Origin of the sequence: Bradyrhizobium sp. 138 (genome assembly GCF_023074075.1) — a bacterium.
Lineage (GTDB): Bacteria > Pseudomonadota > Alphaproteobacteria > Rhizobiales > Xanthobacteraceae > Bradyrhizobium.
Genome location: NZ_JADPKT010000007.1, coordinates 57,089 through 114,494 on the forward strand (window position 1 = coordinate 57,089; position 57,406 = coordinate 114,494).

Below are 57,406 nucleotides of genomic sequence, written 5' to 3' on the forward strand. Positions count from 1 at the left end.
GTGATAACGCCGTGCTCGGGCAGCGGCACGGCTTCCGAGATCTGCGCGCCGAACGCCGCACCATAGATCCTGGCGGCCTTGACGGCATCCTTGGTCGCGATCGCGACATGGTTGAGCCGGCCCAGCATGGTTCTCTCCCGTTAAACTGTCAGTACGTGTACCAGACAGAGGGGCTTTTTGCCCCAATGTTCGTTGATCACGGCCCGGACAGCGCGTCGCACCGACTCGGCGAGAGCGTCCGCATCGCGGCGGCGCGCCTTCGGCAGTCCCTCGATGGTCGACATCACGGCATCGAAGACGATGTCGTCGAAGGGCTCGCCTGCCCTGTTTTTCTCGGGGATGCCGACCAGATCGATCTCGGGATCGTCGGCGAGCTCGCCCTGCTCGGTCATGGCAATGGCGACGAAGGCGCAGCCGGAGAAGGCCATGCGCCGCCGCTCGACCACCGCGCGGGACTTGGAATCCTCCAGGATCGCGCCGTCCTTGTAGAGACGGCCCGACGGGATCTCGCCGATGATGCCGGGATCGCCGGGGCCGAGCTTGACGAGGTCGCCGTTGCGGCAGACCAGCACGCGCGGCACGCCGGCGGCGCGCGCCAGCTTGGCATGCTCGTGCAGATGCAGGGCCTCGCCATGGACGGGGATCAGGAGCTGCGGCCTGGTCCAGGCGATCAGGTCGCGCAATTCGTCGCGGCGGGGATGGCCGGAGACGTGGACCAGGTGATCGCGATCGGTGATGATCTCGACGCCTTGCAGCACCAGATTGTTGACGATCGAGCCGACCGCCTTCTCGTTGCCCGGGATGGTGCGCGAGGAGAAGATGACGCTGTCGCCGCGGTTGAGCGTGATCTCGGGGTGGTCGTCATTGGCGATGCGCGCCAGTGCGGCGCGCGGCTCGCCCTGGCTGCCGGTACAGAGCGCCAGCACCTTGTCCTGCGGCAGATGGCCGTAGATGTCGGGCGAGCGGAAATTCTGCACACCGTCGAGATAGCCGGTCTCGCGCGCGACCTGCACCACGCGCTCCATCGCGCGGCCGACCACGACGACCTCGCGGTCGGCGGCTTTCGCGGCGGCGGCCACCGCCTTGATGCGGGCGACGTTGGAGGCGAAGGTCGTCACGGCGACGCGGCCTTTGGCCGATTTCACGAGGTCGATGATGGTCCGGGCGACCTCGGCCTCCGAGGGCGAGCGGCCGTCGCGCACCGCGTTGGTGGAATCGCCGATCAGGGCGAGCACGCCCTCCTCGCCCAATTCGCGCAGCCGCTTCTCGTCGGTCGGACGCCCCAGGGTCGGGGTCGGATCGATCTTCCAGTCGCCGGTGTGCAGCACCGTGCCGGCCGAGCTGTGGATCGCCAGCGCGTGCGCCTCGGGAATCGAGTGCGCGACGGGGATGAATTCGACGTTGAACGGGCCGACATCGACGCGTCCGCCCGACGGCACCACCGTCACCGGAATCTTCGGCGCGTTGCGCTCGGCGGCGCATTTGGCCTCGAACAAAGCGGCGCTGAACTGCGTCGCATAGATCGGGCATTTCAGCTTCGGCCAGAGATCGATGATGGCGCCGAAATGGTCCTCATGGGCATGGGTCAGCACCAGGCCCATCAGGTTCTTGCGTTCCTTCTCCAGGAAGCTGATGTCGGGCATGATCAGGTCGATGCCCGGCAGATGCTCCTCGTCGCCGAAGGAGACGCCGAGATCGACCGCGAGCCAGGCGCGCTGCTGGCGGTTGCCGAGGCCGTAGATCGACAGGTTCATGCCGATCTCGCCGACGCCGCCGAGCGGCGCAAATACGAGTTCGTCGGGCTTCGCCATCACGCAGCTCCCACGGAGGCGACCGGGCCGAAGAACACTTCGCCCGCGGCCACCGGCACGAGGCGGCCCTCCGCGGTGCGGACGATCAGGCAGCCAGTGTCGTCGATGGTGTCAAAAATGCCTTCCAGCGTCATCGTTCCCGTGTGGATCGCGACCTTCTCGCCGAGACCGGCGGCGCGCTCCAGCCAAAGCTTGCGGATCTCGGCAAAGCCGCGGCCATTGTCCCAGATACCTCGGAACTCGACCCAGGCGTCGGATAGCGCGGAGAACAGCTCTTCCGCACCGATCTGGACGCCCAGCGCAGCCAGCGACACCGCGGGCGTCGGGGTGCCCTCGGGGGCGGCAACGACATTGGTGCCGATGCCCGCCACCACAGCGAGGCGATCCCCGATGGCCTCGGCTTCGAGCGCAATGCCGACCAGCTTCTTGCCACCGGCGAGCACGTCATTAGGCCATTTCAGGGCGTAGCGGGGACGGCCCTCGCCGAGGCGCAGCGCGGCCTCGAGGCTGACCTTCTCCAGCGCCGCCTCCTCCGCGAGCCCCGCGGCAAAGCCGAGCGTGGCGGCGACGGCGGGGGCGACGTCCATAACTTCGAGGATGCTGGCGGCGAGATTGCCGCGCGGCGCGATCCAGGCGCGCTGACGGCGGCCGCGGCCGGCGGTCTGATCCGATGTGACGAACCACATCGGGCCGCACTCCCCGGCCCTCGCCTGCTCGATCGCCTCGGTATTGGTCGAGCCGGTCCGTTCGAACGCCGCGAGCTTGTAGCCCGCGGCCGATGCGCGAGGACCGAGCGCGAAAGCCATCCTAGAACAGCGACTTTGCGGCGGCGGAGGCGACGCTCACCACCGGACCTGCGAACAGCGCAAACAGGATGTTGAACAGGCCCGCAACCGCCAGCACCGTCTTCACCTCAACGCGCACCGGATCGACCTGGCCGGCCGGCTCGTCGAAATACATCGTCTTGACGATGGCGAGGTAGTAGTAGGCGCCGACCACGCTGGTCAGCACGCCGATGACGGCGAGCGTGAACAGGTTCGCCTTGATGGCGGCGACGAAGACGTACCATTTGGCGAAGAAGCCGGCGAGCGGCGGAATGCCGGCGAGCGAGAACAGCAGCATCGCGAACATGAAGGCGAGCAGCGGATTGGTCCGCGACAGGCCGGCGAAATCGCTGATCTGCTCGACGGCCTGGCCGTTGCGGCGCATGGCGAGGATGATCGAGAACGAGCCCAGCGTCATCGCGACATAGATCACGATGTACATCAACACACCCTGCGCGCCCTCGACCGTGCCCGAGGCAAGGCCGACCAGCGCGAAGCCCATGTGGCCGATCGACGAATAGGCCATCAGGCGCTTGATGTTGCTCTGGCCGATCGCGGCGAACGAACCCAGTGCCATCGAGGCGATCGCCACGAACACCAGGATCTGCTGCCACTGCGAGACGATGCCGGGGAACGCGGTCAGCGTGACGCGGGTGAACACGGCGAGCGCGGCGACCTTCGGCGCCGAGGCGAAGAAGGCGGTGACCGGGGTCGGCGCGCCCTCGTAGACGTCGGGCGTCCACATGTGGAACGGCACGGCCGAAACCTTGAAGCAGAGACCGACGAGCAGGAAAACGAGACCGAATATCAGGCCGACATTGGAGACGGTCGCGGCCGCGGCGATGCCGGTGAAGCTGACCGTGCCGGTGAAGCCGTAAATGAGCGAAGCGCCATAGAGCAGCATGCCCGAGGACAGCGCGCCGAGCACGAAATACTTCAGGCCGGCTTCGGTCGACTTGGCATTGTCGCGATTCGAGGTCGCGACGACGTAGAGCGCCAGCGACATCAGCTCGAGGCCGAGATAGAGCGAGATCAAATCGCCGGCCGAGATCAGCACCATCATGCCGAGCGTCGAGAGCAGCACCAGGATGGCGTACTCGAAAATGCGGCGCGACGGGTCGGACAGGAACTCGGTCGACAGCACCAGCGTCACCGCCGAGCCGATCAGGGCCAGGATCTTCATGAAGCGAGCGAAGTCGTCGACGATGAAGCTGCCGCCGAAGGTCACATGCTTGCCCGCGGGCAGCATGTATTCGAGCACGCCGACCACGACCAGGAGCACGACCGCCAGCGAGGTGACCGCGCTGGTGGTGCCCTGCCCGCGATAGGCACCCAGCATCAGGAGCGCCATCGCGCCGATCGCGAGCACGATCTCGGGCAGCACCGGCGCCAGTTGATATCCTGCAGTCTCAAAGCTCATGACGATATCCTGACCTGCCCGATCACTGGAGCAGTGCGGCGGCCTTCACGGCCGTCACAGCGGTGTTGTAATTGTTGACGAGTTGCTGGACCGAGGCGGCCGACATGTCGAGCACCGGCTTCGGATAGACGCCGAACAGGATCGTCAGCGCGATCATCGGGAACAGCGTCAGGCACTCCCGGAAGGTGAGATCCTTCATGCTCGCCAGTGACGGCTTGACCAGCGCCCCGAACACGACCTTGCGGTAGAGCCACAGCGCGTAGCCCGCCGACAGGATCACGCCGAAGGTGGCGAAGAACGCCGTCGGGATCGAGACCTTGAAGGTGCCGAGCAGCGTCATGAACTCGCCGACGAATCCACTCGTGCCGGGCAGACCGACATTGGCCATGGTGAAGACCATGAAGGTCATCGCGTAGAGCGGCATCCGGTTGACGAGGCCGCCATAGGCCGCGATCTCGCGGGTGTGCAGCCGGTCGTAGACGACGCCGACGCAGAGGAACAGCGCGCCGGAGACGATGCCGTGCGAGATCATCTGGAACATGCCGCCGGCGACGCCCTGCATGGTGCCGGCGAAGATGCCCATGGTGACGAAGCCCATATGCGCGACCGAGGAGTACGCGATCAGCTTCTTCATGTCCTCCTGCATCAAGGCCACCAGCGAGGTGTAGATGATGGCGATGGCCGAGAGCGTGAAGATCAGCGGCGCGAAGTCGTGCGAGGCCAGCGGGAACATCGGCAGCGAGAAGCGCAGGAAGCCGTAGCCGCCCATCTTCAGGAGGATCGCGGCCAGGACCACCGAGCCCGCGGTCGGCGCCTCGACGTGCGCGTCGGGAAGCCAGGTGTGCACCGGCCACATCGGCATCTTCACCGCGAATGAGGCGAAGAAGGCCAGCCAGGCCCAGGTCTGCAAGGAGCGCGGCACGGCGGTGTGCATCAGGGTCGGGATGTCGGTGGTGCCGCCGTTCCAGTACAGCGCCATGATGGCGAGCAGCATCAGGACCGAGCCAAGCAGCGTGTAGAGGAAGAACTTGAACGAGGCGTAGACCCGGCGCGGACCACCCCAGACGCCGATGATCAGGAACATCGGGATCAGGCCGCCCTCGAAGAACAGATAGAACAGCACGAGATCCAGCGCCGAGAAGGTGCCGACCATCAGCGTTTCCAGGATCAGGAACGCCATCATGTATTCGCGGACGCGGTTGGTGATCGCCTTCCAGCTCGCGATGATGCAGAACGGCATCACGGCGGTGGTGAGGATCACCAGCGGCAGCGAGATGCCGTCGACACCCATGTGGTAGGTGATGCCGGTGGCGAGCCAGTTCGCCTTCTCGACGAACTGGAAGTCGGGATTGGCGGGGTCGAAGCGCATGACCAGGATCACCGACACCGCGAAGGTGATCAGCGTGGTCCAGAGCGCGATCCAGCGCGAATTGCGCTTGGCCGCCTCGTCATCGCCGCGGCTGAGATAGACGATCAGCGCGCCGACCAGCGGCAGGAACGTCGTGACCGAAAGGATGGGCCAGGTCGTCATTTACTGGCCTCCAAAGCCGAACATGAACCAGGTGATCAGGCCGGCGGCGCCGATCAGCATGGCGAACGCATAGTGATAGAGATAGCCGGTCTGGATCTTCACGACGTTGCGGGTGACGTCCAGCACGCGGGCGGAGACGCCGTCGGGGCCTAGGCCGTCGATGATGAAGCCGTCGCCCTTCTTCCAGAGCTGGTAGCCGATCCACTTCGCCGGACGGACGAAGATGATGTCGTAGAGCTCGTCGAAGTACCATTTGTTGAGCAGGAACTGGTACAGCCCCGGCTGCTCTTTGGCGAGCTGGACCGGGATGTAAGGCCGCTGGATATAGAACAGGTACGAGATCAGGAAGCCCATCACCATCATCACCGTCGGCAGGAAAGCGATGGTCGCGGGGATGTGGTGCATCTCCTCGATGATGTGGGGGTTCATCTTCACGGACTCGCGGAAGAACTCCTCGACGCCGTGACCGGCGAACAGCTCCTTGAACGGGAAACCGGCCAAGATCGAACCAACCGCCAGCACGCCGATCGGGACCAGGATCCAGAGCGGAGCTTCATGCGCGGCCTCGTAATGATGCTCGTCATGCGGCTCGCCGTGGAAGGTCTTGAAAATCAGGCGCCAGGAGTAGAACGAGGTCAGGCCGGCGGCGACGACCGTCATCAGGAAACCGTACACCCCGAACGGATTGTGCGAGGCGTAGGCGGACTCGATGATCGCGTCCTTGGAGAAATAGCCGGCGGTGAGCGGGAAACCGGTCAGCGCCAAGGTGCCGACCACCATCACCGCATAGGTGTAGGGGATCTTCTTCCAGAGGCCGCCCATGTTGCGGATGTCCTGCTCGTGGTGCATCGCATAGATCACCGAGCCGGAGCCTAGGAACAGCAGCGCCTTGAAGAAGGCGTGCGTGAACAGATGGAACATGCCGACCGAATAGGCCCCTGCCCCCATCGCGACGAACATGTAGCCGAGCTGCGAACAGGTCGAATAGGCGACGATGCGCTTGATGTCGTTCTGGACGAGGCCGATGGTCGCCGCGAAGAACGCCGTGGTGGCGCCGAAGAACATCACGACGGCCTGCGCATTCGGGGCGAGCTCGAACAGCGGCGACAGGCGCGCCACCATGAACACGCCGGCGGTGACCATGGTCGCGGCGTGGATCAGCGCCGAGACCGGCGTCGGGCCTTCCATCGCGTCCGGCAACCAGGTGTGCAGCAGGAACTGCGCGGACTTGCCCATCGCGCCCATGAACAGGAGGAGACAGGTCAGTGTCAGCGCGTCGGCATGCCAGCCGAGGAAGTCGATGGTCTTGCCGGTAAGGCCAGGGGCCGCATGGAAGATCGTCTCGAAATCGGTCGAGCCGGCCAGCATGAAGATCGCGAAGATGCCGAGCGCAAAACCGAAGTCGCCGACGCGGTTGACCACGAAGGCCTTGATCGCTGCGGCGTTCGCCGACGGCTTCTGGTACCAGAAGCCGATCAGGAGATAGCTGGCGAGACCCACGCCTTCCCAGCCGAAGAACAGCTGCACCAGGTTGTCGGCGGTCACCAGCATCAGCATGGCGAAGGTGAACAGGCTAAGATAGCCGAAGAAGCGCGGCCGATACGGATCCTGGTCCATATAGCCGATGGAATAGAGGTGGACGAGCGAGGACACGGTCGTCACCACCACCAGCATCACGGCGGTGAGCGTGTCGACGCGCAGCGTCCACCAGACCTGGAGGTCGCCGGAGAAGATCCAGGGCAGCAGCTGGATGCGGGCATCGTGGTGCATGAAGCCGACATCGACCAGCGTCATCCAGGACAGCGCCGCCGAGACGAACAGCAGCGCCGTCGTGATCAGCTCGGCACCGCGCGAGCCGGCAGCCGCCGGCTCGGTCGGGCCATGGCCGTCGTGCCCGTCACCGGGCTCGTGATGGCTCTCGTGGATGACGGAGGCATCCTCGTTGATCGTATCGGACGCATGGGCATGCGCACCATGACCGTGGTCACCGTGATGCTCGAGCTCGTCGCCTGAGGGGTTGCGGGCATGCGCGCCGAACAGCGCGATCAGGCCGGCCAGAATGGCGCCCAGCAGAGGCAGAAAGACAATTGCCTGAACCATGACTGAGCTCAGCCCTTCATCAGATTGACGTCCTCAACCGCGATCGAGCCGCGGTTGCGGAAATAGACCACCAGGATGGCGAGACCGATCGCAGCTTCAGCGGCTGCAACGGTCAGCACCAAAAGCGCGAAGACCTGGCCGACGATGTCGCCGAGGAAGGTCGAGAACGCGACGAGGTTGATGTTGACCGAGAGCAGGATCAGCTCGATCGACATCAGGATGACGATGATGTTCTTGCGGTTCAGGAAGATGCCGAGAATGCCGAGCGTGAACAGGATCGCGCCGACCGCCAGATAATGTCCGAGCCCGATCGTCATTTCACCCACTCCGCCGCATCGGCATCCGAGAGCCCCTGCCCCGGCGCCACCTTGCGCATCGCCATCGCCATCTCGGGCGTGCGTGCGTTCTGAACATTGATGTCCTGCCGCTTCACGCTCGCCTTGTGGCGCAGCGTCAGCACGATAGCGCCGATCATGGCGACCAGGAGCACCATGCCCGCGAGCTGGAAGTAGTGGATGTACTTCGTATAGAGCACCAGCCCGAGCGCCTCGGTGTTGCTGACATTGGCCGGGATCGCCGCCGTGATCGTCTTTGAGACGCCGGGGTTGATGACCCAGAAGCCGACCGTGAGCAGCAGCTCGAACAGGAAAATGCCGCCGATCACCAGGCCGACCGGCAGGTACTCGATGAAGCCCTCGCGCAGCTCGGTGAAGTCGACGTCGAGCATCATGATCACGAACAGGAACAGCACCGCGACGGCGCCGACATAGACGACGATCAGGATCATCGCCAGGAATTCGGCGCCCATCAGCACGAACAGGCCGGAGGCGTTGACGAAGGCCAGGATCAGGTACAGCACGGAGTGCACGGGATTGCGCGAGACAATCACCATCACGGCCGAGGCGACGCAGACGCCGGCGAAGAGATAGAAGAACAGCGCGGGAAGGATCATGCCCTCACCTCACCGGTACGGCGCGTCGAGCTCGATCGCTTTCGCGATCTCGCGTTCCCAGCGGTCGCCGTTGGCGAGCAGCTTGGCCTTGTCATAGAACAGTTCCTCGCGGGTCTCGGTCGCGAACTCGAAGTTCGGACCTTCGACGATGGCGTCGACCGGACAGGCCTCCTGGCAGAGGCCGCAATAGATGCACTTCACCATGTCGATGTCGTAGCGCACGGTGCGGCGGGTGCCGTCGTTGCGGCGCGGGCCGGCCTCGATGGTGATGGCCTGCGCCGGACAGATCGCCTCGCATAGCTTGCAGGCGATGCAGCGTTCTTCGCCGTTCGGATAGCGGCGCAGTGCGTGCTCGCCGCGGAAGCGCGGCGAAATCGGCCCCTTCTCGAACGGATAGTTCAGCGTCGGCTTCGGCTGGAAGAAATAGCGCATGGCGAGGAAGAACGCCGAGACGAATTCCGACAGCAGAAGCGAGCGTGCAGTGGCGTTGACGTTGATACCCATGACGGCCCTCACTTCGGCGCGATGCCGGCGAAGTGCAGCACGCCGGCCACCACGATCACCATCGCCAGCGACAGCGGCAGGAACACCTTCCAGCCGAGGCGCATCAATTGATCGTAGCGGTAGCGCGGCACGATCGCCTTTGCCATCGCGAACAGGAAGAACATGAAGAAGACTTTGAGCGAGAACCAGATGATCCCCGGCACCCAGTTGAAGGGCGGCAGGTCGACCGGCGGCAGCCAGCCCCCGAGGAACAGGATCGTGGCCATCGCGCACATCGTGACGATCGCGACATACTCGCCGAGCATGAACAGCAAATACGGCGTCGAGCCGTATTCGACCATGAAGCCGGCGACGAGCTCGGATTCCGCTTCGACGAGGTCGAAGGGCGGACGGTTGGTTTCCGCCAGCGCCGAAACGTAGAACACCACAAACATCGGGAACAGCGGCCAGACGTACCAGTTCAGGATGGTGAGCTGCGGCAGCCCGATCAGGCTGGCAAGACCGCGGGCGTGCTGGGCCTCGACCACGGCCGACAGGTTCAGCGTGCCGGCGCAGAGCAGCACCGTGATGATGACGAAACCGATCGAGACCTCGTAGGACACCATCTGTGCCGCCGAGCGTAGCGCGGCCAGGAACGGATACTTCGAGTTCGACGACCAGCCGGCCATGATGATGCCGTAGATCGACAGCGACGAGATCGCGAAGATGAAGAGGATGCCGACATTGATGTCGGAGATCACCCAGCCGAGATTGGTCGGGATCACCGCCCAGGCCGCGAGCGCGAGCACGCACGACACTAGCGGGGCCAGCAGGAACACGCCCTTGTTGGCGCCGGAGGGAATGATCGGCTCCTTCAGCACGAACTTGAGCAGGTCGGCGAAGGATTGCAGCAGGCCCCAGGGGCCGACCACGTTCGGGCCGCGGCGGATCTGCACCGCCGCCCAGATCTTGCGGTCGGCGAGCAGGATGTAGGCGATCGCGACCAGCAGGACGACGAGCACGAGGATGCTCTGCGCGACCATGATGATCAGCGGCCAGAGGAATCCGGTCCAGAATGCGCTTTCGAAGAATTCCATCAGATCACGCTCACTCCGCTGCGGTCAGCATATGCCCGGAGGCGAGGCGCGAGCATTCCGCCATCACGGCCGACGCACGCGCGATTGGGTTGGTCAAATAGAAGTCCTCGACCAGCGGCTTGAACGGGGCCTTCTCGGGCGAGCCGCCCTTCCCCGCCAGCTTCTTGATCTGGTCGGCCGAACCGGCCTCGATCTGGTCGAGACGGATCAGATGCGGCACAGCCTTGAAGATCGCCTGGCGCAACTGCGCGAGCGAGTCATAGCCGAGCTTCTTGCCGAGCGCCTCCGACAGAGCGCGGACGATCGCCCAGTCCTCGCGGGCTTCACCCGGCGGGAACGCGGCGCGGCCCGTCATCTGCACGCGGCCTTCGGTGTTGACGTAGATCGCGGACTTCTCGGTATAGGCGGCCGCCGGCAGGATCACGTCGGCGCGGTGGGCGCCGCGGTCGCCATGGGTACCGATGTAAACGACAAAGGTGCCGTCGGGCGCGTTGATCTCGTCGGCGCCGAGCAGGAACAACAAGTCCAGCGTGCCGAACGTCGTCATCTGCACGGCGTTCAAGCCGCCGCCAGTTGCGGAGAAGCCGATATCGAGCGCACCGACGCGCGAGGCGGTCTCGTGCAGCACGCCAAAGCCGTTCCAGCCATCCTTGACCGCGCCGACATCGAGCGCGAGCTTGGCGCTAGCCGCAAGAATGGCAGCCCCGTCGTGACGCGAGGCCGCGCCCCCACCGACCATGATGATCGGAGTCTTGGCGTTCTTCAGCACGTCCATGAAGGAGTGCTTGCCGGCCGCGAGCTCAGCGAGCGTCTCGGTGCCCGCGCCGAGGTGATCGTAATCGTAGGTCAGATCGACCTTGGCCCCGATCACGCCGACCTTGAAGCCGCCGGCGCGCCAGCGCTTGCGGATGCGGGCGTTGAACACCGCCGCCTCTTTGCGCGGATTGGCGCCGATGATGAGCAGCGCGTCGGCCTGCTCCACGCCTGCCAGCGTCGGGTTGAAGATGTAGGAGCCGCGGCCGAGCGCGGGGTCGAAGGCATCGCCGCCCTGTACCGCCAGATTTCCCGAGCCGTATTTCGCGAGAAGATCCTTCAGCGCGAACATCTCCTCGACACCGGCGAGGTCGCCGGCGATCGCGCCGATGCGCTTGCCGTCGGTGCGAGCCGCCTTGGCCGCGATCGCGGCAAAGGCCTCGGGCCAGCTTGCCGCACGCAGCTTGCCGGCCTCGCGGATATAGGGCCGATCGAGACGCTGGGTGCGCAGGCCGTCAACGACGTGGCGGGTCTTGTCGGAGATCCACTCCTCGTTCACGGCCTCGTTGATGCGCGGCAACACGCGCATCACCTCGCGGCCACGGGTGTCGACGCGGATCGCAGACCCGATGCCGTCCATCACGTCGATCGACTGGGTCTTGCCGAGCTCCCACGGGCGCGCCGCGAACGCATAAGGCTTCGAGGTCAACGCGCCGACCGGGCAGATATCGACGAGATTGCCCTGCAATTCCGAGGTCAGTGCGTGCTCGAGATAGGTCGTGATCTCCATGTCCTCGCCGCGACCGGTCGCGCCCATTTCAGGGGCGCCGGCGACTTCCGCCGAGAAGCGGACGCAGCGCGTGCACTGGATGCAGCGGTTCATCGAGGTCTTGACCAGCGCGCCGAGATATTTGTCCTCGACCGCGCGCTTGTTCTCGGCGAAGCGGCTGGTGTCGACACCATAGCCCATCGCCTGGTCCTGCAGGTCGCACTCGCCGCCCTGGTCGCAGATCGGGCAGTCCAGGGGATGGTTGATCAGAAGGAATTCCATCACGCCTTCGCGCGCCTTCTTCACCATCGGCGAACGCGTCGAGATTTCCGGCGGCTCGCCCTTGGGGCCCGGACGGCAGTCGCGCACGCCCCAGGCGCAGCTCGCGACCGGCTTCGGGCCGCCCTTCACCTCGACGAGGCACATCCGGCAATTGCCGGCGATCGACAGCCGCTCGTGATAGCAGAAGCGCGGAATCTCGGCGCCAGCCGCTTCGCACGCCTGGAGCAGCGTGAACTCGGCGGGGACATCGATCTCTTTGCCGTCGATGATGAGCTTGGTCATTCTTCTTACTCCGCCGCGACCATGTTCACGGGATCGCGGACGCCGATATCGTCAATGTCAGCCCTGTGCGAATACTGGTCGATGCGCGCTTCGATCTCGTGACGGAAATGCGCGATCAGGCCCTGGATCGGCCATGCCGCTGCGTCGCCGAGCGCGCAGATGGTGTGGCCTTCGACCTGCTTCGTCACCTCGAGCAGCATGTCGATCTCGCGCTTGTGGGCGCGGCCTTCGGCCATGCGGGTCAAGACGCGCCACATCCAGCCCGTGCCCTCGCGGCACGGCGTGCACTGGCCGCAGCTCTCATGCTTGTAGAAATAGGAGATGCGGGCGATGGCGCGGATCAGGTCTGTGGACTTGTCCATCACGATCACGGCCGCGGTGCCGAGGCCCGAGCGCAGCTTGCTCAGGCTGTCGAAATCCATCGGCGTGTCTATGATCTGCTCGGCCGGCACCATGCGCACCGACGAGCCGCCGGGGATCACGGCCTTGAGGTTGTCCCATCCGCCGCGGATGCCGCCGCAATGCTTGTCGATCAGCTCACGGAACGGAATGCCCATGGCCTCTTCGACGTTGCAGGGCCGCTCGACATGGCCGGAGATGCAGAACAACTTGGTGCCGACATTGTTCGGACGGCCGATGCCGGCGAACCAGGCCGCGCCACGGCGCAGGATATCCGGCGCAACGGCGATGGACTCGACGTTGTTGACGGTGGTCGGGCAGCCGAACAGGCCGACATTAGCCGGGAACGGCGGCTTCAGCCGCGGCTGGCCTTTCTTGCCTTCGAGGCTTTCGAGCAGCGCGGTTTCCTCGCCGCAGATGTAAGCGCCGGCGCCGTGCGCGACGTAGATGTCGAACGGCCAGCCGTTGACGTTGTCCTTGCCGACCAGCTTGGCCTCATAGGCCTGGTCGATCGCGGCCTGCAGGTGCTCGCGCTCGCGGATGAACTCGCCGCGGACATAGATGTAGCAGGCATGCGCGTTCATCGCGCAGCTCGCGATCAGGCAGCCCTCGATCAACAGATGCGGATCGTGCCGCATGATCTCGCGATCCTTGCAGGTGCCGGGCTCGGACTCGTCGGCGTTGACGACGAGATAGCTCGGGCGGCCGTCGGTCGATTCCTTCGGCATGAAGGACCATTTGAGACCGGTCGGGAAGCCGGCGCCGCCGCGGCCGCGCAGCCCTGAGGCCTTCATCTCGTTGATGATCCAGTCGCGGCCCTTGTCGATGATGTTCTTCGTGCCATCCCAGGCGCCGCGGCGCCGCGCACCCTCGAGCCCCCAATCGTGGAGGCCGTACAGGTTCTTGAAGATGCGGTCCTTGTCCTCGAGCATATCAGTGCTTTCCGATCAACGATTGGACTGCTTGTAGGCAAGTCCGGCGGCGCAGACGGCGAAGATCAGCGCCCAGAGCAGACTGGTCTCCTGCGACGCGCTCATGAAGAAGCGCTGCAGCAGGAACATGAAGGCAGCCGCGACCGCGGCGTGCATGGCGACGAAGCCCCATTTCTTCACGGCCTCGGTCCCTCCGATTGCGATGAGATCACGCATCAGGTGATCTCCTTCAGCGTGGTCGGTCCGGTGATCGGCGCCGAGAACTGGCGTCCGTTCTGCGGACCGGGCTTGGGCGGATTGCCGGAGGCGAAGCCGTCCAGCACCTTGCCGAAGCTTTCCTTGGTCAGGTCCTCATAGGTGTCCTTACCGATCAGCACCATCGGCGCGTTCACGCAGGCACCGAGGCACTCGACCTCTTCCCAGCTGAAATTGCCGTCCTTGGACAGATGGAACGGCTCGTGATGGATGCGGTGCTCGCAGACGTGGATCAGATCCTCGGCACCGCGCAGCCGGCATGGCGTGGTGCCGCAGACCTGGACGTGGGCCTTCTTGCCGACGGGCGCGAGCTGGAACATCGTGTAGAAGGTCGCAACCTCCAGCACGCGGATATAGGGCATGTCGAGCATGTCGGCGATGACGCGGATCGCGGCTTCCGAGACCCAGCCGTCGTGCTGCTCCTGCGCGCGCCAGAGAATGGCGATGACCGCGGAGGCCTGGCGGCCGGCCGGATATTTCGCGATCTGCTGCTTGGCGAACGCGAGATTCTCCTCCGTGAACGCGAAGCTCGCGGGCTGGACTTCCTTCGGTGCTAATCGGCGAACGGACATCTCTTCAATCTCTCACTGCATGCGGCGCGCAGTTTTGGCATTCAGGGCTTCGATCCTGTCCTGCCAGAATGCGCTTGCGGTGCCGAAAACGTTGTAGCCGACGTGGGTCGAGACCTTGATGCGGTCGAGGATCGACAGCTCGGTCACGGTCTCCATCCGGTTGCTGCGCGGATCGAACACGATCAGCTTCAGCGGGGTCTGCTCGAGGATGTAGCGCGACACGGCATGGGAGCGATCGCTGCCGTGCTCCTCGCACATGATGACGCTGTCGGCCTGGAGCAGCCGGGCGCCGCCCTTGATCGCCTCGATCTCGACGCCCTCGACGTCGAGCTTGATCAGGTACTTGCCGGTGGCGGCGACCTTGCCGTCCTCGATCAGATTGTCGAGCGCGATGACCGGTACGTCCTCGCCGTCGGCGGAGGGATCACCGGCGATGCTGAAGGCTTCATGCTTGGTGCCCGACAGCCGCGCGGTGCCACGCGATGCGCCGATCGCACACTTCATCGTCTCGAAGCGGTTATTGTTGACGCGGGCGTTGTTGGCGAGCTTCGGGTAGTTCTGCCCCGACGGCTCGATCGCGATCGCCTTGTGCGAACCGAACGGCTTGCTCGAGACCAGCACCGACCAGTAGCCGTAATTGGCGCCGCAATCGAGCAGCGTGTAGTCGACGTCGATGGAGTCGGCGAACAGCAGCTCGAGCTCGTCCTCGTAATTGTAGGAGCGGTTGAGCAGCTTGCTCCAATAGCCGTCACCGTAGGGGAATTCGAACACGGCGTCGGGATTGAGCCTGATCGCGATGTTGCGCTCGGGCAGCGTCTTCCGCAGCAAATTCGCGCAGGCGATGTAGCCCATATGCGAGAAGTGCGAGGAGATCTTCGATCCCGTCACCAGCGCCAAGGCAGCCGTCCGCTCCCACAGGTTGGCCCCTTCAAGGGCCCCCGAGGCACGGTCAAACTGGATTGGCGCCTGCGCCATCACCGATCGACCTCTCCGAACACGATGTCGAGCGAGCCGAGGATCGCCGAGACGTCGGCAAGCAGATGGCCGCGGCAGATGTGATCCATCGCCTGCAGATGCGCAAAGCCCGGCGCGCGGATCTTGCACTTGTAGGGCTTGTTGGTGCCGTCGGAGATCAGATAGACGCCGAACTCGCCCTTGGGCGCCTCGACCGCGGCGTAGATTTCGCCGGGCGGCACATGAACGCCTTCGGTGTAGAGCTTGAAGTGGTGGATCAGCGCTTCCATCGAGCGCTTCATCTCGCCCCGGCGCGGCGGCGCGACCTTGTTGTCGGCGACGACGACGGGGCCCTTCCCGTCGGGCGCGTTCAGCTTCTGGATGCACTGCTTCATGATGCGCACGGACTGGCGCATCTCTTCCATGCGGATCAGGTAGCGGTCGTAGCAGTCGCCGTTCTTGCCGATCGGAATGTCGAAATCCATCTCGGCATAGCATTCATAAGGCTGCGACTTGCGCAGATCCCAGGCCGCGCCCGAACCGCGCACCATCACCCCCGAGAAGCCCCACTCCCAGGCTTCCTTCAGCGGCACCACGCCGATGTCGACGTTGCGCTGCTTGAAGATGCGGTTGGCGGTGAGCAGACGGTCGAGGTCGTCCACGACTTTCAGGAACGGATCGCACCAGGCCTCGATGTCGTCGACCAGCTTCTGCGGCAAATCCTGATGCACGCCGCCGACGCGGAAGTAAGCTGCGTGCATACGGCTGCCCGAGGCTCGCTCGTAGAACACCATCAGCTTCTCGCGCTCTTCGAAGCCCCACAGCGGCGGGGTCAGCGCGCCGACGTCCATCGCCTGCGTGGTGACGTTAAGAAGATGAGAGAGGATGCGGCCGATCTCGCAATAGAGCACGCGGATCAGCTGGCCGCGGCGCGGCACCTCGATGCCGAGCAGCCTTTCGGCAGCCAGGCAGAAGGCATGCTCCTGATTCATCGGCGCGACGTAGTCGAGCCGGTCGAAGTAAGGGATCGCCTGCAGATAGGTCTTCTGCTCGATCAGCTTTTCGGTGCCGCGGTGCAGCAGGCCGATATGCGGGTCGACGCGGGCGACGACTTCGCCGTCCAATTCGAGCACGAGACGCAGAACGCCGTGCGCCGCCGGATGCTGCGGCCCGAAGTTGATGGTGAAATTGCGAAGCTGTTCGGGTTGCTCGTTCATGATCAGACCTTCGGCCCCGCCTTCTCGTCACCGGGCAGCGGATAGTCCGCCCCTTCCCATGGCGAGAGGAAATCGAACTTGCGGAATTCCTGGTTCAGACGCACCGGCTCGTACACCACCCGCTTCTCCTGGTCGTCGTAGCGGACCTCGACGAAACCGGTCAGCGGGAAATCCTTGCGCAGCGGATGGCCCTCGAAGCCGTAGTCGGTGAGGATGCGGCGCATGTCGGGATGGCCGACGAAGAACACGCCGTAGAGGTCGTAGGCCTCGCGCTCGAACCAGTCGGCGCCCGGGAAGATGTCGATCAGCGACGGCACCTGCGTGGTCTCGTCGGCCTGGGCCTTGAGCCGGATCCGCGCGTTCAGGGTCGGTGACAGGAAGTGATAGATCACGTCGAAGCGCTTTTCGCGCGACGGATAGTCCGCGGCCGTGATGTCGGTGAAGTTGACGAAGCGGCAATTCGGATCGTCCCGGAGGTACTTGACCACCTCGACGATCTTGCTGGCCTCGACATCAACCGTAAGTTGGCTGAAGGCCACCGAATGACCGGTCGCGGCGCCCGGAAGCGCGCTAACGATCGTCTGCCCAAGGGCGTCGAGCTTGGCGTCGTCCATGATGTAAAACCTTAGCGTTCGATGGTGCCGGTGCGCCGGATCTTCTTCTGCAGCAGCAGCACGCCGTAGAGCAGCGCCTCCGCCGTGGGCGGGCAGCCCGGCACGTAGATATCGATCGGCACGATGCGGTCGCAGCCGCGCACGACGGAGTAGGAATAGTGATAGTAGCCGCCGCCATTGGCGCAGGAGCCCATCGAGATGACGTAGCGCGGCTCGGGCATCTGGTCGTAGACCTTGCGCAGCGCGGGCGCCATCTTGTTGGTCAGCGTTCCCGCGACGATCATCACGTCGGACTGGCGCGGCGAGGCACGCGGCGCGAAGCCGAAGCGCTCGACGTCGTAGCGCGGCATCGACACCTGCATCATCTCGACCGCGCAGCAGGCGAGACCGAAGGTCATCCACATCAGGGAGCCGGTGCGCGCCCAGGTGATGAGGTCGTCGGTCGCGGCCACGAAGAAGCCCTTGTCGGACAGCTCGGAATTGACCTCGAGGAAGAACGGATCATTGGCCCCGACCGGCTTGCCGGTCGACGGGTCCAGGATGCCCTTGGGGGCCGGCGTGATCACCGGACCCGTGGACGATGCCGGGTTCAATCCCATTCGAGTGCTCCCTTCTTCCATTCATAGGCGAACCCGACCGTCAGCACGGCGAGGAACACCACCATGGACCAGAAGCCGGTCGCGCCAAGCTTGCCGAACGCCACCGCCCAGGGAAACAGGAACGCCACCTCGAGGTCGAAGATGATGAAGAGGATGGCGACCAGATAGAAGCGGACGTCGAACTTCATGCGCGCGTCGTCGAAGGCGTTGAAACCGCACTCATACGCCGACAGCTTTTCCGGGTCCGGTTGCTGGAACGCCACGATGAAGGGCGCGATCAGCAGCACGAGGCCAATGAGGCCCGCTACCCCTATAAAGACGACGAGTGGAAGATAGTTCTGCAGAATGCCGCTCATGGCGAGCCCTTTTTCCCGCAGCCTCGGGACAGCCACGGATTCGTCCGATTTGGAATTATTCTGAGCCTTAGCGCAGTGCACCAATGGGCGCAAGACACGCTCTTTTTAGGCCCTTTGCCGCCCCCAGAACGGTGAAAATCCCGGAATCACCCGGCGCTGGTATGGAGCAGATCGCTGGGCCCAGCAAGGGCAGCCACAGTTTGCAAGGCGGCAGCCCGGAGATTGCGGCTCGAGGGCCGAGCCGGCTATTTGCCGCGTCGTATCGGCGACAACTGCCCGGTTTTCTTGGTGCGGCAGCGCACCCAAGCAGAGGCAATGACCAGCACTGGGGCTCCTACCGTCACCCAGGCGACATATTGGCCGGCCGTTCCCCAGAGCAGCGCAGCCAGGAGACCGGTGATGGTCGCGGCTCCGAGCAGGATTGGTGCGGCAAAGACACGTATCCACAGATACGAGCGGTCCGACGAGCCATGCATCACGACGGGACCGGGGCTCGCCTGGCGAATGTGTCGGCGCGGACAGCCGCCCGCTTCCGCCGCCGTGCCAGCCAGAGGTAAAGGCCGCTGCCGATCACAATGATCGTCAACAGGTCGAGCGCGGCCCAGATCAGCTTCAGCGGCATGCCGCCATAATCGCCGAAATGCAGCGGCTGCGAGATCAGCAGCGCCTGCAGATAGACCGGTAGCGCCCGGCTGTCAGCGACCTCCGCGGTCTCGCCGTCCAGCAGCACGGGCTTCAGGAGCCGCGTCGTCAGGGCGGTGTCGCCGCGCATGAACGCGGCGAAATGATGCGAGGACGTGAACGGCGTACCAGGAAACGCAATGAACGCGATCTCCATGCCGGGAGCCGCCCCTCTGGCGCGGGCGACGACATCGTCGAGCGAGGCGAGATGCGATGGCGGTGGCTTGCCGGCATAGGGCGCGACCATGCTGGCGAGCTCGGTCGCCTTCCACTGGTTCAGCATCAGCTCGGCCCAGGTGTTGACCACGCCGGTCAGCCCGACCACCAGCGTCCAGGCCACCGTCACCACCCCGATCAGATTGTGCCAGTCGAGCCAGCGCACACGGCGCGAGGCGTGATCGCGGATGGTGGCAAAGCGCAGGCGGCGGGTGAACGGCCAGTACAACACGACGCCGGAGATGATGGCGACGGCGAACAACAGCCCCATAGCGCCGAGGAACAGTTTTCCGGCCTGCCCGGCAAACATGTCGGTGTGCAGCTTGAGCACGATCAGCATCGGCCCGACACCGACCGGCCCGAGCAGCCTAGCCGAGACCGCATCGAAGGCGCGGACGGTCGTGTTGTCCGGAAGCCCGTCGACGGCCTTGTTGGTGAAGGCCGTCACGATCCCGGGCTCGTCCTTGTCCCAGGAGATATATTGCAGCACCCGGCCGGGATCGGCGGCGAGCGCGGCGTCGGCGACTTGCTGGGTCGTCGCGCGCGCCGCGCTCGCATGAGCTTCGGGCTGGGGGGCATAGCCCAGGAGCTCATCGATCTCGTGGTGGAACACCAGCGGCAGGCCGGTCAGGCAGAGCAGCAGCAGGAACAGGGTCGAGATCAGGCTGGTCCAGGTGTGGACCCAAGACCAACGCCTGACGTTGCGCGCCTTCACGCAGAGCTCCCCTGGCCCGCGGTCACCATTTGTAGGCGAGGCTCGCGGTAATGCGGCGACGGTCGCCGTAGTAGCATGAGGTGATGACCGCGCAGCTCGCGACGTAGATCTTGTCCGTCACGTTCGCGACGTTGAGCGCCGCGCGCCAGTGGTTGTCCCATTCGTAGTGCACGGCGAGATCGCCCAGCACGAAGGACGGAACGAGCGCGGTGTTCGCGGTGTCGGCAAAGGACGAGCCGACGTAGCGCACGCCGCCGCCAAGGCCGAAGCCCCGCAGCGGGCCCTCACTGAACGTATAGTCGGTCCAGACCGAGGCGAACTCCCGGGGCGTGTTGGTCGGAACGGTGCCGATCAGCGCGGGATTGAGGTCCTGGCTCACGAACAGATCGTATTTGGTGTAGCTCGCCACCAGCTTGAAGTCCGGCGTGATGTTCGCCACCGCCTCGAGCTCGACGCCACGCGAGGTGATCTCGCCGTTCTGGGTCTGGAACAGCGGATTGTTCGGATCGGTGGTCAGCGCATTCTTGCGCTTCAGATCGAACCAGGCGACGCTGAACCGTGCGTTGAGCCCGACCGGCTCGTACTTCACGCCGACCTCGGTCTGTTCCGATGTCTCCGGCAGTTGCAGCCGTCCGGCCGCATTGACGCCGATGATCGGATTGTAGCCCGTCATGTATGAGACATAGGGCGCGACGCCGAAGTCGAGATTGTAGATCGCGCCGACGCGGCCGGAAAACTTGCTGTCCTTGCGGCTTTCACCGGGGCCGATCCGGTTGTCGTTGTCGAGGTCAACCCAGTCCTGACGGCCGGACAGCACCACCGTCAGACGATCGAGCTTGACCTGATCTTGGAGATACACCGCGGCCATGCCCTGAGTGAGATAGGCGTCCTGATACAGCGCGGCGTTGAACGGTGCGTTGACGCCATAGACCGGATTGAGCACGTTGAGATTGGTGCCCGCCCCAAAACCCTGCCGGTCGTCGAGCGCGTAATGCTTGAGGTCGACACCGAACAGCGCGGTGTGCTGCAGCGCGCCGGTGGCGAAGCGATACTCGAGCTGGTTGTCGAGGTTCAACTGGTTGGCGACGCCGCGGGCGTAGAAATTGCCGCGCATGATGTCGGCGGCCGCCGGTGTCGTCGCGTAGCCCAGCCCGTAGAGGCCGGTGTAGAAGACGTCGACATGCCCGTAGCGGGCGTTCTGGCGGAAGTCGAGGCTGTCAGTGATGTTCTTCTCGAACTGGTAGCCGAGCGTCTCCTGCTCGCGGCGAAACTGGTCGGCGCGGGGGTCGCCGGCGAACAGGCTGGTGGGAATGCGGCCGAACGGCGCGTTGGTGACGGTGCCGACATAGGGCAGGAAGTTCTCCGCCCTGGTGTTGTTGTGCGCAGCCGTGGCGTAGACGGTGAGCTTGGTGTCGACGTCCGGCCGCCAGGTCACCGACGGAGCGAAGAAGAAGTTGTTGTCGTAGACATAGTCGGTCTGAGTGCCGCCGCCCTGCACCTGGCCGACAAAACGGTATAGCGTTTGCCCGTTGCCGGACTGCGGAACCACGCCGCCGATGTCGAACGCCGTATAGCCGTTGCCGTGGTTGTTGATGCCGGCCTCGACATAGCGCACCGGCTCGGCGCGCGGCAGCTTGCTCACCGCGTTGACGAGACCGCCCGGCGCCGAGCCGCCGTACAGGATGCCGGACGGTCCGCGCAGCACCTCGACACGCTCGAGGTTGAATGGTTGCAGCTTCCAGCTCGCATAGGAGGTGTAGAAGAGCTGCAGGCCGTCGAGGAACAGTGACTCGTTCTGCGCGGGGAAGCCGCGGATCAGGAACCAGTCGTTGCGGAAGTCGGCGCCGTAGGTGCCGGCGATCACGCCGGGCGTGTAACGCAGCACCTCGTCGAACTTGCTGACGATCTTCTGGTCACGGATCTGCTCGGCGCTGATGACGGACACCGATTGCGGTGTCTCGATGATCGGCGTGTTGGTCTTGGTGCCGGACGAGCTGCGACTGGCGACGTAGCCATTCACCGGGCCACGCGGCGTCTCGACGAAGCCGACATTGCGCTGCGGCTGGGGCTTGCTCCTGGCCGCGGTCTGCACCGCCCGCGGCGCGCGACGCTGCGGCGTCGTGGCCGCACGCCGGCGCGCTTCCGGCGCGGTGACGGTGACCGAAGGCAAGTTCTGCGCGCCGTTCTGCGCAGAGGATTGTGCAAGCGATGCCTGCGGCACCAAAACCAAAGCGGACGCGGTCGCCAACACGGCCGACCGCAGCATTCCCAGACTGTTCACGCGCCACCCCAAAACGTCATTGCATGCGTCATGCCGTCCGTCCCCTGACGGCATGCACTGCGATGAGGCTTATGGGAGGGGGCGCGATTTCCCTAATTGAAAAGTTCTTAGAACGAGTCTTAGAAGCACTCTAGCAGTTCCGGGGATTGCTCCGCGATCAGCGCGAACGCTTCTCGCTCTCGAGCATGTCGGCGGCGATCGCCGTGAGCTGGTCGACCTGCCCCATCAGCGTGCGGAACTCGGCTTCGCTCAATTGTTCCAGCAGGCGTCGATTGCGCTCCTGCGCGCTATCGACGATCGCGTCATGCGCGGCGAGACCCGCAGGGGTCAGCGAGATCAGCACCTCGCGGCTATCTCTGGGATTGGCCGATTTCACGATCAGCTCACGCGAGAGCAGATTGGCCAGCGCACGGCTGATCTGTCCCTTGTCCTGGCCGACGGCCTCTGCGAGCCGCGCCACGCTCATCGGCGGCCGGCGGCCGAGTGAGGCGACGAGACCGAACTCGACCAAGGACAATCCGGTGAGACGCTTGTAGCGCAGGATCGCGCCGCGCTTGAGCAGGCTGGCAAGTACCATCAGTCGCGACGACAGCATCACAGTGGTCGGGGCCAACGTTTCGCTCTCGTCCGCTGCGGGCGACGTCGCCCCAGCCCTGCTCTCGGTCTGGCTCATGATCCACCTCTGCCAAGAAAGCGTGGGCCTGCCAAGCCGGGTCACAACGGTCTCCGCGGTCACGACTGCCCGGCGCCCTCTCCAGAGACCGGGCCCGGCCCGCCCGTGAAACCAGCCGGGCGGCGAGATGAAACCATTTTGCGGAACCCGCGAAACCATCCGGAAACAGATGGTCCTTAAAGATAGGAGCCATAGACGGCGGCAAAGCCCGTCGGGAGGCTCAGATGAACCACTCAATTCACTCTGCTGATCGTGCGACCCACCTGAAGATCGTGGTGGTGGCGCTGGTGGCCGGCATCATGGTGGCCGGCTTCGGGATCGCAGCCCGCACCAATGCCGATTACAGCCAGACCGCCCAGTCCACCCACGTGATCAAGGCTGGCAAGCCGGTGGTGGTGACGAGCGCCGGGACGTCGGAGATTCGCTGAGACGTCCGCTTCCGGGCTGACCCATGGCCGCCTCCGGGCGGCCTTTTTCGTTTTCCAGAGCAATGCTTAGCCGGGATACACCGCGCCAGCGCAACGTCCTTGACTTCACCCAGCCCCGCCTTTAAGTCCCCCCTCGTTCCGCGCGCATCAAGCGAACCACGCGGGAGTAGCTCAGTTGGTTAGAGCGCCGGCCTGTCACGCCGGAGGTCGCGGGTTCGAGCCCCGTCTCTCGCGCCATTTTGGCAATCCCTTCATAGTCTTAGCCCAAACGTCTCAGGCCCTGTCGCATCTGCGCTGGTGACCTGTCGGCGTCCGGCCGGAACTCGCGGCCCACGTTCGAATCGTCTACGTCTTCCAGGACTTAGAGGGATTCCCACGCATTTCCGGCTTTTCCGGGCTTCCCCGTCATTGGACCATCGAGGAGGCCCGATATGGCTAAGAAGGATTTGGCTAAGAAGGATTCGGCAAAGAAGGCCGCCACTCCTGCCACCATCACGCTCAAGCACCTTGCCGCCGATATTGCGGAGAGCCAGGACCTGTCGAAGAAGCACGCCGAAGCCGTCCTCACCGACATGGTCGATCTGATCGCCAAGCACCTGAAGAAGGGCGACCGCGTCCGCATTGTCGGGCTCGGCATCCTCCAGGTCCGCAAGCGCGCCGCCCGCACTGGCCGCAATCCCGCCACCGGCGAGCCGATCCACATCAAGGCCAGCAAGAAGGTCACCTTCCGCCCGGTCAAGGAACTGAAAGAGGCGATCTGAGGTCGGCGTTCGCCAAACCTGATCCGCGCCGTTTCCGGCCGCATCCCGGCCCGCTTTTTCTGATATACCGCCCGCTTCCCCCTGACCTCGGCGGTTTGACCAGAAATGTCCTCCCTCACTTTCTCGCATACCGTGACCGAGCGCTTCCTGCGCTACGTCACCATCGACACCCAGTCCGATCCGGAATCCCCTCGCTCGCCCTCGACCGAGAAGCAGAAGGATCTCGGCCGCGTGCTCGCCGCCGAGCTGAAAGCCATGGGCGTCGAGGACGCCCACCTTGACGACTATGGCTACGTCTACGGCACGATCCCTGCCAATACGATAAAGAAGGTGCCGGTGATCTGCTTCTGCTCGCACATGGACACCTCGCCCGACGTGACCGGCAAGGACGTCAAGCCGCAACTGGTGAAGAACTATCGCGGCGGCGACATCACGCTGCCGGGCGACACCAGCCAGGTGATCCGCGTCAATGAGCATCCTGCGCTGAAGAACCAGATCGGCAACGACATCATCACCACCGACGGCACGACGCTCTTGGGTGCCGACAACAAGGCCGGCGTCGCCGAGATCATGGATGCCGCGCATTTCTTCATCAACAATCCCGATGTGAAGCACGGCACCATCAAGATCCTGTTCACGCCGGACGAAGAGATCGGCCGCGGCGTCGACAATGTCGACCTGAAGAAGCTGGGCGCCGATTTCGGCTACACCATGGACGGCGAGAGCGCGGGCTGCGTCGAGGACGAGACCTTCTCGGCCGACGGCGCCACCATCACCATCACCGGCGTCAGCGCCCATCCCGGCTACGCCAAGGGCAAGATGGAGCACGCGATCAAGATCGCGGCCGCCATCATCGAGCGGCTGCCCAGGGAAGGCTGCTCGCCGGAGACGACCTCGGGCAAGCAGGGCTTTCTGCATCCGATCGGCATCGAAGGCGCGCTGGAACAGGCGACGCTGTCCTTCATCGTCCGTGACTTCACCGAGGAAGGGCTGAAGGAGAAAGAGGACCTGCTCGAGACCATCGTCAAGAACGTGATGAAGGACTATCCGCGCTCGACCTACAGATTTGAGGTTCGCGAGCAGTACCGCAACATGAAGCAGGTGATCGACCGTCACCCGCACGTGCTCGAATACGCCATCGAGGCGATCCGCCGTGCCGGCCTGCGCCCGATGCGCACCGCGATCCGCGGCGGCACCGACGGCTCGCGCCTGTCCTTCATGGGCCTGCCCTGCCCCAACATCTTCGCCGGCGAGCACGCGTTTCACTCGCGGCTGGAATGGGTCAGCCGGCAGGACATGGAGAAGGCCGTGCAGACCATCGTCCACCTCGCCATGATCTGGGAAGAGAAGGCCTGAAGCGCGACGAGACTGGAATGAATCATCATCGCGCTTCGGTGCAATACATCGTCTCTGGCCGTGCCAGCCTTGCGACAGACGTCGCAGGCGAAGGCACCGCAGTCGTCTTTCTTCATGCCAATGTGTGCGACCGGCGCATGTGGCGTGCTCAGTTCGATGAACTGAGTGCTACCCATATGGCGGTCGGGTATGACCGACGCGGGTTCGGCGAAACCCGCGCCGAGCCTGAAGACTTTTCCGCCCTCGCCGATCTCGTCGCAGTGCTGGAGGCGACCGCAGGCGACAGGCCCGCAATCCTCGTCGGCTGCTCTCTCGGCGGACGCATCGCGCTTGATGCCGCGATCCGGCATCCTTCGCGTGTTCGTGCCCTCGTCCTGATTGCCCCCAATGTCGCGGGTGCACCCGATCCGACCTATCCCGCCGACATCGAGACACTGATGATGCAATGGAACGAGATCGAGGCGTCCGGCGATCTCGATCGGATGAATGCGATGAAGGCGCGCCTTTGGCTGGACGGACCGCGGGCCCCCGAAGGCCGCGTTGCCGGTGCGGCTCGCGACCTGTTCCTCGATATGAACGGCATCGCGCTCCGCTCCGCACCGTTCGGATCTGACGTCGACGTCACTCCGTTTTTCCATCGGCTCCATGACATCGCGGTGCCGACCCTCGTGATATGGGGTGACCTCGATTTCCCCTACGTGCAGGATCGCTGTCGCCATCTCGTCGCGGCACTCTCAGGCGCGCAGGGCCGTGAATTGCATGACGTGGCTCATCTTCCCAGCCTGGAGCGCCCGGCGGAGATCACAACTCTCGTTGCCGAGTTCGTTCAGCGACTTACGGGGGCGGACCGATAGGTCTCGCCCCCGATAAATTTAGGGCACCGGCATCGCGCGCGGGCTGCGATGGAAACGGTTGGAGCTCGCCATCCAGTTCGGCAACGGCTCTCCATCGCGGTGGCGTCCGCCGGCGACAGCCGCAGCCCAGGCCACCGCGGCGCCAATCAGGGTCGCGGCCGCGACCGAGAAGGCAACGATGATCGAGTTGCGCCGCGCGCGGTGGATGGCGGTCCTCGAGTCTGCGATCAGTGCATCGACGCGCCGTTCGGCGTCGGGGGCCGCCAGTCCCGTCACCGCGGCGACCTGCTGGACCAGGTAGGTCCGGTCATCGGCGCTGACGCCGCTGTGGCTGGATGACGTCATGAGAACACGGCCCGCTTCGGCGCGGGCCTCCCTCAGATCAGTGTTTGGCGCGCGGCGGGGTGCGCGGAACAGCTTGTCGAGCTCATAGCTCAACAGCGGCTCGGCTGCGGACATGTTGCTCGCCGAGCTGCGCATCGGCGAACGGTCGATCGCAGCCGCGCCAAGCAGCGCCAAAAGAGCTGCGCCAGCCAGCACAGCTAGCGCCCACGAGGTCAGGCCATGCAGCCCGTCGCGCCGCTCGCCGTCATCCTCGACCGTTGCCAGCGCAGGCGCCGGTCGCGCCGTCCGTCCGGCGATGTAGCCGCCGAAGCCGAAGCTGATGATCGCCTGGATGATCAGATAAAGGCCTGACAGCAGCGCCAGCGCCGCGGAAGCATCGCGCCACGACGGCGAGGCCGAGCTGATCCCCAAGCCGACCGCGACACCAAAGCCGACCAGGATGAACGACATTGCGCCGGCGGCGAGAGCGCCTGCGAGCACCGAACTCCATTGGATGGTCCGGCGGTCGTCGGCAATGGCACCGCCCTCCATCATGTTGTCCCGTGACAGGGTTTCCATTGTCGTCCCCTCAGCGCAGGCCGAAGAACGACAGGATCGCCATGATCACGACGATCAAGCCGATGAGATAAATCAATCCGTCCATAGTCCCGTCCTCCTGAGGCATTTATGGTCGCTAATCAGGAGGAATGGGGAACGTTCCTAATTCGGCGTCAGTTGCAGAACGAACCGGCAGGATGTGCGTTGCCTGTTCGAGTCCCAAGGATGAGATTGTGAGCACAAAGGCCTCAGCCGGTCAGCCCCGGGCTGGGGCCTTTCCGCATTTGCACGTCTTTTGCTTGTCCTATGTTAACGACGCCGGCGCCGGGATCATCAAAGATGCGGCCGGGGCGGAACCTTCCGGATCGGGAGCGGCGCGTGGATCGTAGAACGGCGTGCCTGCATCAGGCAGATGCATTCCGGGAGAAGGCTCTCGCCGATCCCGAGCACCACGACCAGTGGATCGATGAAGCCATCAAATGGCTGGAGCGGGCGATGGAGGCGGGTCGTCGTGCCGCCATCACCGTGGAAGCCGACGATGGCAGCAACGTCGCGGAAACCATTGCCTCGCATCGAGGCGTCATCGCCCGCCAGTAAGAGGCGGCCGCGACGCATCGCTGCGGCAATTGTTCCAGGGACGTAACAATGTTGCGGGTCGACACTGTTCCCGCCTCCATGCTAGGCCGGGCACAGACCCCAACCAGAGTGACGTCTTGCTCGCGAACCGCCAGCCTTCAAGAACTTGCCGTCCGCCCAATTGGTGCGGATTGCTGTCGGTGCTGATCGCGGTTGTCTATCTGCTCGCGAGCGCGCTGCATGGCTCGCACGACATCGACGTCACCACGTCCGGCGGCGGCTCGGAGCTCGCTGCAGTCCTCGACGGCTCCCCTGGCCACGGCGACCACAAGGCCATCGGCGGGCATCATTGCCATGGCTGCTTCTCGGTCGCGGTTGCGCAGCCGGCGTTATCGGCCGCATCGGTCGTGCTTGTGTCGGCCACGAGCCCGCAGCATGCACCCCGGCTCGCCGGAATTATCCCCGATACCGACTCCCCGCCTCCCAAACACATTGCCTGACGGATTGGTCGGGCATTCCATGCCCATTAGGTTCATCCTTCACAGGTCGGGTTCATGTTTTGCAGGGGAATGGCTGCGCGCCTGGCGTGCGCGGCGGCGTGTCTGATTGCCGGAGCGGTGCTCGCACCATCTCACGCCCAGACTTTGACGATGCGAAGCGCCTTGTCGCGCGCGCTGACCGCGAGCCCGCGGCTGACGGCGGCGGAGCGCGACGTCGGCATCGCCACGGGCCAGCGCATCCAGGCCGGCGCGCTGCTCAATCCAGAACTGACCTATGAACAGGACGATTCATTCGGCTCCGGCAAATATCGCGGAACGCGATCGGCCGAGACCACGCTCCAGATCAGCCAGGCCTTCGAGCTGTTCGGCAAGCGCGAGGCACGGATCGCGGCCGGAGCGGCCGGCGTCGAGGTCGCCGCGATCCAGCGCAGGGCCGTCAGGCTGGAGGTGCTGTCGGAGACCGCGATCGCCTTCTTCAGCGTGCTCGGCGCGCAGCGGCGCATCCAGATCCTCGACGAGCAGATTGCCGCGATCGACCAGCTGACGCCGCTGCTGCGCCGCCGCGTCGAGGCCGGTGCCTCCTCGCCGGCCGAGACCGGCCGCGCCGAGGTCGCCTCCGCCCTGGTGAGAGCCGATCGCGAGCGCTTCAAGGCGAGCCTGGCGAGCGCCCGGCGCGAGCTTGCGGTGTTGATGGGTGATGCATCGGCGAAATTCGGCGAGGTTTCCGGCCGGCTCGACACCACGGGACGGCCGCCAGCGTTCCAGGCGGTGGTCGCTGCCATCGACGCCAATCCGCAGCTGGTGCGCTGGACCGCCGTCTTTGCCCAGCGCAATGCCGAGCTGCTGCTGGCGCGGCTCAAGCCCTATCCGGACGTGCGGATCGCGGCCGGCTGGCGCCACTATAGCGAGACCAATGACGATGCCGTGCGTCTCACCCTCTCGGTGCCGATCCCCGTGTTCGACCAGAACCAGGGCAACATCCTGTCGGCGCAGGAAAGCCTCGCCAAGTCCAAGGCCGAGCGTGAGGCCAACCGCAACACGCTGATCGTGATCGCCGGCCGCGCCTACGACTCGCTCCAGGGCTCGCTGCGCGAGCTCGCGGTGCTGCGTGAGACTGCCATCCCCAAGGCCGTCGAAGCTTCCGACGCCATCTCGCAGGGCTATGGCCAGGGCCGTTTCACTTTGCTCGAGGTGCTCGACGCCCAGGCGAGCGTCACCCAGGCACGGCTGCGCGAGCAGGAGGCGCTGCAGAACTTCCACGCGGGCGTTGCGACCATCGAAGGCCTGGTCGGCAACCCCTTCACGCTGGCGCGGGAGAGCGCACGATGAAGACCTCCTCCACCATTCTCGTTGCCATCCTTGCCGCCGCGCTCGGCGCCTACGGCTACTCCCTGCTCGCACCGGCCAAGCCTGCGCACAGCGAGCATTCCGAGCATTCCGAACCGAAGAAGCCGAAAGATCATGTCGAGCAGGACGAGCACGGCGCCGACCGCATCCGCATCTCCGACGTCAAGCTGGCGGCCGCAGGTGTCACGCTGGCGGAGGCCGCGAGCGCGACGCTGACCGACACGCTCGCCTTCAACGGCATTCTGCGCGCCAACCAGGAGGCGGTGGTGCAGGTGACGCCGCGCTTCCCGGGCCTCGCCAAATCCATCCAGAAGCGCATCGGCGACAAGGTCGGCAAGGACGACCTGCTCGCCGCGATCGAGAGCAACCAGAGCCTCACCGTCTACGAGCTGAAAGCGCCGATCGCCGGCACCATCATCGAGCGGCAGATCTCGCTCGGCGAATACGCTTCCGAGCAGAAGCCGGCCTTCGTCGTCGCCGACCTCTCTACCATCTGGGTCGACCTGTCGATCTATCGGCAGGATATCAGGCGCGTCCGCCTCAATGACGAGGTGCTGATCGATCCCGACGACGGCCGCGGCGAGATCAAGGGCACGATCTCCTACATGGCGCCGATCGGCTCGAGCGAGACCCAGACCGCATTGGCCCGCGTGGTGCTGCCAAACCCGGACGGACGCCTGCGCCCCGGCCTGTTCGTGACGGCACGGCTGATCCTCGCCGCACGCAATGTCGCGGTCGCCGTGCGCCGGAGCGCGATCCAGACGCTGGAGAACCGGACCATCGTGTTCGTCCGCGAGGACGGCGACAAGATCGAGGCGCGCCCGGTGGAGCTTGGCGACTCCGATCCACGCTATGTCGAGATCAAGGCCGGCCTGTCGGCCGGCGAGCAATACGTCGCCGAGAACAGCTTTGTCGTGAAGGCGGAGATGGGCAAGGGCGAGGCCGAACATGATTGAGCGCCTCATCGCCGTCTCGCTTGCGCAGCGCTGGCTGGTCCTCGTGCTCGCGCTCGGCGCCATTGCCTTCGGGGCCTGGAATTTCCAGCGCCTGCCGATCGACGCCGTGCCAGATATCACCAACGTCCAGGTCCAGATCAACACCCGCGCGCCCGGCTATTCGCCGCTCGAGACCGAGCAGCGCATCACCTTCCCGGTCGAGACCGCGATGGGCGGCCTGCCCAAGCTCGACTACACCCGCTCGCTGTCGCGCTATGGCCTGAGCCAAGTGACGGTCGTCTTCAAGGACGGCACCGACATCTTCTTCGCCCGCCAGCTCGTCGGCGAACGCATCCAGCAGGTGAAGGATCAGCTTCCGGCCGGCGTCGAGGTCGCGATGGGCCCGGTCTCGACCGGGCTCGGCGAAATCTTCATGTACACCGTCGAGGCCAAGAGAGACGACAAGGCGGGCGCCAAGACGCAAGGCGGCCACGACTATTCGCTGACCGATTTGCGTATGGTGCAGGACTGGATCATCCGGCCGCAGCTTCGCAACGTGCCGGGGGTGATCGAGGTCAACACCATCGGCGGCTTCGAGCGGCAATTCCACGTGCTGCCGGACCCCGGCAAGCTGATGGCCTACCGGCTCGGCTTTCGCGACGTGATGACGGCGCTCGCCGCCAACAACGCCAATGTCGGCGCCGGCTATATCGAGCGCAATGGCGAGCAATATCTGGTTCGCTCCCCAGGACAGGTCGGCAATATCAGCGAGATCCAGGACATCGTCATCGGCTCGCGCGGCGGCAATCCCGTCCGGATCAGGGATGTCGCGACCGTGACGGAAGGCCGCGATCTGCGCACGGGCGCAGCGACGTGGAACGGCGAGGAGACCGTGCTCGGCACCGCCATGCTGCTGATCGGCGAGAACAGCCGCAGCGTCGCCCGCCGGGTCGCAGCCCGGCTCGAGGATATCGCCAAATCGCTGCCCGAAGGCGTGGTGACGCGGACCGTCTACGACCGCACCGATCTGGTCGAAGCCACCATCCGCACGGTCAAGAACAATTTGCTGGAAGGCGCGGCGCTGGTGGTGGCCGTGCTGTTCCTGATCCTCGGCAACATCCGCGCGGCGCTCGTGGTGGCCTGCGTCATTCCGCTGTCCATGGCGATGACGATCACGGGCATGGTCGAGACAAAAGTCAGCGCCAACCTGATGAGCCTCGGCGCAATCGATTTCGGCATCATCGTCGATGGCGCCGTCATCATCGTCGAGAATTGCCTGCGCATGCTGGCCGCGGCCCAGCGCGAGAAAGGCGGGCTGCTGACCACCGCCGAGCGGCTGCGCGCGATCCTGCGCGGGTCGAGCGAGGTGATCAAGCCGAGCCTGTTCGGAACGCTGATCATCGCGGTGGTCTACCTGCCCGTGCTGACGCTGACCGGCGTCGAGGGCAAGATGTTCACGCCGATGGCGCTGACCGTGCTGATGGCGCTGGGCGCCGCCGTGCTGTTTTCCATCACCTTCGTGCCGGCGGCCGTCGCCATCTTCGTCACCGGCAGGGTGTCCGAACACGAAAACCTGTTCATGCGGATCGCAAAACGCGCCTACCTCCCCCTGCTCCGCTTTGTCATCGACAACCGGGGCGCGGTCGCCATCATGGCCGCTCTCATCGTGATCGCAAGCGGCATCGCCGCCTCGCGGATGGGCGGCGAATTCATTCCGAGCCTCGACGAAGGCGACGTCGCGCTGGCCTCGATCCGGATTCCCGGCACCAGCCTCACCCAATCGCTGGATCTTCAGAAGGCGCTGGAAAAGCGCATCAAGCAGATCCCCGAGGTGAAGGAGTTCTTCACCCGCATCGGCACCGCCGAGATCGCGACCGATCCGATGTCGCCGGCGCAGACCGACGGCTACATCATGCTGAAGCCGCGCGCCGAATGGCCAGACCCGGGCAAGCCGAAATCGGAGGTGATCGAGGCGATCGACAAGGCCGCCGACGAGATTCCCGGCAGCGCCTATGAAATCTCCCAGCCGATCCAGTTCCGCGTCAACGAGCTGATCTCCGGCGTGCGCACCGACGTCGGCGTCAAGATCTTCGGCGACGACCTCGACATCCTGCAGGGCGCCGCAAAGCAGGTCGAGGCCGCGATCCGCGGCATCCGCGGCGCCAGCGACGTCAAGATCGAGCAGGTCGCGGGTCTGCCGATCCTCACCGTCCGCCTCGATCGCCAGGCGCTCGCCCGCTACGGCCTCAGCGTCGGTGAGGTCCAGGGCATCGTCGAGATCGCGGTCGGCGGCAAGTCGGCCGGAAAACTGTTCGAGGGCGACCGCCGTTTCGACATCGTCGTGCGCCTGCCCGAGCATTTGCGCGGCAATCTCGAAGCGATAAGGGCGATCCCGATTCCGCTACCGCCCGGCGCGGAGGCCGGCTCCGGCACGGCCATGCGAACTGCGCTGGCCGCCTCCCCGCTCGCCCAGATGCGCTATGTGCCACTGTCGTCGGTTGCCACCGTCGATGCGACGCCGGGCCCGAACCAGATCAGCCGCGAGAACGGCAAGCGGCGCATCGTCGTCACCGCCAATGTCCGCGCTCGTGACCTCGGCTCCTTCGTGGCCGAGGCCGAGGCGGCGGTGGCGGAGAAGGTCAAGCTGCCGCCGGGCTACTTCATCGGCTGGGGCGGCCAGTTCGAGCAGCTGGTTTCCGCCACCAAACGACTGACGATCGTGGTGCCGGTGGCATTGCTGCTGGTGTTCCTGCTGCTGTTCATGGGGATGGGATCGGCAGCGGATGCGGCGCTGGTGTTCTCCGGCGTGCCGCTGGCGCTGACCGGCGGCGTCGCGGCGCTGCTGCTGCGCGATATCCCGCTCTCGATCAGCGCCGGTGTCGGCTTCATCGCGCTGTCGGGCGTCGCCGTGCTCAACGGCCTCGTCATCATCGCCTTCATCGAGCGTCTGCGCAACGAGGGACACCCCATTGCGGACGCCGTGCGCGACGGCGCGCTGACGCGGCTGCGTCCGGTGCTGATGACGGCGCTGGTCGCCTCGCTCGGCTTCGTGCCGATGGCGCTCGCCACCGGCGCCGGCGCCGAGGTGCAGCGGCCGCTTGCGACCGTGGTGATCGGTGGCATCATCTCCTCGACCGTGCTGACATTGCTGGTGCTGCCGGCGCTCTACGTGCTGTTCCGTCGTGACGAGACTGGCGAAACGCCTACAATGGCGCCTGATTTGGCGACCTCCCGGGAGCGCTAGAATTGGGCGGCCACGATCATCACGGTCATCACCACCATGATCATGGCGACCATGCGCATGGTCATGGTCACGACCGCAGTCACGGCCACGTCCATGCCCCTGCGAATTTCGGCAAGGCGTTCGCAATCGGCATTTCGCTCAACATCGCGCTGGTCGTGGCCGAGGCGGTCTACGGCTATCTCGGCAACTCCACCGCCCTGCTCGCCGACGCCGGCCATAATCTGTCCGACGTGCTCGGGCTGGTCGTGGCCTGGGGGGCCTCGATCGCGGCAAAGCGCGCGCCGAGCGGCCGCTTCACCTACGGCTTTCGCGCCTCCACCATCCTGGCGGCACTTGCGAACGCGGTGCTCCTGCTGGTCGCGACCGGCGCGATCGGCTGGGAGGCGATCTTGCGCCTGCGCGAGCCGGAGCCGGTCGCAGGCGTGACCGTGATGGTGGTGGCCGGCATCGGCATCCTCATCAACGGCTTTACCGCCATGCTGTTCGCGAGCGGCCGCAAGGACGACATCAACATCGAAGGCGCGTACTTGCATATGGCCGCCGACGCCGCGGTCTCGCTCGGCGTCGTGATCTCCGCGGCGCTGATCATCTGGACCGGCTGGCTCTGGCTCGACCCCTTAACCAGCCTCGTCATCTGCGCCACCATCCTGTGGAGCACGACGAGCCTCTTGCGCGGCTCCATCGACATGTCGATGGCCGCCGCGCCCAGAGGCACCGACCTCGCCGCGATCAGGGCGTTTTTGCTCGCGCGCCCCGGCGTCGCAGGGATCCACGATCTCCACGTCTGGCCGATCTCGACCACCGAGACGGCGCTGACCTGCCACCTCGTCATGCCCACCGGAGCCGGCGATGCGTTCCTGATGGAGACCGCGCAGCTGCTGAAGGCCTCGTTCCGCATCGGCCACACCACGCTTCAAATCGAGACGCATCCCGACAATGGCTGCGCGCTGGCGCCGGATGACGTCGTCTGAGCGCGCTTACGCCTTGCTGCCGCCGGTCTTGGCCCTGAGCCAATCGAGCAGCACGCTCCCCAGCATGGCGCTCGAGCCGGCGAGGAACGGAATGGCGTAATACGCGTAGCGATTGAGTCCATAAATGAGGAAGGTGGGAACTGCAACGCTGACCAGCGCCAGCAGGATCATCAACGTGCCGCCGGCAACAAGGCGACCCGAAGACCGCCGAACCAAACCCGCATGACTCGCGGGGACACCGATCAGAAGCAGGAGCGCGAGGCCCAGTGTCGCGGAGGACAGCCACAGGATCGCTCCCGGGCGATCGTCGTATTCGGTCGAAACTTTCAACCCGCAACACAGCGCAACCAGATCCGAGCTCGGCGCGTAGCCACGCGCAAAGAGACGGTTCAGCGTGAGCTGAATCTGGTCCGCGGTCGGCAGCAGCCGCGACAGCGGCCACCACGGCTGGTAGTATTCGTGCACCAATTGTCCGGGCTTGAACCCGGTCGGACTTCCGAAGAACGGGTACCTGTCGCGCTGGACGAAGAACTCGTAGCCCTGCGGACTGGGCGCCCGACGCGCAACCGAATTTGCGTCGAACAGCACGAAGTACATTTCCCGGAGAAAGTGCTTGGTGAGGTGTCGATAGAGTGTCGACGGCGTCGTCAGCGTTTCGATGAAGATGTCACGCACGACCCGCTCGAGATCCGCATCGCCGTCGCCGGGCTTCGCCAGGCGGTGCATCGCGCCGAACGGCCATTGATAGACATCGACGTCGGGCCATCCGCGAGGGGTGTCCGCAGCGCGCATCTGCTCGACGAACCCCCGCGCCTGCGCCTTCCGGTCGAGATGGACGCCGTGCTCGAAATCGCCGGAATAGCCGACCACGAAAGCCATCACGGCCAGAGTCTCGTTGCCGACGGGGCGCTTGCCGATCGCGAAGTTGATCGCCGCCGGCGCCAGATAGACGGCAGAGGCGAGAACGCCCGCAAGGGCAAGCACGCCAAGCCGGCGCAGGAATCCCGCGTCCAGCACCACCACCAGCCACAACAGAATGACGGCGGCCTGTCCTATCGCCGCCGACCGGCAGGCCAGCAGCGCGCCGAGCGTCAAGCCCACCGCCGCCGCGCACGGCAGCGGTGGCCATTTCCTCAATGCGGCGCCCGCGGCAATGAAGGCCGCAAGACTGACCAGAAAATTGGAGGTCGTCTCCGCGCCGATCGTATTGTCGTAGTGGATGATGCGGCCATGCAGTGCCGCAAGACAAAAGGCCAGGAGCGCGAAGAAACGCGGCGCACCGGCAAAGCGCGCGATCGCTGCGACGAAAAGAGCGGTGCAGACGCTCATCAGGTGCTGCGCGATGACCAGGACGAGGATGTGCGGACCGAACAGCTTGGACAGCAGCGCAAAGAAGGCGGCCAGGCCGTAGGGCCGCTTCATCGTATCTTCGAGGTATTGGCCCCTCAGGATCGATTCGGTCTGGATGAGATAGGCCGCGCTGTCCTCATGGATGAAGTGATCCGGCCAGGCTACCAGGAACGCGAGATGAACCATCAGGATCAGGCCGATCGCGCCAACCCAGATCCAGAACCATGCGACGGAGTTTGCCCGCCCGAGCAATGCAGACGAAAAGCCGGAGCGCTGGTTTAGTGTTCGATCCATTTGCATGCCCGCAATCGATATGTCCGATACGTCTCGCTACGTCGCCGCGTCGGAGCTGGGCGCACCTGCGACGACGTTGGTCTTCGAGCGTCGCGCCAGCCAGCGCGCCGCCCAACGATTGATCGGGCGTTCAAACAGGATCCAGGACGCCGAGGAGATCGTGATGACGAGTGCGAGCAAAATCCAGCGCCAGATCTCGCCATTCGCCTTGTCGAAGTGCCTCCAGGCCGCCAGCCACGGCGAGAACATAAATACCGGCCAGTGCCACACGTAAAGGCCATAGGAGATGTCACCAAGCCAGACCAGCAAGCGCGGCGCGGCGGGCAGGAGCGCCAGGCCGGCAACGGCGAGGCAGCAAGCTATGGGGGTCGACCAAATCGTCAATCGCGGACCGAATACGTACGCGCCGACCGCGAGCGCCAAAAGTCCCAGACTGGAGCTCCAGCGCGGCGAGAACCGTGCGACCATCATGTAGGCAAACACGCCCGCGGCGAAGTCCGCATAATGACCGTCAGCGAAACGAGAGATGATCGCCGGCTGAGGCTCGATCGCTCTGCCGATCCAGGCGGCGGCAACGCACCAGACGAGCAGCAGCCGGACTCCGCCGAGCGGGATGAGCACTGCGGAGACGAGGTAGAAGATCACTTCGTACTCGAGTGTCCAGCCGACCGCGTTCATCGGTGCGGGCTGCGGAATGATCAAGAACGACTGCAATATCCGTCCCAACTCGATCTCGTGAGGCGGCCCGCCGATGCTGCGGCTGAAGAAAGCGATCATGACCAGCGTGGCCAACGCGTTGAGGGGTAGATGCGAAAGAAGCGTTTGGCGAGGAAGCTGAAGGGTGTGTAGCCCGGCACCGTCGAGATGTAGCAGACAATGAAACCGGAAATGGCAAAGAAGAGGTCGACGCCGTCGGCCCCGCGATCCGCCAGAAATTTCCAGGTGACGAGCTGCGACTTATCGAAGTAGACCAGCGCGAGATGCGTGTGAAAGTAAAAGACTGCCAGAGCAGCGACCGCGCGCCCGAGCTGCACGCCCGGCAGCCGACCATGAAGTTGAGCGTCACCCATCCCGTCCACACCTAGCCGCGCGCCTAGCCTCGCGCAACGTCGCGCAACTCAGCATGTCCGCTCGCAAGCAGTTCGGGTGACGCACAACTACGCCGCCTTCGCCGTCACGATCCAGATCGCGCCCTGCAGCGCCACGCTCTGCCCCTTCAAAAACGGCGCAAGCATCTCGCGGATCGAGGCTTTCGCAGCCGCATAGGTTTCCGGCGGATGCCCCTGCAGCGCGCGGCTGGCCGGGCCGATCTGCAACGCACCGTCCACGGCCGCATCGAGGCCGCCGCCGATTGCGACGTCCATCGGAAGATTGTGCGGCTCCATCGCCACGTCGACGAAGCCCGCCCCCTTCAGGATGCGCGTCACGCGCTCTTCCGAGGCGAACGCGAACGGGCCCGGCTCTTCCGGCCCGACCGGCGGCATTTTTGGCACGTGCTTGTACACCGCCATCAGCGGCGCCATCATCCAGGGGTTTTCCTTCGGCTCGCGCCAGCACACGAAGGCGAGCCGTCCGGTCGGCTTCAGCGCGCAGCGGAGATTGGTGAAGGACGCAATGGGATCGGCAAAGAACATCACGCCGAAGCGCGAGGCGAGCAGGTCAAAGCTGGCCGGCTCGAATGGATGCACCGTCGCATCGGCCAGCACGAAATCGAGCGGGAGGCCTTTTGGCGCAAACGCGCGCGCCTGCGACAGCATCGGTTCGGACACGTCGAGGCCGAGCGCAAAACCGTTCGGCGCCACCGCCTTCGCGAATGCGAACGTCGTCGCGCCGGAGCCGCAACCGACATCGAGGACGCGCTCGCCCGGCTTCGGCGTGGCGCGGTCGATCAGCACCTCGGCAATGGGGCCGAGCAGGTTCTCCTGCGCGGCGTGGCGATCGGCCCAGCGCTGCCCGCTCGGGCCGTTCCAATAGGCGATCTGGTCGGCATTCTCGGCGTGTCCGCTAGGCTGCTGCATTGGCCCTCCGTCATCTCGCCCTGCTCCTATGACAGAAGCCAGTCCGACCGAAAAGCCGAGATCGAAAACTCCAACCCGGGGGGCGCGAGCGTTTTGGAGGCCGCGCGACCGATTGCCCCGCGACACCGCAACGGGTCTGCCGTCGGGAGTCTCGATCGAGAAATGGGTTCACACGGTTCGCAGCCCGCTGGTCTATCGCTTCAACTGGGGCAGCGCTCATGTCGCGGCGAAGTACTAGCTCCTGAGTATCGCCAAAAGCAAAGCCCCGGTACATCCGGGGCTTTTTTTACATTCCGGGCCTTCAAGGACGCCCTCTCGGCACGCAGGCGACCGACCGTGGGCCGCCCTCCTTCGAGCGCCCGCCCTCTCTCACAGTCCCGCCGATCCGCGAACTAGCGCCAGAACAGCGCCAGCAGCAGGATGATCGGGAGCGGAATTCCCAGCAGCCACAACAGGGCGCCTCGACCAAGTGTCATGGTATCCGGCCTCTTCTAGCTTTCCATAGACCAAGCTGCGAAGACCGGCTGGAGTTCCTCCTCCAGGAACGGAAGATTTGAGGGCGCGTTGGAACAGAAATGGAAGTTCCTGGAGGATCCGCCATGGTAACACGCTCAATACCTAATCCCTTTTTTGGCTGGACATGGTCGGCCGTTCTGGCTGGCATGTTCGCATCGTTGGTCGTCCAAATCTTGCTGACCATGCTCGGTCTCGGCATCGGCCTGCTCGCAATCGACATTCCCACAGCCTCAACGTCACCCGCCGGCGCTAGCTGGGCGGCGTTCGTCTGGTGGGCGGTATCGGGAATCATTGCCGCCTTTGTTGGCGGTGCCGTTGCGGCAGCCAACTCGCCGGATCAGTCCGGGCTCGGCCGCGTCGGACACGCAGTTGCGGCCTGGGCGGTCGCGACTGTCGTCGTGGTGGCTGCGGCAGCGATGATGCCGGTGTCTGCGACCAGCATTGCCAGCAACCTGGTCGGCCCGTCCTATACAGCGAGCGCCCGCATCGCCTATTGGACGAACAATGCGGGACGGGAGACGGTTGGTGCGACGGCCCGGCCGGCAACGCCGGCCCAGCTCGATGAGGCCCGCAAGCACTTCTCGTACGTGATGTTTGCAAGCTTCTGTTCGCTTCTTCTCGGCGCAGGAGCCGCCTATGCCGCCGGCATGGCGACGACAGCCCAGGCGGTGAAGGAAGCGGCAAGGCCGATGACGTAACATGAAGGCCGGACGCGCGGCGTGAAAGCTGACTTGCCGAGCCGAGTGCATGGCTGACTCTGCCGGGCCTCTGCGGGCAGCTTGGCGAGCGCGGACCTCTCGACGTGAACGAGACGCGCTAATCAGTTGAGCTGCCCCTTTTGCCGCAGACGTCACCGGACCCGACGCAGGCGGTCTCGTCCGTGCGCATTACGGCCGCATTGGTTTCACCGAACGGCCACATCGGAATCAGATGCCAACCAGATTTCCTCGATAGGTTCGCTGTTCCTCAAACTGGAAAGGCATGACCATGCGCAAGCTCACGGCATCCGTCATCATTGCAGCTCTCTCCCTCGGAACACCTGCTCTGGTGCAAGCACAGGGCGCATCGTCGCAACCCGGCGCGGAACAGCCGTCCACGCAGTCCAGCACGGTGATCCGGAGCATACAGGTTGTGGACGTCAAGGAATTGCAGCCGTCGGTGCGCGCGAAAGTCGATGAACTCGTGGCGCACACGAGCGAGCAAGACATCCAGTCGCTTCGACAGTCCATCGACGCCACGCCGCAGGCAGCCTCCGTGCTCAAGGAAAAGGGCTTGAGTTCGTCACAAGTCGTCGCGATCAACATCGCCGACGGTGTCCTGACGATGTTCACCAAGACGGCCTGACATCAGACGAGGTCGGGGCGTTGCACGGCGGCCGCGCGCATGATCGCCGCCTCCTCGGCCGGACGACGAGATCCGAGGTACGAAGAGAATTGCCCTGCAGCGGGCTGCTGCAGGGCTGCTCGTGTCCGGCACGAAAACCTCACCAGGCCGCCAATTGGAGCCGGTTCGCGCGCGCTCGGCTCTTGCTTCGCCACCCGCCGGGGCGCTAAAGAGGCGCGATTGGGCGGTTAGCTCAGCTGGTTAGAGCATCTCGTTTACACCGAGAGGGTCCGCGGTTCGAATCCGTGACCGCCCACCAGCCTTCGCTCGCTTCGCGAGCTACGGCTCGGCAAGCCAGCACCGCAGGTCATAAGCGCGAAGCGAGCGAAGGCTGCCGCGCCGAAGCCCGTCGGGCGAAGGCGGGCTTTGGCCGCGAGCCTTTCTGCTCGGCAAGCCCCATATCAATCCCCCCTTCTCAATCCCCCGGCCTCCCCGGCAGCAGCGGCACGGCGTCGATCCACACCGCCGCGGACTGGCACCAGATCTGCCTCACAGGCCGCAGCTTGTCGCGCTGGCGGATCGAGCCCCAGCGGATGCCCCAATCGTCGGCCTCCTCACCCTCGCCGCTGGTGAACAGCGGGGAACCGCAGTCGGCGCAGAAGTGCTGGAAGCGCATCCGGCCGTTGTCGCCGCGCTTGCCATAAATCTTGGGCGTGCCGGCGGTCAGGCGAACGTCGGCCCCCGAGCAGATGGCGGTCACGCGGAACGGCGAGCCGGTCAGGGTCTGGCAATCGGTGCAGTGGCAAACCGACACTGCCTCGGGATCGATCTCGGCCTCGAAGGTGATTGTGCCGCAATGGCATTGCCCGTCAATCTGCATCGCCCTCTCCCCTTGGCCGCAAAACAAAAACGGCGCCCGAAGGCGCCGTTTTATCATCATTCGCTTTGGCCTAGTGAGCGGTCAGGCCGCCGGCGGCTTCATCGCCGTCCGGCTTCACCGTCACCTTGGTGTCCTCTTCCCAGACGATCGGCACCGGCTTCTTGACCAGCGCCTTGGCGACGACGTCGTCGAGGCGCGAGACCGGGATGATCTCCATGCCGCCCTTGATCGCATCGGAAATCTCCGTGAGATCCTTGGCGTTGTCCTCGGGGATCAGCACCGTCTTGATGCCGCCGCGGGCCGCAGCCAGCAGCTTCTCCTTCAGGCCGCCGATCGGCAGCACGCGGCCGCGCAGCGTGATCTCGCCGGTCATCGCGACATCGTGGCGGACCGGGATGCCGGTCATGACCGAGATGATCGCGGTGGCCATGGCGACGCCCGCGGACGGACCGTCCTTCGGCGTCGCGCCCTCCGGCACGTGCACGTGGATGTCGCGGCGATCGAACAGCGGCGGCTCGACGCCATAGTTGATCGCGCGCGAGCGGACGTAGGACGCCGCCGCCGAGATCGACTCCTTCATCACGTCACGCAGATTGCCCGTGACCGTCATCTTGCCCTTGCCGGGCATCATGACGCCTTCGATGGTCAGCAGCTCGCCGCCGACATCGGTCCAGGCAAGGCCGGTGACGATGCCGACCTGCGGCTCGCTCTCGATCTCGCCGAAGCGGTACTTCGGCACGCCGAGCAGCTCTTCCAGAGTCTTCTCGGTGACCTTGACCGACTTCTTCTTGGAGATCATCAGCTCCTTCACCGCCTTGCGGGCGAGTGTCGAAAGCTCACGCTCCAAATTACGCACGCCCGCTTCGCGGGTGTAGCGGCGGATCAACAGCAGCAGCGCGTCGTCGTCGATCGAGAACTCCTTGGAGTCCAGGCCGTGCTTGGACACCGCGTTCGGGATCAGATGCTTGCGCGCGATCTCGACCTTCTCGTTCTCGGTGTAGCCCGCGATCCGGATGATCTCCATGCGGTCCATCAGCGGGCCCGGAATATTGAGCGTATTCGCGGTCGTGATGAACATCACGTTGGACAGATCGTAGTCGACCTCGAGATAGTGGTCGTTGAACGTCCCGTTCTGCTCGGGGTCGAGGACCTCGAGCAAGGCGGAGGACGGATCGCCGCGGAAATCGGCGCCCATCTTGTCGATCTCGTCCAGCAAGAACAGCGGATTGGACGACTTTGCCTTGCGCATCGACTGGATGATCTTGCCGGGCATCGAGCCGATATAGGTGCGGCGGTGACCGCGGATCTCGGCCTCGTCACGCACGCCGCCGAGCGAGACGCGCACGAATTCGCGCCCCGTCGCCTTGGCGATCGACTTGCCAAGCGAGGTCTTGCCGACGCCGGGAGGTCCGACGAGGCACAGGATCGGGCCCGTCAGCTTGTTGGCGCGCGACTGCACCGCGAGGTACTCGACGATGCGCTCCTTGACCTTCTCCAGTCCGTAGTGATCGGAGTCCAGGATGGCTTGCGCCTGCTCCAGGTCCTTCTTCACCTTGGACTTCTTGTTCCACGGGATCGACAAGAGCCAATCCAGATAGTTGCGCACGACGGTCGCTTCCGCGGACATCGGCGACATCTGGCGCAGCTTCTTCAGTTCATGCTGCGCCTTTTCGCGCGCTTCCTTGGAGAGCTTGGTCTTGGCGATCTTCTCTTCGAGATCGGCGAGCTCGTCGCGACCGTCGTCGTCGCCGAGTTCCTTCTGAATCGCCTTCATCTGCTCGTTGAGATAATACTCGCGCTGGGTCTTCTCCATCTGGCGCTTGACGCGCGAGCGAATGCGCTTTTCGACCTGCAGCACCGAGATCTCGCTCTCCATCAGGCCCAGCACCTTCTCCAGGCGCGTGGTGACCGACAGCGTCTCCAGGATGCCCTGGCGGTCGGCGATCTTGACGGCGAGATGCGAGGCAACGGTGTCGGCGAGCTTGGCGAAATCGGTGATCGCCTGCACGACGCCGACGACCTCGGCCGAGATCTTCTTGTTGAGCTTCACATAGCTCTCGAAGTCGGACACCACCGAGCGCGCCAGCGCTTCCGCCTCGACCGACTTCGCATCGGTGTCGGCAAGCGCGACGGCGGTCGCTTCGTAGTAGTCGGCGCGATCGGTGTATTTCTGCACGCGCGCACGCTCGAGCCCTTCGACCAGCACCTTCACGGTGCCGTCGGGAAGCTTCAGGAGCTGCAGCACGCTGGCGAGCGTACCGGTCTCGTAAATGGCGTCGGGCGCCGGATCATCGTCGGACGCGTTCTTCTGCGTCGCGAGCATGATCAGCGCGTCGTTCTTCATCACCTCTTCGAGCGCGCGGATCGACTTCTCGCGGCCGACGAAGAGCGGAACGATCATGTGCGGGAACACGACGATGTCGCGCAGCGGCAGCACGGGATAGGCGTGCGTCTCGCCATGGACGATGGTTGGCCGGGGTTTTGGATTAGTCATGGCCTTTTCCTTTTGCTTTGCCCCCTCGCACGCAGCCCGCTGATCATGCGCAACCGCCACAAGGTGCCGAAATGATCCACAAGACCGGTCGGTCCTCTACGAGTTGGACCGGCTTGCCGGATCGGAACTGAGGCGAATCTGGAAGAGAATTTTCGCTCGCCGCCGACATTAGGTGGCTATCGACCCGGGGGGTGTCAAGTCATTGAAAAACGCGCGCCATCAGGCGCTTACGCAACGCGGTAAGCGACACAACACCGGCTGCGGAAATACACTTCCGCAGCCCGACTTGAGCATACAATTGGAGCGTTCCAGCGCGGTCAGATCAGGCGCTGGCGTTCTCGACGGCGCGATCGGACCGATCGGCGTAGATGTAGAGCGGACGCGCCGTTCCTTCCACGACTTCGCGGGAGATCACGACTTCTTCCACACCTTCCAGGCCAGGCAGGTCGAACATGGTCTCGAGCAGGATCGCCTCAAGGATCGAACGCAGGCCCCGCGCGCCGGTCTTGCGCTCGATCGCCTTGCGGGCGACCGCGCCAAGCGCCTCGTCGGCGAAGGTCAGCTCGATGTTCTCCATCTCGAACAGCCGCTGGTACTGTTTCACCAACGCGTTCTTCGGCTCCGTCAGGATCTTCTTGAGCGAAGTCTCGTCGAGGTCCTCGAGCGTCGCCACGACAGGCAGACGGCCGACGAATTCGGGGATGAGACCATACTTCAGGAGATCCTCAGGCTCGACGTGACGGAAGATCTCGCCGGTGCGGCGATCTTCCGGCGCCATCACCTGGGCGGCGAAACCGATCGAGGTCGACCGTCCGCGTGCCGAGATGATCTTCTCGAGGCCGGCGAACGCGCCGCCGCAGATGAACAGGATGTTGGTGGTGTCCACCTGCAGGAACTCCTGCTGCGGATGCTTGCGGCCGCCCTGCGGCGGGACCGAAGCCACCGTGCCTTCCATGATCTTGAGCAGCGCCTGCTGCACGCCCTCACCCGACACGTCGCGCGTGATCGAGGGATTGTCGGACTTGCGGCTGATCTTGTCGATTTCGTCGATGTAGACGATGCCGCGCTGGGCGCGCTCGACATTGTAGTCGGCGGCCTGGAGCAGCTTCAGGATGATGTTCTCGACGTCCTCGCCGACATAGCCGGCCTCGGTCAGCGTCGTCGCATCCGCCATGGTGAACGGCACGTCCAGGATGCGGGCGAGCGTCTGCGCAAGCAGCGTCTTGCCCGAGCCGGTCGGACCGATCAGCAGGATGTTCGACTTCGCGAGCTCGACGTCGTTGTGCTTGGTCTGGTGGTTGAGGCGCTTGTAGTGGTTGTGCACCGCGACCGACAGGACCTTCTTCGCATGGCTCTGGCCGATCACGTAATCGTCCAGGACCTTGCAGATTTCCTTCGGCGTCGGAATGCCGTCGCGCGACTTGACCAGCGAGGACTTGTTCTCCTCGCGGATGATGTCCATGCAGAGCTCGACGCACTCGTCGCAGATGAAGACCGTGGGACCCGCGATCAGTTTGCGGACTTCGTGCTGGCTCTTGCCGCAGAACGAGCAATATAGCGTGTTCTTGGAGTCGCTCGTGCCGACCTTACTCATTCATGTCTCCGTCCGCGGTTCGATGCCGTTCCGCTCGATCGCTCCATTCCGGCACGGTGGCCGGCTTGAAGCTTAAGTAGAGCAAATTGCGTACCAAAAAAGACCCTACGCGTTACATCCCGTGCGAATCACGGTCACTCGATTCTCCGCGATCATAGCCGATCATTCGTAGCCAACCATGCTGTCACCCGACTATCAAGAATTCGCTAATCGGGGGTCGCCGGCTACCCGTGACAATACCGTGATTTCCGGTCTTGGTACGGGCGAAGTGATCGAAATCACCCCGGCGTTGCTGGATTGCCACGAAAAACAAGCACGAAAGCGGAACTTTCCGCCTGTCGCGGGGCGCAAAACTGCGTTTTGCAGCGCGCAGACGCGTCCATAGCGTGAACACCACCCTGATCGTGCGCGACGATCCCAGGAGTTGCCGGGATCGCGTCACACTCCAGTAGTGCTACGGGATCTTCGCCGCTGCCGCTTCCTCAGCGCGCTTGTCGATGACCCTGTCGACCAGGCCGAACTCCTTGGCGTCGTTCGCGGTCAGGAACTTGTCGCGCTCCAGCGCGTCCTCGATCGACTTGTAGGTCTGGCCGGTGTGCTTCACGTAGATCTCGTTGAGCCGCTTCTTCAGGTTCAGGATTTCCTGGGCGTGCAGCATGATGTCGGTGGCCTGGCCCTGGAAGCCGCCGGAGGGCTGATGCACCATGATGCGCGCGTTCGGCAGCGAGAAGCGCATGTCCTTCTCGCCGGCGGCGAGCAGGAGCGAGCCCATCGAGGCGGCCTGCCCCGTGCACAGCGTCGAAACCGGCGGGCGGATGAACTGCATGGTGTCGTAGATCGCAAGGCCCGACGTCACCACGCCGCCCGGCGAGTTGATGTACATCGAAATTTCCTTCTTCGGATTTTCCGCCTCGAGGAACAAGAGCTGCGCGACGACCAGCGTCGACATGCCGTCCTCGACCGGCCCGGTCAGGAAGATGATGCGCTCCTTCAGCAGGCGCGAGAAGATGTCGTAGGCGCGCTCGCCACGGTTGGTCTGCTCGACCACCATGGGCACGAGGTTCATGTAGGTTTCAACCGGATCGCGCATGAGTCACCTAGGGTTTTCGGAGACGGACATCGCCGGGCCTGGCTGCCAGTAAGGCTGGATTTGCCGGAAGGGCGGATGCACGTCCTGTGATGCAGGAACTTGGGTAAGATTTAGAAGGCGTACCGACAGATATAGCCCAATTCGCGTCTGACAAGTGCGCAGCGCATTACGGCTTAATCCGTCGGGCAGTTGAAGCTGATTCGCACAAAGAGGCCCAGCCGGCCATCTGGCTAGATGGGCCTCTTCGCTGATCATCCTTAATGGATGACTGCCTCAGAGGCCCGTTCCGATGGTATCGGAACGGGCCTCTGGATTTTAGTTTTGACGCATTTTCTTGACGCGAACCGGTATCCACTTCGCTCGAAAACGCTCTGCAGCCTTCAGGCGGCGGTCTTTTCCGCCTCGTCGTCCTTGTAGAGGTCCTCGCGCGAAACCTTCTTCTCGGTCACGTTGGCGAGCTCGAGGATGAAGTCGACCACCTTGTCCTCATAGATCGGTGCGCGAAGCTGGGCCAAGGCCTGGGCGTTGCTGCGGTAATAGTCCCAGACCTCCTTCTCGCGGCCGGGCATCGAGCGCGCGCGCTCGATCACGGCGCGGCCGACCTCGTCGTCGGTCACGGTGATCTTGTTCTTCTCGCCGATCTCGGAGAGCACGAGGCCGAGCCGCACGCGGCGGTCGGCGATCTTGCGGTACTCTTCCTTCGCCTTGTCCTCGGTGGTGTCCTCGTCGGCAAAGGTCTTGCCGGCGGAAGCCATCTCGGCCTTGACCGAGTTCCACATCAGATTGAACTCCTCGTCGACCAGCGAGGGCGGCGCCTCGAAGCGGTGTGCTTCGTCGAGACGGTCGAGCAGTGCGCGCTTGACGCGCTGGCGCGTCGCACCGGCAAACTCGGCAACCAGACGCTCGCGCGCGGCTTCCTTCAGCTTGTCCAGCGATTCCAGGCCGAGCGACTTGGCGAACTCGTCGTCGATGGCGAGATCCTGCGGCGCCTCGATCAGCGTCGCGGTGGTCTCGAACTCGGCCGGCTGGCCGGCGAGCTTGTCGTTCATGTAGTTCTTCGGGAACGACACTTTCAGCGTGCGCGTCTCATTGGCGCCAATGCCGATCAGCTGCTCCTCGAAGCCGGGAATGAAGGTGTTGGAGCCGATCGCGACCTGGATGCCCTCGCCGGTGCCGCCCTCGAAGACTTCGCCGTTGATGCTGCCCTTGAAGTTGATGGTGACGCGGTCGCCCGAGGCGGCCTTGGCGCCCTCGCCCTTGTCGGCAAAGGTGCGGTTGGTATCGGCGATGCGCTTGATCGCCTCATCGACGTCGGCGTCGGTGACGTCGGCGACGGGCTTCTCGACCTCAAAGGTCTTGAAGTCGGCGAGCGCAATCGAAGGCACCACCTCGATCGCGACCGTGTAGGTCAGATCGGTCTTGCCGCTCAAGAGTTCCTCGACCTCGGCCTGCTCGCTCGGCATGGTGATCTTCGGCTCGGTCGCAAGGCGAAAGCCGCGCTCGGAGAACAGCTGCGTGTTGGTGTCGCGGATGGTCTGGTCGATGGTCTCGGCCATCACCGAACGGCCATAGACCTTCTTGAGGTGAGCGACCGGCACCTTGCCGGGCCGGAAGCCGTTGATGCGAACCTTGTCCTTGAGGTCAACGAGCTTGGCGCCGGCCTTGGCGTCGAGATCAGACGCGGGAACGCTGATCTTGAACTCGTGCTTCAAACCTTCCGAGAGGGTCTCTGTGACCTGCATGGCGTCCAATCTTCTTCTCGTTCGGTCCCGGCGCGCATGCGTCGGGACGCTGTCATTAATCGATCCGGCGCGAGGCGAACGCCTCAACGCCGGTGCTTCATCGGACCGGCTCCCGGCGGACAAATATCCGCGCGGAAGCAGGTCTCGTAATCCGTGCAAACGCGATAAGCGCTTGGTGCGGGCGGAGGGACTCGAACCCCCACAACTTTCGTCACTGGAACCTAAATCCAGCGCGTCTACCAGTTCCGCCACGCCCGCGTGAAGTTGCATCAAGACCGGCCGCGATGCCGCGGGCGGCCGGGCTTATAGCATGTGCCTGACTGTTCGCAGCAAAAAAATGGCCCGATGGAGGCAGGCTTTACGTAAGCACGACGGCTGGACTTATCCAGCGCCGCGTGGTCGGGATCGGCGCATGAAACCTGGGATTTTTGACCCGACCCGACGCGAGCTTTTGGCCGGCCTTGGGGCCTCCCTTGGAGCTTCAGCAGCCGGGCTGATAGCGGGCGGCGCGGGTCCGCTCGTGACCGCCCAGCTCGCCCTTCAGGCGAGGCCGGCAACGCTGGCTCTGAGGCCGGGACAGCCGCCTACACCAATCTGGGAGCTCGCCGCCGTAAACCATCTCCGGGACGTCCGTCTGAGGCGTGGCGACCGTTGCCAAATAGTGTTTCGGAACGACCTGCCTGTGCCACTTGCGCCAGTCTGGTACGGCCTTGGCGGCGGGGCCCCGGCTGACCCGTTGGGGGGACGCGCGCCTGCGCCGCCAAATGCGGTGGAAACCTCAATCATTTCAATTCCCAATGCCGGAACCTTGCTGGCCGACTTCCGCCTGTTCGAGGACGGCCTGAAGCAGCCGGCGCGTCCACTTCCGATCATCGCGGCCGAGACCGGTCCAGTCGTCGTTGATCGCGACGAGGTCCTGCTGATCGAGGAATGGCGCCTGCAGCCGGATGGCACCGCCGTCCCGCCGGGCCAGGATCCGAAGGACGCGGGGCCGCTCTACACCATCAACGGGCAGACTTCATTCGAACTCTCAGCCGCGGGGAATCAGCGGCTGCGGCTGCGCTTTATCAACGGCTCGCAACGTACTGTTTTAGCAATCAAATTAGAAGGTCACGACGTCCGCGTCATGGCCCTGGACGGACAGCCGACCGAGCCATTTCCGGCCCGCAATGGCGCCCTCGTCCTGGCTCCCGGTGCGCGAGCCGACGCCTTCGTGGATGTCGAGACTTCGGCTCCCTTCCTGCTGCACGACGGCCAGTCAGCCCGCCAGATCGGAACCCTTTCGGTCTCTGGCGGAATCCGGCGGCGCGCGGAGCTGCAGCCGCTACAGCCACTGCCTCCGAACGATCTGCCCGACCGCCTCGACCTGAAAGGCGCTCTGCGGTTCGATGTAGCGCTGGGCGCAACCGACGCCGGCTGGATCCAGCCTGCAAGCTTCTCCACCGCCTCAATGCCCGCCTTCCGCGCCAAGGCCGGCCGCACCGTCGTGCTGGCCCTCAAGAACCCCGCCCCCGTCACCACCGTCTTCCATCTGCACGGCCACCCCTTCCGCCTGCTCGACAAGCTCGACGACGGCTGGAAGCCCTACTGGCTCGACACGCTCGCGATCGAGCCCGGCCAGACCCAGCGCATCGCGTTCGCGGCGACCTCGCCCGGACGATGGCTGATCGAATCCGTCGCCACCGAATGGGCCGCGCCGCGGTTGGTGCGCTGGTATGCGGTGGAGTGAGCGCTCAATATTCGATGCCCAGCGCATCGTAGATCCGCCGGTGCACGGCCGGCAGCGTCTCGGTGAGGTCCTCGGCGATCAGGCCCGGCCCGGCTTCGCGCGCGGCCTCGCCATGCATCCACACGCCGATGCTGGCGGCTTCGAATGCCGGCACGCCCTGCGCCAGCAGCCCTGCGATGATGCCGGAGAGAACGTCGCCGGCGCCGGCGGTGGCGAGCCAGGGCGGCGCGTTGGCGGCGATGGTGGCGCGGCCGTCGGGAGCGGCGATGGTGGTGTCGGGTCCCTTCAGCAGCACGACGGCGCCCGAGCGCTCGGCGGCGGCGCGCACGCGCTCCAGCTTGGAACGGCCCGGATGCTTGTTGCTGAGGTCGGAGAACAGGCGCGGAAACTCGCCCTCGTGCGGGGTCAGCACCACCGCATTGTCACCTGAGGATTTGATCGCTTCAAACAGGTGCTCGGGGGTTGCGGCAAAGCTCGTCAGCGCATCGGCATCGAGCACCAGATGACGCCGCGCGGCAAGCGCGGTGTGAACGAGATCGCAGGTGCGCTCGCCAATGCCCGCGCCGGGGCCGATGATGCAGGTGCCATAGCGCTTGTCGCCGAGCAGCTCGCCGAACTCGATGACCGTGTCGACGGGACGAACCATGACGGCCGTGAGCGCGGCCGCGTTGATCGCGAGCGCATCGCGCGGGCTCGCCAGCGTCACCAGCCCCGCCCCTGCCCGCAAAGCGCCGCGCGCGGCCAGCCGCGCAGCGCCGGTCGCCGCCGCATCGCCGGAGACCGCCAGCACATGGCCCCGCGCGTATTTGTGGCCCTCGATGCGCGGCACCGGAAAGGCGGCACCCCAGACGTCCGGATCGTTCTCGAAGGTCTGCGGCGCGATCTCGTCCAGCACCTGCGCCTCGATGCCGATGTCGGCGACGCGCACGCGGCCGCAATGCATCCGGCCCGGCAGCAAGAGATGCGCCGGCTTCTTGCGGAAGAAGGTGACGGTTTCGGTGGCGTTCACCGCCGCGCCCATCACGGCCGCGCTGGTGCCGTTGATGCCGCTCGGCAGGTCGACCGCGAGCACCACGGCGCCGTTGGCGTTGATCGCCTCGATCATCGCATGCGCCTCGCCGTCGACGGGACGGCTGAGGCCGGCGCCGAACAGCGCATCGATGATCAGCGCCGGCCGTCCGATCGCCTGCGGATTGAACGGCAGCAGCGGATGCTTCCAGCCGCGCGCGGCGGAGGCGGCATCGCCCTGGAGCTGGTCGCGCTCGCACATCGCGATCACCGAGACCTCCCGCCCCTGGGCGGCGAGCTCGGCGGCCGCGACAAAACCGTCGCCGCCATTGTTGCCGGGCCCGGCCACGATCAGGATCGGCCCCTCCTCCACCAGCGCCTGGGCGGCCTCGGCCACCGCCTGGCCCGCGCTCAGCATCAGCTTGAAACCGGGCGTGCCGGCCGCGATGGCGAGCTGGTCCGCGCGCTGCATTTCGGCGTTGGTCAGAACTTCCATGCCACTTCCCTAGTACAATCGCCTTTTCAACAGGCATCTTCCGCGCCGATCCGACGCGGGGAACAACGATCTGCACAGATATTGAACCGTTTGCCTATTTCATAGTCTTCGGTATTTTGTGCAGATCGGCGCCACCCCGCAGAGATGCTCGTAAAAGGCTGATAACGCTCCAATAATCAGGGCATTTGCAACTTGGCATAGACCCTGCTTTCGAGGAAGCCGCTTCGGTTCGTCGTGCTCACTGGCCTTTCTCAGGGTGTCGCCGGCCGTTGTTGCCGGACAGGTCAGGGATCCCGGCTTAGCGAAGACAAGATCGTGCGTTAAGAAAAGCGCATCCTGACGAAGACGTTGCTATTTGTTCGAAAGGCCGGGAGGCGCGCAGTGAAGAAAATCGAAGCCATCATCAAGCCATTCAAGCTCGACGAGGTGAAGGAAGCGCTTCAGGAAGTCGGCCTTCAGGGCATCACCGTCACCGAGGCCAAGGGCTTCGGCCGGCAGAAAGGTCACGCCGAGCTCTACCGCGGCGCAGAATACATCGTCGACTTCCTGCCCAAGGTGAAGATCGAGATCGTGATCGGCGACGATCTGGTCGAGCGCGCCATCGATGCGATCCGCCGCGCCGCGCAGACCGGACGCATCGGCGACGGCAAGATCTTCGTCTCCAACATCGAAGAGGCGATCCGCATCCGAACCGGCGAATCCGGGCTGGACGCTATCTGAGCCGGGTGCTATCCCGCATTTTGCGACACTCTGACAAGAAAAAGGCTGCTTCGGCGGCCTGATTTCGTTTGTGCGGTCGCGCGCGAACTCGCCAAAAGCGAAAACAATGTTGCTCACCTGGAAACCGACCCGCAGAGCCAAAAGGGGTATGCATGAAGACCGCCAAAGACGTCCTGAAATCGATCAAGGACAACGACGTCAAGTACGTCGACCTGCGCTTCACCGATCCGCGCGGCAAGTGGCAGCATGTGACGTTCGACGTCAGCATGATCGATGAAGACATCTTCGCCGAAGGAACGATGTTCGACGGCTCTTCGATTGCCGGCTGGAAGGCGATCAACGAGTCCGACATGTGCCTGATGCCCGATCCGGTGACCGCGACGATCGATCCGTTCTTCGCCGAGACCACCATGGTCATCACCTGCGACGTGCTCGAGCCGACCACCGGCGAGCCCTACAACCGCGACCCCCGCGGCATCGCCAAGAAGGCCGAGGCCATGGTGAAGTCGATGGGCGTCGGCGACAGCGTGTTCGTCGGCCCGGAAGCAGAGTTCTTCGTGTTCGACGACGTGCGCTTCTCTTCCACCCCCTACAACACCGGTTTCCGCCTCGACTCCTCGGAGCTGCCGACCAACACCGACACCGAATATGAAGGCGGCAACCTCGGCCACCGCATCCGCACCAAGGCCGGCTACTTCCCGGTGCCGCCGCAGGACTCCGTGCAGGACATGCGCTCTGAGATGCTCGGGGCCATGGCCAAGATGGGCGTCAAAGTCGAGAAGCATCACCACGAGGTCGCTTCCGCCCAGCACGAGCTGGGCATGAAGTTCGACACGCTGACGCTGATGGCCGACCACCTGCAGATCTACAAGTACTGCATCCATCAGGTCGCGCATATCTACGGCAAGACCGCCACCTTCATGCCGAAGCCGGTCTACGGCGACAACGGCTCGGGCATGCACGTGCACCAGTCGATCTGGAAGGACGGCAAGCCGGTGTTCGCCGGCAACAAGTATGCCGACCTGTCGGAGACCTGCCTCCACTACATCGGCGGCATCATCAAGCACGCCAAGGCGATCAACGCCTTCACCAACCCGTCGACCAACTCCTACAAGCGTCTGGTCCCGGGCTATGAGGCCCCAGTGCTGCTGGCCTACTCCGCGCGCAACCGCTCGGCCTCATGCCGCATCCCCTACACCGCTTCGCCGAAGGCCAAGCGTGTCGAGGTGCGCTTCCCCGATCCGCTTGCCAATCCCTATCTCGGCTTCGCTGCGATGCTGATGGCCGGCCTCGACGGCATCAAGAACAAGATCGATCCGGGTCCGGCGATGGACAAGGACCTCTACGACCTGCCGAAGGAAGAGTTGAAGCAGATCCCGACCGTCTGCGGCAGCTTGCGCGAAGCGCTGGAAAACCTCGACAAGGACCGCGGCTTCCTCAAGAACGGCGGCGTGTTCGACGACGACTTCATCGACGCTTACATCGAGCTGAAGATGACCGAAGTCGAGCGCTTCGAAATGACACCGCACCCGGTCGAGTTCGACATGTACTATTCGGGCTGATCGGCCCAAATTTCATGCGACAAGCAAAAGGCGCTTCCGATGGAAGCGCCTTTTCGCTTTTGGGGCATCGTAGGGTGGGTTAGCCCTGCAGATGCGCAAAGCGCAAATGCAGGGCGTAACCCACCGCTGTCTCTGGCCGAGCAAACAGAAGAGGTGGGTTACGCCGTACGTATTGCGCTTCGCGCAATCCGCCCCGCTAACCCACCCTACAGATTACGATCACCACGTCGCCGTGAACGCTTTCTGCAACTCCGCCGGCGCGGTCACGCCGCCTGCGATCAGCAATTGGGTGAGAACGCGCGCCTTCTGCGGATTGAGGTCCTCGGACACGACGAAACCGTTCTTGTCGTCGTCGACCTCGACGTTCCTTGTGACGAAGCCGGATCGAACCCGGGTGGAGCGGACGACGATGATGCCCTTCTTGGCCGCCGCTTCGAGCGCATCGAGCGCCGGCTTCGACGTGTTGCCGTCGCCGACACCGGCGAGCACGATGCCTTTGGCGCCATGCGCAATGGCGTCCTCGATCGGAACGGCGTCCATATTGGCGTGCGAATAGACGATCGCGACGCGCGGCAATTGCTCGCCCGCCGGCAGCCGATAGGTCGCGCGCCTGAAGCCGGCGCCCTGGGTCATGAAGCGAATGCCGCCGGCGGTGTCGACATAACCGATCGGCCCGTCATTGGGCGCGCCGAACGTCTCGATGCTGGTGGTGTTGGTCTTGGTCACCGAGCGCGCACTCTGGATCTTGTCGTTCAGCACCGCCATGACGCCGCGCCCGCGCGCGCGGGGATCGGCGGCCACCTGCACCGCCTCGTAGAGATTGCCGGGGCCGTCCGCGCTCACGGCCGTCGCCGGCCGCATCGAGCCGACGATCACCACCGGCTTGTCGCCGCCCACCACGTTGTCGAGAAAGAACGCGGTCTCCTCCAGCGTGTCGGTGCCGTGGGTGATGACGATTCCATCGGCCTCGTTCTTGTCGAAGGCGCCCTGGATGCGGCGGGCCAGCGCGAACCAGACCTTGTCGTTCATGTCCTGGGACCCGATCGACGAGATCTGCTCGGCATTCAGCTTGGCGAGCTTGTCGAGGCCCGGGACGGACTGCATCAGCTGCTCGCCGGTGATCTGGCCTGATTTGTACGCGCCCGTCGCACGCGCGTCGGCCTGGCCCGCGATGGTGCCGCCCGTCGCCAGCACCAGAATGCGGGGCAGATTGGCGCTGGGGGCGTCCTTGCCCGGCTCTGCGGCCTGAACCGCGGGGCCGATCGGCCACGCACAAAGTGCAAGGGCGACCAGTGGAACGGCAAGCATGAATGTCCGACGTTGGCGGCTTGCTGGGCTAATGGCGTGCTTCGTCATCGAATGTTTCTCCCCGTTGAGGTCGGTAACATTCGACACGCCCATTAGGGCCGAAGATGGGTCATTCTCGCGCGCTTACCGCTATGGATTGTCACGCCGCGGCATGAAATGGTCGAGCAGGCCCGTCGGCAGCGGAAACACGACGGTCGACGACCGTTCGCCCGCGATGTCGTGCAGGGCCGCGAAATAGCGCAACTGCATCGCCTGAGGCTCCTGCGCGAGAATGCGGCCGGCTTCGACCAGCTTTTCAGCAGCCTGCTGCTCGCCCATCGCATTGATCACCTTGGCCCGCCGCAAGCGCTCCGCCTCGGCCTGTTTGGCAATCGCGCGAACCATGGTTTCGTTGATGTCCACGTCCTTGATCTCGATGCCGGTGACCTTGATCCCCCAGACATCGGTCTGCTTGTCGAGGATCTCCTGGATGTCCGCGTTCAGCCTGTCGCGCTCGGCAAGCATCTCGTCGAGCTCGTGCTTGCCGAGCACCGAGCGCAACGTCGTCTGGGCGAGCTGGCTGGTGGCGGCCATGTAGTCGCCGACCTTGATGATGGCCCGTTCGGGGTCGACAATGCGGAAGTACAGAACGGCGTTGACCTTGACGGACACGTTGTCCCGCGAAATCACGTCCTGCGGCGGCACCACCTGCACCATCACCCGCAGATCGACCTTGACGAGCTGCTGCACGACCGGAACGAGGATGATGAGGCCGGGGCCCTTCACGCCGGTAAAGCGGCCGAGCGTAAAGATGACGCCACGCTCGTACTCGCGCAGAATTCGAATAGCCTGGGATAGAAACAGGACGACAAGCAGCGCGAGCGCCGCATAGGTCGAATATTCCAGCATCATGAAGAGCCTCCCTCGCCTGTTCGCGCCGGCGCGCGCCGTATCAGCACCGTAAGGTCGACGACGCTTGCGATTTCGACCATCTCTCCGGGCTTGAACGTGTCGGCGCCGCGCGCCTGCCAGCGCTCACCATGGGCGAACACATGGCCTTCGCTCCCGTTCCAGTCGAGAACCTCGGCGGGCAGGCCGCGCATGGCCTGCGCGCCGACGAGTGCAGGAGCTTTACGGATGCGCCGAAGCGAACCAAGCACGACGAGAGCAAAGCCGGCGAACGCGGCCGCGGTGATGCCGATCACCCACCACGACAGGCGGTAGCCGGGCGCCTCGGCCCTGAACAGCATCAGGGCTCCCAGCACGAAGGCGATGATCCCTCCGAAGCCGACCACCACGGTCGGGTTGAAGGCTTCGACGGTGAGAAGCACGAGTCCGACCAGCATCAGGGCGAGGCCGGCATAATTGATCGGCAGCAAATTGAGTGCATAGAGGCCGATCAGCAGGCAGATCGCGCCGACGACTCCCGGGGCGACGGCACCGGGAGACATGAACTCGAAGATCAGGCCGTAGATGCCAATCATCAGGAGAATGAACGCCACGTTCGGATCGGTGATGACCGCCAGGAAGCGGGAGATCCGTCCGGGGTCGATGGCTTCGACGATGGCATCCTTCGTCGCGAGGCGCTGCGTCTTGCCGCCCACGACCTCCACCACACGACCATCGAGCTGCCGCAGCAATTCAGCCTGGTCGCGCGCGACGAGATCGATGGCATGTGCCTCCAGCGCCCCGTTGGCAGAGAGTGTAGCAGCCTCCCGGACCGCCTTCTCAGCCCAGTCCGCATTGCGGCTGCGCAGCTCCGCAAGGCTGCGGATGAAGGCGACGGCATCGTTCGTCGCCTTCGCCGTCATCGCGTCCTTCGGCTCATCCTTCTTGTCTTTGCTGTCTTTGTCCGGTGTACCGCTCGGCAGCCCCGGAAGCGGCCCGCCAATCTGCACCGGCGTCGCCGCACCGATATTGGTGCCCGGTGCCATGGCCGCGACGTGGGTCGCATAAAGGATATAGGTCCCCGCACTCGCCGCATGGGCGCCGGAGGGGGCGACGTAACCGATGACAGGGATGGGCGAGGCGAGCACATCCGCGATGATCTCGCGCATGCTGGAATTGAGACCGCCGGGTGTGTTCATTCTCAGAAGCACGACCTCGGCACGCCGCTCGCTTGCCTGGGCCAAGGCCTCCTTCACGTAACTGGCCGACGCAGGGCCAATGGCCCCGTCGATCGAAACAATCAGTGCAAGACGCCTGCTCTCCTCCGCTGGGCTGGGAAGGAGGCAGCAGGTCAAAGCCACGACGCTGATCGCCGCAACGAGGGCCGCCTTCATGGTCTGCACGGCAGGGCTCCCTTGCAGAGCATATGGTGCGCGTCTCGTGAACCTCAATGCTGTCCGAGGAGACCGGCGCTGCGATTGTGCAACGCAATGGAAATGGCCATGCAGGATGCGATGTGGTCGGTTGGCAAAAGCGCGGGCGGATCATGCCTGCGGCTGATCCGCCGTGCGCCAAGCGCTGCTACCGTGTCACTCTCACGCCATCGGGCCCGATCGTGCCGAACGTCCCGGCGATGATCTCAGCCGTCGGCTGCATGCCGCCGAGCGACCAGTGCGAGGCCTCCTGCTCCTCGATCCTGACCCAGACGTTGCGGCGGAAATCCGGGTTGTTCTGCCCTTCGACCTCGACCATCAGGTCGGTGACGCGTTCGAGCAGCGTCTTCTTCTGGGCAG

Annotated in this window: 53 protein-coding genes and 3 tRNA genes (2 of these 56 cut by a window edge); 18 read left to right on the forward strand and 38 right to left on the reverse strand. The window is 64.6% G+C overall.

Features of this window, described 5'->3' with window-relative positions; all coding sequences use genetic code 11:
- The 22 genes from mce to IVA79_RS04725 all read right to left on the reverse strand — a co-directional run.
- Nucleotides 1-128: the 5' portion of a methylmalonyl-CoA epimerase gene (gene mce / locus IVA79_RS04620; RefSeq protein ID WP_247550691.1), read on the reverse strand. Its footprint begins 277 nt before the window's first position; the window shows 128 of its 405 coding nt (coding positions 1-128); it begins with the start codon at nt 126-128; its stop codon lies beyond the left edge, outside the window.
- A gap of 12 nt (nt 129-140) precedes the next feature.
- Nucleotides 141-1,811: a ribonuclease J gene (locus IVA79_RS04625; RefSeq protein ID WP_247550692.1), complete on the reverse strand. Its 1,671-nt coding sequence runs from the start codon at nt 1,809-1,811 to the stop codon at nt 141-143.
- Nucleotides 1,811-2,617: a biotin--[acetyl-CoA-carboxylase] ligase gene (locus tag IVA79_RS04630; protein ID WP_247550693.1), complete on the reverse strand. Its 807-nt coding sequence runs from the start codon at nt 2,615-2,617 to the stop codon at nt 1,811-1,813. The genes IVA79_RS04625 and IVA79_RS04630 overlap by 1 nt, the downstream gene beginning before the upstream one ends.
- 1 nt (nt 2,618) lies before the next feature.
- Nucleotides 2,619-4,055, reverse strand: coding sequence for an NADH-quinone oxidoreductase subunit NuoN (gene nuoN, locus IVA79_RS04635; RefSeq protein WP_247550694.1), 1,437 nt, complete (start codon nt 4,053-4,055; stop codon nt 2,619-2,621).
- Nucleotides 4,056-4,077: 22 nt separating this feature from the next.
- Entirely contained in the window at nt 4,078-5,586 is a 1,509-nt protein-coding gene (locus IVA79_RS04640; RefSeq protein ID WP_247550695.1) for an NADH-quinone oxidoreductase subunit M, read from the reverse strand.
- Entirely contained in the window at nt 5,587-7,686 is a 2,100-nt protein-coding gene (gene nuoL, locus IVA79_RS04645) for an NADH-quinone oxidoreductase subunit L (RefSeq protein WP_247550696.1), read from the reverse strand.
- A gap of 8 nt (nt 7,687-7,694) precedes the next feature.
- Nucleotides 7,695-8,003, reverse strand: coding sequence for an NADH-quinone oxidoreductase subunit NuoK (gene nuoK / locus IVA79_RS04650; protein WP_008547737.1), 309 nt, complete (start codon nt 8,001-8,003; stop codon nt 7,695-7,697).
- Entirely contained in the window at nt 8,000-8,638 is a 639-nt protein-coding gene (locus tag IVA79_RS04655) for an NADH-quinone oxidoreductase subunit J (RefSeq protein WP_247550697.1), read from the reverse strand. The genes nuoK and IVA79_RS04655 overlap by 4 nt, the downstream gene beginning before the upstream one ends.
- 9 nt (nt 8,639-8,647) lie before the next feature.
- Nucleotides 8,648-9,136, reverse strand: a complete 489-nt coding sequence (nuoI, locus tag IVA79_RS04660) for an NADH-quinone oxidoreductase subunit NuoI (protein WP_028149056.1) — start codon at nt 9,134-9,136, stop codon at nt 8,648-8,650.
- A gap of 14 nt (nt 9,137-9,150) precedes the next feature.
- Nucleotides 9,151-10,218 carry an NADH-quinone oxidoreductase subunit NuoH gene (gene nuoH / locus IVA79_RS04665; RefSeq protein ID WP_247550698.1) on the reverse strand — a complete coding sequence of 356 codons (1,068 nt, stop codon included), beginning with the start codon at nt 10,216-10,218 and terminating at the stop codon, nt 9,151-9,153.
- Nucleotides 10,219-10,228: 10 nt separating this feature from the next.
- Entirely contained in the window at nt 10,229-12,304 is a 2,076-nt protein-coding gene (gene nuoG, locus IVA79_RS04670; protein WP_247550699.1) for an NADH-quinone oxidoreductase subunit NuoG, read from the reverse strand.
- Nucleotides 12,305-12,309: 5 nt separating this feature from the next.
- Nucleotides 12,310-13,635 (reverse strand): NADH-quinone oxidoreductase subunit NuoF, encoded by a 1,326-nt coding sequence (gene nuoF / locus IVA79_RS04675; RefSeq protein WP_028141460.1) that lies wholly within the window; start codon nt 13,633-13,635, stop codon nt 12,310-12,312.
- Between the two features lie 15 nt (nt 13,636-13,650).
- Nucleotides 13,651-13,851, reverse strand: coding sequence for a hypothetical protein (locus IVA79_RS04680; RefSeq protein WP_247550700.1), 201 nt, complete (start codon nt 13,849-13,851; stop codon nt 13,651-13,653).
- Nucleotides 13,851-14,462: an NADH-quinone oxidoreductase subunit NuoE gene (gene nuoE, locus IVA79_RS04685; protein ID WP_011087680.1), complete on the reverse strand. Its 612-nt coding sequence runs from the start codon at nt 14,460-14,462 to the stop codon at nt 13,851-13,853. The genes IVA79_RS04680 and nuoE overlap by 1 nt, the downstream gene beginning before the upstream one ends.
- 12 nt (nt 14,463-14,474) lie before the next feature.
- Entirely contained in the window at nt 14,475-15,437 is a 963-nt protein-coding gene (locus IVA79_RS04690; RefSeq protein ID WP_247550701.1) for an FkbM family methyltransferase, read from the reverse strand.
- Nucleotides 15,437-16,633: an NADH-quinone oxidoreductase subunit D gene (locus IVA79_RS04695; RefSeq protein WP_247550702.1), complete on the reverse strand. Its 1,197-nt coding sequence runs from the start codon at nt 16,631-16,633 to the stop codon at nt 15,437-15,439. Before IVA79_RS04695 ends, IVA79_RS04690 begins: the two co-directional genes overlap by 1 nt.
- A gap of 2 nt (nt 16,634-16,635) precedes the next feature.
- Nucleotides 16,636-17,247: an NADH-quinone oxidoreductase subunit C gene (locus IVA79_RS04700; protein WP_247550703.1), complete on the reverse strand. Its 612-nt coding sequence runs from the start codon at nt 17,245-17,247 to the stop codon at nt 16,636-16,638.
- Between the two features lie 11 nt (nt 17,248-17,258).
- Entirely contained in the window at nt 17,259-17,846 is a 588-nt protein-coding gene (locus tag IVA79_RS04705; RefSeq protein ID WP_247550704.1) for an NADH-quinone oxidoreductase subunit B, read from the reverse strand.
- A complete protein-coding gene (locus IVA79_RS04710) occupies nt 17,837-18,202 on the reverse strand; it encodes an NADH-quinone oxidoreductase subunit A (protein WP_008136158.1) in 366 nt (121 codons plus the stop codon). Before IVA79_RS04710 ends, IVA79_RS04705 begins: the two co-directional genes overlap by 10 nt.
- A 475-nt stretch (nt 18,203-18,677) precedes the next feature.
- Nucleotides 18,678-19,814, reverse strand: coding sequence for a PepSY-associated TM helix domain-containing protein (locus tag IVA79_RS04715; RefSeq protein ID WP_247550705.1), 1,137 nt, complete (start codon nt 19,812-19,814; stop codon nt 18,678-18,680).
- 22 nt (nt 19,815-19,836) lie between these two features.
- Nucleotides 19,837-22,080, reverse strand: a complete 2,244-nt coding sequence (locus IVA79_RS04720) for a TonB-dependent siderophore receptor (protein ID WP_247551418.1) — start codon at nt 22,078-22,080, stop codon at nt 19,837-19,839.
- A gap of 172 nt (nt 22,081-22,252) precedes the next feature.
- Nucleotides 22,253-22,768 carry a MarR family transcriptional regulator gene (locus tag IVA79_RS04725; RefSeq protein WP_247550706.1) on the reverse strand — a complete coding sequence of 172 codons (516 nt, stop codon included), beginning with the start codon at nt 22,766-22,768 and terminating at the stop codon, nt 22,253-22,255.
- 224 nt (nt 22,769-22,992) lie between these two features.
- On the opposite strand from IVA79_RS04725, the gene IVA79_RS04730 reads away from it, so the two are divergent.
- From IVA79_RS04730 to IVA79_RS04750, 5 genes are all read left to right on the forward strand, one after another.
- Nucleotides 22,993-23,196, forward strand: a complete 204-nt coding sequence (locus IVA79_RS04730) for a hypothetical protein (RefSeq protein ID WP_063194782.1) — start codon at nt 22,993-22,995, stop codon at nt 23,194-23,196.
- A 160-nt stretch (nt 23,197-23,356) separates the two neighbouring features.
- A tRNA-Asp gene (locus tag IVA79_RS04735) sits at nt 23,357-23,433 on the forward strand.
- Between the two features lie 194 nt (nt 23,434-23,627).
- Nucleotides 23,628-23,957, forward strand: a complete 330-nt coding sequence (locus IVA79_RS04740) for an HU family DNA-binding protein (RefSeq protein WP_247550707.1) — start codon at nt 23,628-23,630, stop codon at nt 23,955-23,957.
- 105 nt (nt 23,958-24,062) lie between these two features.
- Nucleotides 24,063-25,313 carry a peptidase T gene (gene pepT, locus IVA79_RS04745; RefSeq protein WP_247550708.1) on the forward strand — a complete coding sequence of 417 codons (1,251 nt, stop codon included), beginning with the start codon at nt 24,063-24,065 and terminating at the stop codon, nt 25,311-25,313.
- On the forward strand, nt 25,235-26,167 hold the full coding sequence (locus IVA79_RS04750; protein ID WP_247550709.1) for an alpha/beta hydrolase: 933 nt from the start codon (nt 25,235-25,237) through the stop codon (nt 26,165-26,167). Before pepT ends, IVA79_RS04750 begins: the two co-directional genes overlap by 79 nt.
- An 18-nt stretch (nt 26,168-26,185) precedes the next feature.
- Here the strand turns inward: IVA79_RS04750 and IVA79_RS04755 are convergent, their stop codons facing one another.
- Nucleotides 26,186-27,070, reverse strand: coding sequence for a hypothetical protein (locus tag IVA79_RS04755; protein ID WP_247550710.1), 885 nt, complete (start codon nt 27,068-27,070; stop codon nt 26,186-26,188).
- A gap of 357 nt (nt 27,071-27,427) precedes the next feature.
- Between IVA79_RS04755 and IVA79_RS04760 the strand changes: the two genes are divergently transcribed.
- The 6 genes from IVA79_RS04760 to IVA79_RS04785 all read left to right on the forward strand — a co-directional run bounded on the left by IVA79_RS04760 (nt 27,428) and on the right by IVA79_RS04785 (nt 34,622).
- Nucleotides 27,428-27,646: a hypothetical protein gene (locus IVA79_RS04760; RefSeq protein WP_247550711.1), complete on the forward strand. Its 219-nt coding sequence runs from the start codon at nt 27,428-27,430 to the stop codon at nt 27,644-27,646.
- Between the two features lie 116 nt (nt 27,647-27,762).
- A complete protein-coding gene (locus IVA79_RS04765) occupies nt 27,763-28,125 on the forward strand; it encodes a hypothetical protein (protein WP_247550712.1) in 363 nt (120 codons plus the stop codon).
- Nucleotides 28,126-28,179: 54 nt separating this feature from the next.
- Nucleotides 28,180-29,454: a divalent metal ion exporter subunit IhpA gene (gene ihpA / locus IVA79_RS04770; protein WP_247550713.1), complete on the forward strand. Its 1,275-nt coding sequence runs from the start codon at nt 28,180-28,182 to the stop codon at nt 29,452-29,454.
- Nucleotides 29,451-30,428, forward strand: a complete 978-nt coding sequence (gene ihpB, locus IVA79_RS04775; protein ID WP_247550714.1) for a divalent metal ion exporter adaptor subunit IhpB — start codon at nt 29,451-29,453, stop codon at nt 30,426-30,428. Before ihpA ends, ihpB begins: the two co-directional genes overlap by 4 nt.
- Complete coding sequence (locus IVA79_RS04780) at nt 30,421-33,651, forward strand: CusA/CzcA family heavy metal efflux RND transporter (protein ID WP_247550715.1); 3,231 nt, start codon at nt 30,421-30,423, stop codon at nt 33,649-33,651. The genes ihpB and IVA79_RS04780 overlap by 8 nt, the downstream gene beginning before the upstream one ends.
- A gap of 2 nt (nt 33,652-33,653) precedes the next feature.
- Complete coding sequence (locus IVA79_RS04785; protein WP_247550716.1) at nt 33,654-34,622, forward strand: cation diffusion facilitator family transporter; 969 nt, start codon at nt 33,654-33,656, stop codon at nt 34,620-34,622.
- Between the two features lie 6 nt (nt 34,623-34,628).
- On the opposite strand, the gene IVA79_RS04790 is transcribed toward IVA79_RS04785, so the two are convergent.
- From IVA79_RS04790 to IVA79_RS04805, 4 genes are all read right to left on the reverse strand, one after another.
- Nucleotides 34,629-36,266 (reverse strand): hypothetical protein, encoded by a 1,638-nt coding sequence (locus IVA79_RS04790; protein ID WP_247550717.1) that lies wholly within the window; start codon nt 36,264-36,266, stop codon nt 34,629-34,631.
- Nucleotides 36,267-36,302: 36 nt separating this feature from the next.
- On the reverse strand, nt 36,303-37,043 hold the full coding sequence (locus IVA79_RS04795) for an acyltransferase (protein WP_247550718.1): 741 nt from the start codon (nt 37,041-37,043) through the stop codon (nt 36,303-36,305).
- On the reverse strand, nt 37,040-37,336 hold the full coding sequence (locus tag IVA79_RS04800; RefSeq protein WP_247550719.1) for an acyltransferase family protein: 297 nt from the start codon (nt 37,334-37,336) through the stop codon (nt 37,040-37,042). Before IVA79_RS04800 ends, IVA79_RS04795 begins: the two co-directional genes overlap by 4 nt.
- An 87-nt stretch (nt 37,337-37,423) precedes the next feature.
- Nucleotides 37,424-38,284: a methyltransferase domain-containing protein gene (locus tag IVA79_RS04805; RefSeq protein WP_247550720.1), complete on the reverse strand. Its 861-nt coding sequence runs from the start codon at nt 38,282-38,284 to the stop codon at nt 37,424-37,426.
- A gap of 112 nt (nt 38,285-38,396) precedes the next feature.
- Here IVA79_RS04805 and IVA79_RS36755 point away from each other — a divergent pair, with 112 nt between their 5' ends.
- From IVA79_RS36755 to IVA79_RS04820, 4 genes are all read left to right on the forward strand, one after another.
- Complete coding sequence (locus IVA79_RS36755; protein ID WP_256465548.1) at nt 38,397-38,522, forward strand: hypothetical protein; 126 nt, start codon at nt 38,397-38,399, stop codon at nt 38,520-38,522.
- A 451-nt stretch (nt 38,523-38,973) separates the two neighbouring features.
- The gene (locus IVA79_RS04810; RefSeq protein ID WP_247550721.1) at nt 38,974-39,498 is read left to right on the forward strand and encodes a hypothetical protein; all 525 of its coding nucleotides are present in this window, start codon (nt 38,974-38,976) and stop codon (nt 39,496-39,498) included.
- A gap of 283 nt (nt 39,499-39,781) precedes the next feature.
- Nucleotides 39,782-40,144 (forward strand): hypothetical protein, encoded by a 363-nt coding sequence (locus IVA79_RS04815; RefSeq protein WP_247550722.1) that lies wholly within the window; start codon nt 39,782-39,784, stop codon nt 40,142-40,144.
- 221 nt (nt 40,145-40,365) lie between these two features.
- Nucleotides 40,366-40,442: transfer RNA gene (locus IVA79_RS04820), tRNA-Val, on the forward strand.
- Between the two features lie 156 nt (nt 40,443-40,598).
- Here the strand turns inward: IVA79_RS04820 and IVA79_RS04825 are convergent.
- The 6 genes from IVA79_RS04825 to IVA79_RS04850 form a co-directional block, all read right to left on the reverse strand.
- Nucleotides 40,599-41,003 carry a GFA family protein gene (locus tag IVA79_RS04825; RefSeq protein ID WP_247550723.1) on the reverse strand — a complete coding sequence of 135 codons (405 nt, stop codon included), beginning with the start codon at nt 41,001-41,003 and terminating at the stop codon, nt 40,599-40,601.
- A 70-nt stretch (nt 41,004-41,073) separates the two neighbouring features.
- Nucleotides 41,074-43,497, reverse strand: a complete 2,424-nt coding sequence (gene lon, locus IVA79_RS04830) for an endopeptidase La (RefSeq protein WP_247550724.1) — start codon at nt 43,495-43,497, stop codon at nt 41,074-41,076.
- A 322-nt stretch (nt 43,498-43,819) separates the two neighbouring features.
- Nucleotides 43,820-45,091 (reverse strand): ATP-dependent Clp protease ATP-binding subunit ClpX, encoded by a 1,272-nt coding sequence (clpX, locus tag IVA79_RS04835; RefSeq protein WP_018320118.1) that lies wholly within the window; start codon nt 45,089-45,091, stop codon nt 43,820-43,822.
- A 454-nt stretch (nt 45,092-45,545) separates the two neighbouring features.
- On the reverse strand, nt 45,546-46,181 hold the full coding sequence (locus IVA79_RS04840; RefSeq protein WP_247550725.1) for an ATP-dependent Clp protease proteolytic subunit: 636 nt from the start codon (nt 46,179-46,181) through the stop codon (nt 45,546-45,548).
- 380 nt (nt 46,182-46,561) lie between these two features.
- Entirely contained in the window at nt 46,562-47,923 is a 1,362-nt protein-coding gene (gene tig, locus IVA79_RS04845; protein WP_247550726.1) for a trigger factor, read from the reverse strand.
- A gap of 173 nt (nt 47,924-48,096) precedes the next feature.
- A tRNA-Leu gene (locus IVA79_RS04850) sits at nt 48,097-48,181 on the reverse strand.
- A 154-nt stretch (nt 48,182-48,335) separates the two neighbouring features.
- On the opposite strand from IVA79_RS04850, the gene IVA79_RS04855 reads away from it, so the two are divergent.
- Nucleotides 48,336-49,652 carry a multicopper oxidase domain-containing protein gene (locus tag IVA79_RS04855; protein WP_247550727.1) on the forward strand — a complete coding sequence of 439 codons (1,317 nt, stop codon included), beginning with the start codon at nt 48,336-48,338 and terminating at the stop codon, nt 49,650-49,652.
- A 4-nt stretch (nt 49,653-49,656) separates the two neighbouring features.
- Here the strand turns inward: IVA79_RS04855 and IVA79_RS04860 are convergent, their stop codons facing one another.
- Nucleotides 49,657-51,156, reverse strand: coding sequence for an NAD(P)H-hydrate dehydratase (locus tag IVA79_RS04860; protein ID WP_247550728.1), 1,500 nt, complete (start codon nt 51,154-51,156; stop codon nt 49,657-49,659).
- Nucleotides 51,157-51,537: 381 nt separating this feature from the next.
- Between IVA79_RS04860 and IVA79_RS04865 the strand changes: the two genes are divergently transcribed.
- Both IVA79_RS04865 and glnA read left to right on the forward strand, forming a co-directional pair.
- Nucleotides 51,538-51,876: a P-II family nitrogen regulator gene (locus tag IVA79_RS04865; RefSeq protein ID WP_007603495.1), complete on the forward strand. Its 339-nt coding sequence runs from the start codon at nt 51,538-51,540 to the stop codon at nt 51,874-51,876.
- A gap of 152 nt (nt 51,877-52,028) precedes the next feature.
- Entirely contained in the window at nt 52,029-53,438 is a 1,410-nt protein-coding gene (gene glnA, locus IVA79_RS04870) for a type I glutamate--ammonia ligase (protein ID WP_247550729.1), read from the forward strand.
- A 219-nt stretch (nt 53,439-53,657) separates the two neighbouring features.
- On the opposite strand, the gene IVA79_RS04875 is transcribed toward glnA, so the two are convergent.
- The 4 genes from IVA79_RS04875 to IVA79_RS04890 all read right to left on the reverse strand — a co-directional run.
- Complete coding sequence (locus tag IVA79_RS04875; RefSeq protein WP_247550730.1) at nt 53,658-54,746, reverse strand: asparaginase; 1,089 nt, start codon at nt 54,744-54,746, stop codon at nt 53,658-53,660.
- Nucleotides 54,747-54,875: 129 nt separating this feature from the next.
- Nucleotides 54,876-55,637, reverse strand: a complete 762-nt coding sequence (locus IVA79_RS04880; RefSeq protein WP_247550731.1) for a slipin family protein — start codon at nt 55,635-55,637, stop codon at nt 54,876-54,878.
- Nucleotides 55,634-57,016, reverse strand: a complete 1,383-nt coding sequence (locus IVA79_RS04885) for a nodulation protein NfeD (RefSeq protein ID WP_247550732.1) — start codon at nt 57,014-57,016, stop codon at nt 55,634-55,636. The genes IVA79_RS04880 and IVA79_RS04885 overlap by 4 nt, the downstream gene beginning before the upstream one ends.
- A gap of 178 nt (nt 57,017-57,194) precedes the next feature.
- A protein-coding gene (locus IVA79_RS04890; protein ID WP_247550733.1) for a tautomerase family protein crosses the window boundary here: on the reverse strand, nt 57,195-57,406 show its 3' portion. The gene runs 43 nt beyond the window's last position; the window shows 212 of its 255 coding nt (coding positions 44-255); the start codon falls outside the window, past its right edge; the stop codon is at nt 57,195-57,197.

Coding starts and splice junctions, on each gene's coding strand:
- IVA79_RS04825 (WP_247550723.1), bottom strand. CDS start 41,003: ATGCAGATTGACGGGCAATGCCATTGCGGCACAATCACCTTCGAGGCC.
- IVA79_RS04840 (WP_247550725.1), bottom strand. CDS start 46,181: ATGCGCGATCCGGTTGAAACCTACATGAACCTCGTGCCCATGGTGGTC.
- IVA79_RS04740 (WP_247550707.1), top strand. CDS start 23,628: ATGGCTAAGAAGGATTTGGCTAAGAAGGATTCGGCAAAGAAGGCCGCC.
- IVA79_RS04700 (WP_247550703.1), bottom strand. CDS start 17,247: ATGGACGACGCCAAGCTCGACGCCCTTGGGCAGACGATCGTTAGCGCG.
- IVA79_RS04720 (WP_247551418.1), bottom strand. CDS start 22,080: ATGCTGCGGTCGGCCGTGTTGGCGACCGCGTCCGCTTTGGTTTTGGTG.
- IVA79_RS04815 (WP_247550722.1), top strand. CDS start 39,782: ATGACCATGCGCAAGCTCACGGCATCCGTCATCATTGCAGCTCTCTCC.
- IVA79_RS04780 (WP_247550715.1), top strand. CDS start 30,421: ATGATTGAGCGCCTCATCGCCGTCTCGCTTGCGCAGCGCTGGCTGGTC.
- IVA79_RS04880 (WP_247550731.1), bottom strand. CDS start 55,637: ATGATGCTGGAATATTCGACCTATGCGGCGCTCGCGCTGCTTGTCGTC.
- nuoG (WP_247550699.1), bottom strand. CDS start 12,304: ATGACCAAGCTCATCATCGACGGCAAAGAGATCGATGTCCCCGCCGAG.
- IVA79_RS04860 (WP_247550728.1), bottom strand. CDS start 51,156: ATGGAAGTTCTGACCAACGCCGAAATGCAGCGCGCGGACCAGCTCGCC.
- nuoL (WP_247550696.1), bottom strand. CDS start 7,686: ATGGTTCAGGCAATTGTCTTTCTGCCTCTGCTGGGCGCCATTCTGGCC.
- lon (WP_247550724.1), bottom strand. CDS start 43,497: ATGACTAATCCAAAACCCCGGCCAACCATCGTCCATGGCGAGACGCAC.
- nuoE (WP_011087680.1), bottom strand. CDS start 14,462: ATGTCCGTTCGCCGATTAGCACCGAAGGAAGTCCAGCCCGCGAGCTTC.
- nuoK (WP_008547737.1), bottom strand. CDS start 8,003: ATGACGATCGGGCTCGGACATTATCTGGCGGTCGGCGCGATCCTGTTC.
- nuoN (WP_247550694.1), bottom strand. CDS start 4,055: ATGAGCTTTGAGACTGCAGGATATCAACTGGCGCCGGTGCTGCCCGAG.
- IVA79_RS04805 (WP_247550720.1), bottom strand. CDS start 38,284: ATGCAGCAGCCTAGCGGACACGCCGAGAATGCCGACCAGATCGCCTAT.
- IVA79_RS04800 (WP_247550719.1), bottom strand. CDS start 37,336: ATGGGTGACGCTCAACTTCATGGTCGGCTGCCGGGCGTGCAGCTCGGG.
- IVA79_RS04640 (WP_247550695.1), bottom strand. CDS start 5,586: ATGACGACCTGGCCCATCCTTTCGGTCACGACGTTCCTGCCGCTGGTC.
- IVA79_RS04690 (WP_247550701.1), bottom strand. CDS start 15,437: ATGGCGCAGGCGCCAATCCAGTTTGACCGTGCCTCGGGGGCCCTTGAA.
- ihpA (WP_247550713.1), top strand. CDS start 28,180: ATGTTTTGCAGGGGAATGGCTGCGCGCCTGGCGTGCGCGGCGGCGTGT.
- IVA79_RS04705 (WP_247550704.1), bottom strand. CDS start 17,846: ATGGGATTGAACCCGGCATCGTCCACGGGTCCGGTGATCACGCCGGCC.
- ihpB (WP_247550714.1), top strand. CDS start 29,451: ATGAAGACCTCCTCCACCATTCTCGTTGCCATCCTTGCCGCCGCGCTC.
- IVA79_RS04755 (WP_247550710.1), bottom strand. CDS start 27,070: ATGGAAACCCTGTCACGGGACAACATGATGGAGGGCGGTGCCATTGCC.
- IVA79_RS04855 (WP_247550727.1), top strand. CDS start 48,336: ATGAAACCTGGGATTTTTGACCCGACCCGACGCGAGCTTTTGGCCGGC.
- IVA79_RS04630 (WP_247550693.1), bottom strand. CDS start 2,617: ATGGCTTTCGCGCTCGGTCCTCGCGCATCGGCCGCGGGCTACAAGCTC.
- glnA (WP_247550729.1), top strand. CDS start 52,029: ATGAAGACCGCCAAAGACGTCCTGAAATCGATCAAGGACAACGACGTC.
- pepT (WP_247550708.1), top strand. CDS start 24,063: ATGTCCTCCCTCACTTTCTCGCATACCGTGACCGAGCGCTTCCTGCGC.
- IVA79_RS04625 (WP_247550692.1), bottom strand. CDS start 1,811: ATGGCGAAGCCCGACGAACTCGTATTTGCGCCGCTCGGCGGCGTCGGC.
- IVA79_RS04655 (WP_247550697.1), bottom strand. CDS start 8,638: ATGATCCTTCCCGCGCTGTTCTTCTATCTCTTCGCCGGCGTCTGCGTC.
- IVA79_RS04730 (WP_063194782.1), top strand. CDS start 22,993: ATGAACCACTCAATTCACTCTGCTGATCGTGCGACCCACCTGAAGATC.
- IVA79_RS04695 (WP_247550702.1), bottom strand. CDS start 16,633: ATGAACGAGCAACCCGAACAGCTTCGCAATTTCACCATCAACTTCGGG.
- IVA79_RS04795 (WP_247550718.1), bottom strand. CDS start 37,043: ATGATCGCTTTCTTCAGCCGCAGCATCGGCGGGCCGCCTCACGAGATC.
- IVA79_RS04790 (WP_247550717.1), bottom strand. CDS start 36,266: ATGGATCGAACACTAAACCAGCGCTCCGGCTTTTCGTCTGCATTGCTC.
- IVA79_RS04750 (WP_247550709.1), top strand. CDS start 25,235: ATGGGTCAGCCGGCAGGACATGGAGAAGGCCGTGCAGACCATCGTCCA.
- IVA79_RS04725 (WP_247550706.1), bottom strand. CDS start 22,768: ATGAGCCAGACCGAGAGCAGGGCTGGGGCGACGTCGCCCGCAGCGGAC.
- IVA79_RS04680 (WP_247550700.1), bottom strand. CDS start 13,851: ATGCGTGATCTCATCGCAATCGGAGGGACCGAGGCCGTGAAGAAATGG.
- tig (WP_247550726.1), bottom strand. CDS start 47,923: ATGCAGGTCACAGAGACCCTCTCGGAAGGTTTGAAGCACGAGTTCAAG.
- IVA79_RS04710 (WP_008136158.1), bottom strand. CDS start 18,202: ATGAGCGGCATTCTGCAGAACTATCTTCCACTCGTCGTCTTTATAGGG.
- IVA79_RS04875 (WP_247550730.1), bottom strand. CDS start 54,746: ATGCTTGCCGTTCCACTGGTCGCCCTTGCACTTTGTGCGTGGCCGATC.
- clpX (WP_018320118.1), bottom strand. CDS start 45,091: ATGAGTAAGGTCGGCACGAGCGACTCCAAGAACACGCTATATTGCTCG.
- nuoH (WP_247550698.1), bottom strand. CDS start 10,218: ATGGAATTCTTCGAAAGCGCATTCTGGACCGGATTCCTCTGGCCGCTG.
- nuoF (WP_028141460.1), bottom strand. CDS start 13,635: ATGCTCGAGGACAAGGACCGCATCTTCAAGAACCTGTACGGCCTCCAC.